At 74.6% G+C, this 56,203-nt stretch carries 56 protein-coding genes (2 of these 56 running past the window's edge); 40 read left to right on the forward strand and 16 right to left on the reverse strand.

Annotation, left to right across the window (positions count from 1 at the left end; translation table 11 throughout):
- Positions 1 to 1,067, reverse strand: partial view of a glycosyltransferase family 2 protein gene (locus IR170_RS19900; protein ID WP_319804967.1) — the 5' portion only. The gene continues 58 nt to the left of window position 1, outside the view; the window shows 1,067 of its 1,125 coding nt (coding positions 1–1,067); its start codon is at positions 1,065 to 1,067; its stop codon lies off the left edge, out of view.
- A 142-nt stretch (positions 1,068 to 1,209) separates the two neighbouring features.
- Here IR170_RS19900 and IR170_RS08010 point away from each other — a divergent pair, with 142 nt between their 5' ends.
- The 10 genes from IR170_RS08010 to IR170_RS08055 all read left to right on the forward strand — a co-directional run bounded on the left by IR170_RS08010 (position 1,210) and on the right by IR170_RS08055 (position 12,853).
- Positions 1,210 to 2,364, forward strand: coding sequence for a sulfotransferase family protein (locus tag IR170_RS08010; RefSeq protein WP_319804968.1), 1,155 nt, complete (start codon positions 1,210 to 1,212; stop codon positions 2,362 to 2,364).
- 10 nt (positions 2,365 to 2,374) lie between these two features.
- Complete coding sequence (locus IR170_RS08015) at positions 2,375 to 3,289, forward strand: glycosyltransferase family protein (protein WP_193661936.1); 915 nt, start codon at positions 2,375 to 2,377, stop codon at positions 3,287 to 3,289.
- Between the two features lie 192 nt (positions 3,290 to 3,481).
- On the forward strand, positions 3,482 to 4,492 hold the full coding sequence (locus tag IR170_RS08020; RefSeq protein ID WP_193661937.1) for a Rossmann-like and DUF2520 domain-containing protein: 1,011 nt from the start codon (positions 3,482 to 3,484) through the stop codon (positions 4,490 to 4,492).
- Positions 4,489 to 5,505: a pantoate--beta-alanine ligase gene (gene panC, locus IR170_RS08025; RefSeq protein ID WP_193661938.1), complete on the forward strand. Its 1,017-nt coding sequence runs from the start codon at positions 4,489 to 4,491 to the stop codon at positions 5,503 to 5,505. Before IR170_RS08020 ends, panC begins: the two co-directional genes overlap by 4 nt.
- Entirely contained in the window at positions 5,505 to 5,924 is a 420-nt protein-coding gene (gene panD, locus IR170_RS08030) for an aspartate 1-decarboxylase (protein ID WP_056864874.1), read from the forward strand. Before panC ends, panD begins: the two co-directional genes overlap by 1 nt.
- A gap of 9 nt (positions 5,925 to 5,933) precedes the next feature.
- Positions 5,934 to 7,733 (forward strand): L-aspartate oxidase, encoded by a 1,800-nt coding sequence (locus IR170_RS08035; RefSeq protein ID WP_193661939.1) that lies wholly within the window; start codon positions 5,934 to 5,936, stop codon positions 7,731 to 7,733.
- Positions 7,730 to 8,680: a carboxylating nicotinate-nucleotide diphosphorylase gene (gene nadC / locus IR170_RS08040; RefSeq protein WP_193661940.1), complete on the forward strand. Its 951-nt coding sequence runs from the start codon at positions 7,730 to 7,732 to the stop codon at positions 8,678 to 8,680. Before IR170_RS08035 ends, nadC begins: the two co-directional genes overlap by 4 nt.
- Positions 8,681 to 8,683: 3 nt before the next feature.
- Positions 8,684 to 9,493 (forward strand): type III pantothenate kinase, encoded by an 810-nt coding sequence (locus tag IR170_RS08045; protein WP_193661941.1) that lies wholly within the window; start codon positions 8,684 to 8,686, stop codon positions 9,491 to 9,493.
- A 197-nt stretch (positions 9,494 to 9,690) separates the two neighbouring features.
- Positions 9,691 to 10,047: a histone-like nucleoid-structuring protein Lsr2 gene (locus tag IR170_RS08050; protein ID WP_193661942.1), complete on the forward strand. Its 357-nt coding sequence runs from the start codon at positions 9,691 to 9,693 to the stop codon at positions 10,045 to 10,047.
- Positions 10,048 to 10,264: 217 nt separating this feature from the next.
- Positions 10,265 to 12,853 (forward strand): ATP-dependent Clp protease ATP-binding subunit, encoded by a 2,589-nt coding sequence (locus IR170_RS08055; RefSeq protein ID WP_056864871.1) that lies wholly within the window; start codon positions 10,265 to 10,267, stop codon positions 12,851 to 12,853.
- 121 nt (positions 12,854 to 12,974) lie between these two features.
- On the opposite strand, the gene IR170_RS08060 is transcribed toward IR170_RS08055, so the two are convergent.
- Positions 12,975 to 13,841 carry an A/G-specific adenine glycosylase gene (locus IR170_RS08060; RefSeq protein ID WP_193661943.1) on the reverse strand — a complete coding sequence of 289 codons (867 nt, stop codon included), beginning with the start codon at positions 13,839 to 13,841 and terminating at the stop codon, positions 12,975 to 12,977.
- 80 nt (positions 13,842 to 13,921) lie between these two features.
- Between IR170_RS08060 and IR170_RS08065 the strand changes: the two genes are divergently transcribed.
- Entirely contained in the window at positions 13,922 to 14,698 is a 777-nt protein-coding gene (locus IR170_RS08065) for a hypothetical protein (protein ID WP_193661944.1), read from the forward strand.
- On the opposite strand, the gene disA is transcribed toward IR170_RS08065, so the two are convergent.
- Entirely contained in the window at positions 14,689 to 15,771 is a 1,083-nt protein-coding gene (disA, locus tag IR170_RS08070) for a DNA integrity scanning diadenylate cyclase DisA (RefSeq protein ID WP_200919148.1), read from the reverse strand. The two genes, IR170_RS08065 and disA, sit on opposite strands and share 10 nt — an antisense overlap.
- A 136-nt stretch (positions 15,772 to 15,907) precedes the next feature.
- Positions 15,908 to 17,335 (reverse strand): DNA repair protein RadA, encoded by a 1,428-nt coding sequence (gene radA / locus IR170_RS08075; RefSeq protein ID WP_056864868.1) that lies wholly within the window; start codon positions 17,333 to 17,335, stop codon positions 15,908 to 15,910.
- A gap of 268 nt (positions 17,336 to 17,603) precedes the next feature.
- Between radA and IR170_RS08080 the strand changes: the two genes are divergently transcribed.
- Entirely contained in the window at positions 17,604 to 18,584 is a 981-nt protein-coding gene (locus IR170_RS08080; RefSeq protein WP_319804969.1) for a LacI family DNA-binding transcriptional regulator, read from the forward strand.
- Positions 18,585 to 18,593: 9 nt separating this feature from the next.
- Here the strand turns inward: IR170_RS08080 and IR170_RS08085 are convergent, their stop codons facing one another.
- The 3 genes from IR170_RS08085 to IR170_RS08095 form a co-directional block, all read right to left on the reverse strand.
- A complete protein-coding gene (locus IR170_RS08085) occupies positions 18,594 to 19,295 on the reverse strand; it encodes a class I SAM-dependent methyltransferase (RefSeq protein ID WP_193661945.1) in 702 nt (233 codons plus the stop codon).
- Positions 19,296 to 19,314: 19 nt separating this feature from the next.
- On the reverse strand, positions 19,315 to 19,953 hold the full coding sequence (locus tag IR170_RS08090) for a VOC family protein (protein ID WP_193661946.1): 639 nt from the start codon (positions 19,951 to 19,953) through the stop codon (positions 19,315 to 19,317).
- 133 nt (positions 19,954 to 20,086) lie between these two features.
- On the reverse strand, positions 20,087 to 20,869 hold the full coding sequence (locus IR170_RS08095; RefSeq protein WP_056864865.1) for a hypothetical protein: 783 nt from the start codon (positions 20,867 to 20,869) through the stop codon (positions 20,087 to 20,089).
- A gap of 31 nt (positions 20,870 to 20,900) precedes the next feature.
- Here IR170_RS08095 and IR170_RS08100 point away from each other — a divergent pair, with 31 nt between their 5' ends.
- From IR170_RS08100 to IR170_RS08130, 7 genes are all read left to right on the forward strand, one after another.
- Positions 20,901 to 21,836, forward strand: coding sequence for a Ppx/GppA phosphatase family protein (locus IR170_RS08100; protein WP_193661947.1), 936 nt, complete (start codon positions 20,901 to 20,903; stop codon positions 21,834 to 21,836).
- Positions 21,837 to 21,841: 5 nt separating this feature from the next.
- Positions 21,842 to 22,654: a sugar phosphate isomerase/epimerase family protein gene (locus IR170_RS08105; RefSeq protein ID WP_193661948.1), complete on the forward strand. Its 813-nt coding sequence runs from the start codon at positions 21,842 to 21,844 to the stop codon at positions 22,652 to 22,654.
- An 81-nt stretch (positions 22,655 to 22,735) separates the two neighbouring features.
- Positions 22,736 to 23,686, forward strand: coding sequence for a proline dehydrogenase family protein (locus IR170_RS08110; protein WP_227488785.1), 951 nt, complete (start codon positions 22,736 to 22,738; stop codon positions 23,684 to 23,686).
- 20 nt (positions 23,687 to 23,706) lie between these two features.
- Entirely contained in the window at positions 23,707 to 24,528 is an 822-nt protein-coding gene (proC, locus tag IR170_RS08115) for a pyrroline-5-carboxylate reductase (protein WP_193661949.1), read from the forward strand.
- Between the two features lie 24 nt (positions 24,529 to 24,552).
- Complete coding sequence (locus tag IR170_RS08120; RefSeq protein WP_193661950.1) at positions 24,553 to 25,110, forward strand: hypothetical protein; 558 nt, start codon at positions 24,553 to 24,555, stop codon at positions 25,108 to 25,110.
- Between the two features lie 50 nt (positions 25,111 to 25,160).
- Positions 25,161 to 25,874 (forward strand): mycothiol-dependent nitroreductase Rv2466c family protein, encoded by a 714-nt coding sequence (locus IR170_RS08125; RefSeq protein WP_193661951.1) that lies wholly within the window; start codon positions 25,161 to 25,163, stop codon positions 25,872 to 25,874.
- An 11-nt stretch (positions 25,875 to 25,885) separates the two neighbouring features.
- Positions 25,886 to 26,803, forward strand: a complete 918-nt coding sequence (locus IR170_RS08130; RefSeq protein ID WP_193661952.1) for a haloalkane dehalogenase — start codon at positions 25,886 to 25,888, stop codon at positions 26,801 to 26,803.
- Positions 26,804 to 26,831: 28 nt separating this feature from the next.
- On the opposite strand, the gene trpS is transcribed toward IR170_RS08130, so the two are convergent.
- On the reverse strand, positions 26,832 to 27,848 hold the full coding sequence (gene trpS, locus IR170_RS08135; RefSeq protein WP_193661953.1) for a tryptophan--tRNA ligase: 1,017 nt from the start codon (positions 27,846 to 27,848) through the stop codon (positions 26,832 to 26,834).
- A 184-nt stretch (positions 27,849 to 28,032) separates the two neighbouring features.
- Between trpS and IR170_RS08140 the strand changes: the two genes are divergently transcribed.
- The 5 genes from IR170_RS08140 (at position 28,033) to IR170_RS08160 (ending at position 32,156) form a co-directional block, all read left to right on the forward strand.
- Positions 28,033 to 29,220: an acetoin utilization protein AcuC gene (locus tag IR170_RS08140; protein WP_319804970.1), complete on the forward strand. Its 1,188-nt coding sequence runs from the start codon at positions 28,033 to 28,035 to the stop codon at positions 29,218 to 29,220.
- A 185-nt stretch (positions 29,221 to 29,405) separates the two neighbouring features.
- On the forward strand, positions 29,406 to 29,612 hold the full coding sequence (locus tag IR170_RS08145) for a helix-turn-helix domain-containing protein (protein WP_056864857.1): 207 nt from the start codon (positions 29,406 to 29,408) through the stop codon (positions 29,610 to 29,612).
- A 122-nt stretch (positions 29,613 to 29,734) separates the two neighbouring features.
- Positions 29,735 to 29,836 carry a 30S ribosomal protein bS22 gene (locus tag IR170_RS08150; protein WP_008356322.1) on the forward strand — a complete coding sequence of 34 codons (102 nt, stop codon included), beginning with the start codon at positions 29,735 to 29,737 and terminating at the stop codon, positions 29,834 to 29,836.
- 24 nt (positions 29,837 to 29,860) lie between these two features.
- Positions 29,861 to 30,922 carry an NAD-dependent epimerase/dehydratase family protein gene (locus IR170_RS08155; RefSeq protein ID WP_193661954.1) on the forward strand — a complete coding sequence of 354 codons (1,062 nt, stop codon included), beginning with the start codon at positions 29,861 to 29,863 and terminating at the stop codon, positions 30,920 to 30,922.
- Positions 30,915 to 32,156 (forward strand): lysophospholipid acyltransferase family protein, encoded by a 1,242-nt coding sequence (locus tag IR170_RS08160; RefSeq protein WP_193661955.1) that lies wholly within the window; start codon positions 30,915 to 30,917, stop codon positions 32,154 to 32,156. The genes IR170_RS08155 and IR170_RS08160 overlap by 8 nt, the downstream gene beginning before the upstream one ends.
- 54 nt (positions 32,157 to 32,210) lie before the next feature.
- Here the strand turns inward: IR170_RS08160 and IR170_RS08165 are convergent, their stop codons facing one another.
- The 3 genes from IR170_RS08165 to IR170_RS08175 form a co-directional block, all read right to left on the reverse strand.
- The gene (locus IR170_RS08165; RefSeq protein WP_193661956.1) at positions 32,211 to 33,434 is read right to left on the reverse strand and encodes a DUF5667 domain-containing protein; all 1,224 of its coding nucleotides are present in this window, start codon (positions 33,432 to 33,434) and stop codon (positions 32,211 to 32,213) included.
- A gap of 205 nt (positions 33,435 to 33,639) precedes the next feature.
- A complete protein-coding gene (locus IR170_RS08170) occupies positions 33,640 to 34,416 on the reverse strand; it encodes a sigma-70 family RNA polymerase sigma factor (protein ID WP_193661957.1) in 777 nt (258 codons plus the stop codon).
- 160 nt (positions 34,417 to 34,576) lie between these two features.
- A complete protein-coding gene (locus IR170_RS08175) occupies positions 34,577 to 35,461 on the reverse strand; it encodes an HAD family hydrolase (protein WP_200919146.1) in 885 nt (294 codons plus the stop codon).
- A 63-nt stretch (positions 35,462 to 35,524) separates the two neighbouring features.
- Here IR170_RS08175 and IR170_RS08180 point away from each other — a divergent pair, with 63 nt between their 5' ends.
- From IR170_RS08180 to hemB, 7 genes are all read left to right on the forward strand, one after another.
- Positions 35,525 to 37,192 carry an AMP-binding protein gene (locus IR170_RS08180; RefSeq protein WP_193661958.1) on the forward strand — a complete coding sequence of 556 codons (1,668 nt, stop codon included), beginning with the start codon at positions 35,525 to 35,527 and terminating at the stop codon, positions 37,190 to 37,192.
- Positions 37,189 to 37,449 carry a glutaredoxin family protein gene (locus IR170_RS08185; protein WP_193661959.1) on the forward strand — a complete coding sequence of 87 codons (261 nt, stop codon included), beginning with the start codon at positions 37,189 to 37,191 and terminating at the stop codon, positions 37,447 to 37,449. Before IR170_RS08180 ends, IR170_RS08185 begins: the two co-directional genes overlap by 4 nt.
- A 252-nt stretch (positions 37,450 to 37,701) precedes the next feature.
- Positions 37,702 to 38,427, forward strand: a complete 726-nt coding sequence (locus IR170_RS08190) for a redox-sensing transcriptional repressor Rex (RefSeq protein ID WP_193661960.1) — start codon at positions 37,702 to 37,704, stop codon at positions 38,425 to 38,427.
- Positions 38,424 to 39,737, forward strand: a complete 1,314-nt coding sequence (locus IR170_RS08195) for a glutamyl-tRNA reductase (RefSeq protein WP_193661961.1) — start codon at positions 38,424 to 38,426, stop codon at positions 39,735 to 39,737. Before IR170_RS08190 ends, IR170_RS08195 begins: the two co-directional genes overlap by 4 nt.
- Positions 39,734 to 40,696 carry a hydroxymethylbilane synthase gene (gene hemC, locus IR170_RS08200; protein ID WP_056864849.1) on the forward strand — a complete coding sequence of 321 codons (963 nt, stop codon included), beginning with the start codon at positions 39,734 to 39,736 and terminating at the stop codon, positions 40,694 to 40,696. Before IR170_RS08195 ends, hemC begins: the two co-directional genes overlap by 4 nt.
- Positions 40,697 to 40,698: 2 nt before the next feature.
- Entirely contained in the window at positions 40,699 to 42,378 is a 1,680-nt protein-coding gene (locus IR170_RS08205; RefSeq protein ID WP_193662129.1) for a bifunctional uroporphyrinogen-III C-methyltransferase/uroporphyrinogen-III synthase, read from the forward strand.
- Between the two features lie 47 nt (positions 42,379 to 42,425).
- Positions 42,426 to 43,403, forward strand: coding sequence for a porphobilinogen synthase (hemB, locus tag IR170_RS08210; RefSeq protein ID WP_193661962.1), 978 nt, complete (start codon positions 42,426 to 42,428; stop codon positions 43,401 to 43,403).
- A gap of 70 nt (positions 43,404 to 43,473) precedes the next feature.
- On the opposite strand, the gene IR170_RS08215 is transcribed toward hemB, so the two are convergent.
- Complete coding sequence (locus tag IR170_RS08215) at positions 43,474 to 44,694, reverse strand: lytic transglycosylase domain-containing protein (protein WP_193661963.1); 1,221 nt, start codon at positions 44,692 to 44,694, stop codon at positions 43,474 to 43,476.
- Positions 44,695 to 44,986: 292 nt separating this feature from the next.
- Here IR170_RS08215 and hemL point away from each other — a divergent pair, with 292 nt between their 5' ends.
- Genes hemL through ccsB form a run of 6 tightly spaced genes read left to right on the forward strand, consistent with a single transcriptional unit; the run spans position 44,987 to position 51,024 of the window.
- Positions 44,987 to 46,330: a glutamate-1-semialdehyde 2,1-aminomutase gene (gene hemL / locus IR170_RS08220; RefSeq protein WP_193661964.1), complete on the forward strand. Its 1,344-nt coding sequence runs from the start codon at positions 44,987 to 44,989 to the stop codon at positions 46,328 to 46,330.
- Complete coding sequence (locus tag IR170_RS08225; protein WP_056864845.1) at positions 46,327 to 47,007, forward strand: histidine phosphatase family protein; 681 nt, start codon at positions 46,327 to 46,329, stop codon at positions 47,005 to 47,007. Before hemL ends, IR170_RS08225 begins: the two co-directional genes overlap by 4 nt.
- Positions 47,004 to 47,585 carry a TlpA disulfide reductase family protein gene (locus tag IR170_RS08230; RefSeq protein ID WP_193661965.1) on the forward strand — a complete coding sequence of 194 codons (582 nt, stop codon included), beginning with the start codon at positions 47,004 to 47,006 and terminating at the stop codon, positions 47,583 to 47,585. The genes IR170_RS08225 and IR170_RS08230 overlap by 4 nt, the downstream gene beginning before the upstream one ends.
- A 3-nt stretch (positions 47,586 to 47,588) precedes the next feature.
- Positions 47,589 to 48,344, forward strand: a complete 756-nt coding sequence (locus IR170_RS08235; RefSeq protein ID WP_056864843.1) for a cytochrome c biogenesis CcdA family protein — start codon at positions 47,589 to 47,591, stop codon at positions 48,342 to 48,344.
- Positions 48,341 to 49,984: a cytochrome c biogenesis protein ResB gene (gene resB, locus IR170_RS08240; protein ID WP_228942714.1), complete on the forward strand. Its 1,644-nt coding sequence runs from the start codon at positions 48,341 to 48,343 to the stop codon at positions 49,982 to 49,984. The genes IR170_RS08235 and resB overlap by 4 nt, the downstream gene beginning before the upstream one ends.
- The gene (gene ccsB / locus IR170_RS08245) at positions 49,981 to 51,024 is read left to right on the forward strand and encodes a c-type cytochrome biogenesis protein CcsB (protein ID WP_193661966.1); all 1,044 of its coding nucleotides are present in this window, start codon (positions 49,981 to 49,983) and stop codon (positions 51,022 to 51,024) included. Before resB ends, ccsB begins: the two co-directional genes overlap by 4 nt.
- A gap of 69 nt (positions 51,025 to 51,093) precedes the next feature.
- Here ccsB and IR170_RS08250 read toward each other — a convergent pair whose 3' ends face one another.
- Positions 51,094 to 51,345, reverse strand: a complete 252-nt coding sequence (locus IR170_RS08250) for a hypothetical protein (protein ID WP_193661967.1) — start codon at positions 51,343 to 51,345, stop codon at positions 51,094 to 51,096.
- Between the two features lie 90 nt (positions 51,346 to 51,435).
- On the opposite strand from IR170_RS08250, the gene IR170_RS19905 reads away from it, so the two are divergent.
- A complete protein-coding gene (locus tag IR170_RS19905) occupies positions 51,436 to 51,747 on the forward strand; it encodes a DUF4229 domain-containing protein (protein WP_056864840.1) in 312 nt (103 codons plus the stop codon).
- A 61-nt stretch (positions 51,748 to 51,808) separates the two neighbouring features.
- On the opposite strand, the gene IR170_RS19910 is transcribed toward IR170_RS19905, so the two are convergent.
- The 3 genes from IR170_RS19910 to IR170_RS08265 are packed head-to-tail and all read right to left on the reverse strand — an operon-like array spanning position 51,809 to position 54,257.
- Complete coding sequence (locus IR170_RS19910; protein ID WP_264674774.1) at positions 51,809 to 51,943, reverse strand: hypothetical protein; 135 nt, start codon at positions 51,941 to 51,943, stop codon at positions 51,809 to 51,811.
- A gap of 53 nt (positions 51,944 to 51,996) precedes the next feature.
- On the reverse strand, positions 51,997 to 52,884 hold the full coding sequence (locus IR170_RS08260; protein ID WP_193661968.1) for a 1,4-dihydroxy-2-naphthoate polyprenyltransferase: 888 nt from the start codon (positions 52,882 to 52,884) through the stop codon (positions 51,997 to 51,999).
- A gap of 35 nt (positions 52,885 to 52,919) precedes the next feature.
- The gene (locus tag IR170_RS08265; RefSeq protein WP_319804971.1) at positions 52,920 to 54,257 is read right to left on the reverse strand and encodes an MFS transporter; all 1,338 of its coding nucleotides are present in this window, start codon (positions 54,255 to 54,257) and stop codon (positions 52,920 to 52,922) included.
- Between the two features lie 37 nt (positions 54,258 to 54,294).
- Here IR170_RS08265 and IR170_RS08270 point away from each other — a divergent pair, with 37 nt between their 5' ends.
- Complete coding sequence (locus tag IR170_RS08270) at positions 54,295 to 55,359, forward strand: AMP-binding protein (protein ID WP_319804972.1); 1,065 nt, start codon at positions 54,295 to 54,297, stop codon at positions 55,357 to 55,359.
- Positions 55,356 to 56,203, forward strand: partial view of an o-succinylbenzoate synthase gene (locus IR170_RS08275; RefSeq protein ID WP_193661969.1) — the 5' portion only. The gene runs 139 nt beyond the window's last position; 848 of the gene's 987 nt are visible here — the first part of the coding sequence; the start codon lies at positions 55,356 to 55,358; its stop codon lies off the right edge, out of view. The genes IR170_RS08270 and IR170_RS08275 overlap by 4 nt, the downstream gene beginning before the upstream one ends.

Consider the following 56,203-nt stretch of genomic DNA (forward strand, 5'->3'; position numbering starts at 1 on the left):
ACGGGCAGCGCGAGCCGCGCCCCGTCGGGGCCGGAGGTGCGGGGGGCGGGGCCGGGGTGCTCGGCCATCCACGCCATGACCGCCGCGGCGTCCTCGCGCCGGCCCTGCTCCACGAGCCACCCGGTCAGCCGGTGCACCGGCGGCAGGCCGGAGGCGGTCAGCGACGTGGGCCCGCGGCCGCCGGGGGCTCCCGCCCCCCACAGCGAGAGCACGCCGGAGCGCAGCAGCTCCCACCACGCGTCGTCGCAGCCGGGGATCTCGGTGAAGTAGCGGTGCAGGTCGCCGGCCAGCACGCGGTCGCGCATGACGTCGACCACCTCGCCCCCCGTCGCGGCCGGGGCGCCGGCCGCCCACTGCTCGACGCTGCGCAGCGAGTCGCGCTTGGTCGACCAGCGGTCGGTGAGGTCGGCCAGCGAGGAGCGCTGCTGGGTGATGGAGCTGCCGTCGGTGCGGATGCGCCAGTGGTAGACCACCTCGGGCAGCACGCTGATGCGCCGCGCGGCGAGGTAGGCCCGGGTCAGCGTGGGCTGGTCCTCGTAGCGCACCCCCTCGGGCCAGGTGAGGCCCGCGGTGTCCCAGAAGGCCCGTGACCAGAGCTTGTTCCAGGCGAAGACGTCGCCCATCAGCTCGGGCAGCTCCGCGATCCCGAGGGCGCGGCGCTCGCGGTGCAGCCGGCGCATCCAGGGCGGCTCGGTGAGCCGGCCGTCCTCCCAGCGCGCCACCGAGCCGGTGACCAGGTCGCTGTCGTCGCGCCGCAGGGCCTCGAGCATGGTGGCGTAGGCGTCGGGCGGCACGACGTCGTCGGAGTCGGCGAAGGCCAGCAGCGCGCCGGTGGCGTGGGCCAGGCCGGCGTTGCGGGCGGCGCCGAGGCCCTTGTTGGCCTGGTGCACGACGCGCACGCGGGCGTCCTGCTCGGCGTAGGCGTCGGCGACGGCGCCCGACCCGTCGGTGGAGCCGTCGTCGACGACGACCACCTCGAGCGCGCGGTGGCTCTGGGCCAGGACGCTGTCGAGGCAGGCGGGCAGGTAGGCGGCGACGTCGTGCACGGGCACGACCACGCTGATCACGGGACCGTCGGCCGGACCCTGGGCCGGACCCTCGGCCGGACCGTCTGCGGGACCGTCCGCAGGCCCGCGTCGGGGATCGCGTCGGCGCAGCCTCACGCGCCCACCGTAGTGGCGGGCCCGATCGGCAGTAGGCTCCCCTCCCGTGACCGCCCTGCCTGACGCCACCGTGCCGCCCACCCCGGACCCCGCCGACCACCCGCGCAAGGTGCTCTTCGTCGCGGGCGCGGGCCGCAGCGGCACGAGCACGATGGCCGGCCTGATGCAGATCCTCGGCCTGCACGTGCCCAAGCCGGAGGTCGTGCCCGACGAGACCAACCCCAAGGGCTTCGGTGAGCCGGCCTGGGCCGTCGAGCACCACACCCGCCTGCTGCGCGAGGCGGTCGTGCAGGTCAGCGACTCGCGACCCGACGCGTGGTTCGAGACCGGCCGCATCTCCACCCGCGAGCCCGAGCGGATCCGCACCGCCCAGTGGCTGGAGTCGCACTTCGAGGTGGCCAGCGAGCTCGTGGTCAAGGACCCCCGGCTGAGCTGGTTCCTGTCGCTGTGGCGGGTCGCGGCGATCCGCAGCGGCGCCACCCCGGTCTTCGCCACCATGCTCCGCCCGCCCGCGGAGGTGGTGGGGAGCAAGCAGAAGTACTACGCCAACCGGCTCGGCTCGGCCCACCTGGCCAGCTCCTGGCTCAACATGCTGCTCCACACCGAGCGCGCCACCCGCGAGTCCGTCGCCGACGGCGGTCGCGTCTTCGTGCGCTACTCCGACCTGCTCGACGACTGGACCCGCGAGACGATGCGCGTGGGCGAGCAGCTGCAGCTCCAGCACGTCCTGCACGCCACCAGCGAGCAGATCCGCGACGGCCACCGCTTCGTCGACCCCGGCCTGCGCCGCGTCACCCAGACCCTCGACGACCTCGCCCTGCCCCCGCGCCTGCACGAGCTCACCGCCGAGACCTGGTCGGAGCTCAACAAGCTCGCCGAGCCCGGCGGCGACCAGCCGGCCGTGCACGAGGCCCTCGACCAGCTGCGCCAGGGCTACACCGACCTGTACGCCGAGGCCGAGGCGATCAGCCGCTCCTCGGTCGTCGCCACGGAGCACCGGATGCGCCAGGGCGGTCGCGGCCCCGGTGGCGGCCAGGCCGGCCCCGGCGGCCAGGGCGGCCCCGGCGGCCCGAAGCCGGGCGACGCGCCGGCCCCCGACGCCCCGGTGCGCGCCGCCGACCGGGTGCCCCACGGCCTGCGGGCGATGGTGCCGGCCCCGGTGCGCCGCGGGCTGCGCAAGGCCGCCGGCCGCGAGCGCTGAGGACCCCGCCGTGAACGCCATCCGCCACCCCGACGGCCTGCGCAACCTCGAGGGCCACGCCGACTTCGACATCACCTGGCCCTGGCACCGCCCCGACGGCCTGCGGGCCGGCTCCACCGCCGTGCTGCGCGTCAAGGACGAGGCCCGCGCCCTGCCCTTCGTGCTCCCGCCGCTGCTGCGTGCCTGCGACGAGGTGCTCGTGGTCGACAACGGGTCGACCGACGGATCCCCGGAGGTGGCCGCCGCGACCGCCGAGCGGGCCGGGCTGGGTCACCGGCTGCGCCAGGCGACGTACCCCTTCGCGGTCGCGCGCGCGGGCGCCGAGCACCTCGCCACCCACGAGCTCTCGGTGCACTCGCTGTCGTACTTCTACAACTGGTGCTTCGCCCAGGTCGCCACGCGCTACTCCTGGAAGTGGGACGGCGACATGGTCCTCACCACCGAGGGCGAGGTCTCGCTCGGCGACCTCGCCTGGCAGGTCGGCGACGTGCAGTCGATCATCCGCGTGCCGCGCCACGGGCTCTACCTCGACAGCGACTCCCACGGCTACCTCGACCTCGGCCTGCGCAACGCCGAGGAGTGGGGCTACCCCGTCGGTCCCGACTTCGTCTTCACCAAGGCCTTCGAGTGGGAGATCCGCTCGACCCCGGAGCAGTGCCGCTCGATCGGGCTGCCCCACGGGCTGTGCGTGGAGCTGAAGTTCCTCGACTCCGACGAGTTCGCCCACTGGACCGACCCCGAATCCTTCGCCACCAGCTTCCGCAACAAGCGCAAGCGTCGCGAGTGGGCGGTCTTCCAGTCGCTGCGCCAGGGCGTCGTGCCCGACGGAGTGCACGAGATCACCGCTCCCGAGGGCGTCCACATCGTCGACCACGTCACGCAGACCTGGCTGCCGCGCGCGCCGCGCCCGCTCCAGGTCGGCTGAGACCCGCGCGCACGGCCTGTCGGCCAGGTCACACCCGATCGCCTTACCCCGCGAGGGCGGTCGGCGTAGATTCGTGGTGCATCTGACGAGCTCACCGTTCGGTACCCACCCCGGCCTCCCGACCCGCAGCCAGCACGACCGGCAGCGTGGCGACGGAGGTGGTCGGAGGGACTGAAACGAAAGGTCACGGTCATGGTCACACCCGCGCACAGCCCTGCCCCCGGTCCCGACCCCACCCCGGTCGCCCCCGCACCCCGGCACCCCGCCGCGTCCACCACCGCCCCCCTCCGCATCGGCGTCGTCGGCGCCGGCCGGGTCGGTGCCGTGCTCGCCGCGCGGCTGCGCTCCGCCGGCCACGAGGTCGTCGCCGCCGCGGGGGAGTCGCCCGCCTCGCTCGAGCGCATCGCCACGCTGCTGCCCGGCGTCGCCGGCGCCAAGCCCACCGCGGTCGCCCGCGCCTGCGACGTCCTGCTGCTCACGGTGCCTGACGACATGCTCGACAACGTCGTCTCCATGCTCGCCGCCAGCGGCGCCCTGCGCCCGGGCCAGCACGTCGTGCACACCTCCGGCCGCCACGGGCTCGCGGTGCTCGCCCCCGCCGAGCGCGTCGGCGCCCGCGTGCTCGCGCTGCACCCCGCGATGACCTTCACCGGCACCGCCGTCGACCTCGAGCGGCTCTCCGGCTGCGTCCTCGGCGTGACCGCCGCGCCGGCCGAGCGCGCGATGGCCGAGCGCCTCGCCGCCGGTCTGGGCGGGCGGCTGATGAGCGTGCCCGAGGAGATGCGCACGCTCTACCACGCGGGCCTTGCCCACGGCGCCAACCACCTGGTGACGCTGGTCAGCGAGGCCATGGAGATGCTGGCCGCGGCCGGCGCCGACGACCCCGCCGGCACGCTGCGCCCGCTGCTCACCGCGGCGCTCGACAACGCCCTCGACCGGGGCGACGCCGCGCTCACCGGCCCGATCGTGCGCGGCGACGTCGGCACGGTGCAGGCCCACCTCGAGGACCTCGCCGCCAACGCCGCCCACACGCTCCCGTCGTACGTCGCGATGGCGCGCGCCACCCTCGACCGCGCGGTGGCCGACGCTCGCCTGCTGCCGCTGCGGGCCGTGAAGATCACCCGCGCGCTCGACGCGGCCCTCGCCGGGGCGCCGCACGCCGAGCCGGCTCCACGCCGCCACCGCGCCGGGGACCCCCGGTGACCGCGCCCGGCACGACGACCGGCACCACCGCGACCACCACCGCGACCAGCACCGCGACCAGCGCCCGGCCCGGTCCCCCGACCGGGTCCGGGCCCGTCCTGGCCCGCGACCGCGCCGAGCTCGCCGCGGCGCTCGCCGGGGTGCGGGCGGCGGGGGAGCCGGTGGCGTTCGTGCCGACCATGGGCGCCCTGCACGAGGGCCACGCCAGCCTGGCCCGGCTCGCGCGCGAGCACGCCGGGGCCCGGGGGGCGGTGGTCGCCTCGGTCTTCGTCAACCCGCTGCAGTTCGCGCCGGGCGAGGACCTCGACCGCTACCCCCGCACGCTCGAGGCCGACCTCGAGGTCTGCGCCCGCGAGGGCGTCGACGTGGTCTTCGCCCCGTCGGCGGAGGAGATGTACCCCGGCTGGCCGCAGGTCCGCGAGCCGCAGGTGACGGTCGAGCCCGGCCCGCTGGGCTCGGTGCTCGAGGGCCGGACCCGTCCGGGCCACTTCCGCGGCGTGCTCACCGTGGTGGCCAAGCTGCTCGGCCTGGTGCGTCCCGACGTCGCCGTCTTCGGCGAGAAGGACTACCAGCAGCTCACGCTCGTACGCCGGATGGTGGCCGACCTGTGCCTCGGCGTGGACGTGGTCGGCGCCCCGACCCGGCGCGACGACGACGGCCTGGCCCTCTCCAGCCGCAACCGCTTCCTCGAGCCCGACCACAGGCGCGCCGCCCTCGCCCTGAGCCGCGCCCTGCGGGCCGCGCAGGACGCGGCGGCGTCGACCGACCCGGCGCAGGCGGCCCCCGCCGCCCTGGCCGCCGCCCGCGCGGAGGTCGACGCCGAGCCCGGCCTCGACCTGGACTACCTCGTGCTCACCGACCCCGACCTGGCCGACCCGCCCGCGCAGCCGGAGCCGGGCGCCCCCGCCCGCGTGCTGGTCGCCGCCCGCGTCGGCACCACCCGCCTCATCGACAACCTCCCCCTCGCCCTCGGGCCGACCGGCCCGGGCCACCAGACCGCAGGAGCCTCCTGATGCTGCGCACCATGATGACCAGCAAGATCCACCGCGCGACCGTGACGCAGGCCGACCTGCACTACGTCGGCTCGGTCACCGTCGACGAGGACCTCCTCGACGCCGCCGACCTGCTGCCCGGCGAGCTGGTCCACATCGTCGACATCACCAACGGCGCGCGCCTGGAGACCTACACCATCGCCGGCGAGCGCGGCTCGGGCGTGCTCGGCATCAACGGCGCCGCGGCCCGGCTCGTGCACCCCGGCGACCTGGTCATCCTCATCGCCTACGGCCAGATGGAGACCGCCGAGGCCCGCACCCACCGGCCCCACGTGGTCTTCGTCGACGCCGACAACAAGATCCTGGCCACCGGCTTCGACCCGGCCGAGGCCGTCGCGGGCTCCGGTCTGGTCCGCGGCGACACCGTGGCCGGGCGCTAGCCTTCGACGATGCCCGACGCGCCCGCCCGACCCGCAGCCCAGCCCGGCGCCCAGCCCGGCGCCCAGCCCGGTGGTCTGCCCGGCCGCCTCGCCGCCCCCGCCCCGGGGTGGACGACGCGGGCCGACGTGGTGGTCATCGGCTCCGGCATCGCGGGCCTGACCGCCGCGCTGCGGCTCAAGGACCGGGTCGAGAAGGTCCTGGTCGTCACCAAGGACGTGCTCGCCGCGGGCTCGACGCAGTGGGCCCAGGGCGGCATCGCCGCGGCCCTCGGCCCGGGCGACACCCCCGCCGAGCACGAGATCGACACCCTGGTCGCCGGGGCGGGCGCCTGCGACGCCGAGGCCGTGCGCGCGCTGGTGACCGAGGGGCCGGAGGCCGTGCGCGAGCTGATCGCGCTGGGCGCGCAGTTCGACCACGCCCCCGACGGCGAGCTGTCGCTGACCCGCGAGGGCGGTCACCACCGCGACCGCATCGCCCACGCGGGCGGCGACGCGACCGGTGCGGAGATCCAGCGGGCGCTGATCGCCGCGGTCGCGCGGGCCCCGGAGATCGAGGTGGTCGAGCACGCGCTGGCCGTCGACCTGCTGCTCGACGGGCCCGTCGGCAGCGGCGGCGTGGCGGGCGTCACGCTGCACGTGATGGGCGAGGGCCAGCGTGACGGCGTGGGTGCCGTGCGCTGCCGCGCGGTGGTGCTGGCCAGCGGCGGCCTGGGCCAGGTCTTCTCCCAGACCACCAACCCGGCGGTCTCCACCGGCGACGGCACCGCCCTGGCCCTGCGAGCCGGGGCCCGGCTGCGCGACCTGGAGTTCGTGCAGTTCCACCCCACCGTCATGTACCTCGGGCCGCACTCGCTGGGCCAGCAGCCGCTCATCTCCGAGGCCGTGCGCGGCGAGGGCGCCGTGCTCGTCGACGGCGCGCCCGAGGACGGCGGCACGGCCTTCATGCGCGGCGTGCACGAGCTGGCCGACCTCGCCCCGCGCGACGTCGTGGCCAAGGCCATCACGCGCCGCATGCACGAGACCGGCCGCGCCCACATGTGGCTCGACGCCCGCCACCTCGGCGAGGACCCCGACGACCCGGCCGCCGTCGCCCGCTTCTGGGAGCGCCGCTTCCCGACCATCCTGGCCACCGCCCGCTCCCACGGCGTCGACCCCGTCACCGACCTGATCCCGGTCGCCCCGGCCTGCCACTACGCCTCGGGCGGCGTCGCCACCGACCTGTGGGGCCGCACCGACGTGCCGGGCCTCTACGCCACCGGCGAGGTCGCCTGCTCCGGCGTGCACGGCGCCAACCGCCTGGCCTCCAACTCCCTGCTCGAGGGCCTCGTCTTCTCCCGCCGCATCGCCTCGGTGCTGCCCGGTGAGCTGCGCGGCTGGAGCGAGCCGCTCGACCCCGCCGACGACGGCCGCGCCCCCGGCCTGGTCGACGCCGCCGTGCGACCCCGCCTGCAGGAGACGATGACCGCCCGTGCCGGGGTGCTGCGCAGCGCCGCCGGCCTCACCGCCGCCGCCGAGGAGGTGGCCGCCCTGGCCGCCGAGCCGGCGACCGCCGTCGACGTCGCGGCCTGGGAGACCACCAACCTGGTCACCCTCAGCACGGCGCTGGCCGGGGCGGCGCTGCTGCGCGAGGAGACCCGCGGCTCGCACTGGCGCGAGGACTTCCCCGAGCGCGACGACGCCCGCTGGGCCGGCCACGTCGACGCCACCCTGCGCGAGGGCGTGCTCGCCCTGCGCCACGTGCCGGCCCCCGCCACCGACCCCGCGGCGGGTCCCACCCCCGCACCCGTGACCACCGGAGGACCGCGATGAGCAGCCACGAGACCGCGACCCGACCCGGCACCCTCCCGGGCCTCACGCCGTACGACGAGCTGCCGGGGCCGCTCCTGGCCGAGCTGGCCGAGGCGGGTCTCGACCCGCGTGCGGTGCACGACGCGGTCGTCGCGGCGCTGGCCGAGGACCTGCCCGGCGGCGTGGCCGCGGGCGACGTCACCTCGACGGCCACCATCCCCGCCGAGGCCCGCGGCGAGGGCGACTTCGGGGCACGCCACGCCGGCGTGGTCGCCGGCCTCGGCATCGCCGAGCTGGTCTTCCGTCTCGTCCTCGGCGACGCCGTCGAGGTCACCCGTCGCGTGCCCGACGGCACCCGGGTCGCCCCCGGCGACGTCGTGATGAGCGTGGCCGGCCCGACCCGCGGCCTGCTCACCGCCGAGCGCACGGCGCTCAACTACGCCAGCCACCTCTCCGGCGTCGCCACCGCCACCGCGGCGTGGGTCGACGCCCTCGAGGGCACCCGCGCCCGCGTGCTCGACACCCGCAAGACGCTGCCGACCTACCGCGCCCTGCAGAAGTACGCCGTGCGCTGCGGCGGCGGGGTCAACCACCGCATGTCGCTCACCGACATGGCGATGGTCAAGGACAACCACGTCGTGGCCGCCGGCGGCGTCGTGCCGGCCTACCGCGCCGTGCGCGAGGCGCACCCCGACCTGCGCGTCGAGGTCGAGGTCACCGACCTCGACCAGCTGCGCGAGCTGCTGGAGGCCGGCTGCCGCGAGATCCTGCTCGACAACATGGACGACGCCACGATGGCCGAGGCCGTCCGGCTCACCGCCGGCCGCGCCACCCTCGAGGCCTCCGGCGGGCTGACCCTCGCCCGCGCCCGCGCGGTCGCCGAGACCGGCGTCGACTTCATCTCCTCCGGCGCGCTGACCCACTCGGTCGCGGTCTTCGACCTCGGGCTCGACCTCCGGGACGTCTGAGCCGTGAGCCTGCTGTGCGCCGACATCGGCAACAGCCACACCGTCCTGGGGCTGCTCGACCCGGCGGTCGAGCCCGGCGCCCCCGGGCAGGTCCTGGCCGACTGGCGCGTCGGCACCGACGCCCGCCGCACCGCCGACGAGTGGGCGGTGCTGCTGCGCGGCCTCCTGGCCGGCGCTCCCGGCGGCCCTGCCGCCGACACCGTCTCCGGCGTCGCGGTCTGCGCCACCGTGCCGACGGTGCTGCACGAGTGGCGCGACATGCTCGCCCGGCACTTCCCCGACGTGCCCCACGTCGTCGTGGAGCCCGGGGTCCGCACCGGCGTGCCGGTGCTCACCGACAACCCGCGCGAGGTGGGCTCCGACCGCATCGTCAACGCCCTGGCCGCCGCCACCCTCCACGGCGGCCCCGCCATCGTGGTCGACTTCGGCGGCACGGCCACGACCTTCGACGTGGTCAGTGCCCGCGGTCAGTACGTCGGCGGCGCCATCTCGCCCGGCATCGAGATATCCCTCGAGGCGCTCGGGCGACGCGGCGCCCAGCTGCGCACCGTCGAATTGCTCAGGCCCCGCTCGGTGATCGCCAAGAACACCGTCGAGGCGCTGCAGTCGGGCATGCTCTTCGGGGTCGCGGCCAGCGTCGAGGGAATCGTGAGCCGCATGGTCTCCGAGCTCGGCGCCGAGAACGACACGGTCACCGTCGTGGCGACCGGATATCTCTCCGACCTCGTCCTGGCCGAATGCTCCTGCTTCACCCACCACGACCCGTGGCTCACCCTGCGGGGCCTGGCCCTGGTGCACGCGCGCAATTGCTGATCGTCCTCGAGGTCGTCGCGGGACCTTTTAGCCGACGTCGTCGCATTCATTAGTCGCCGCAAGCGCTTCGGCAAAAAGCGGCGTGAATCCTTTACCCGTGACAATTGTTTGTCGACGTCGCCCCTCTGGCATCATCGATCTCGCAGGAATTCAATTCGACGACGCTTCGGCGTCGAATTCACGGAGGTCGCAGAGCAATGGCGCAGAAGATCCACATCGTCCTCGAGGACGACCTCGACGGCAGCGAGGCCAGCGAGACGGTGACCTTCGGTCTCGACGGCACGACCTACGAGATCGACCTCACCGACGAGCACGCCACGGAGCTTCGCGAGGCCCTGGCGCCCTACGTCGGGCACGCGCGCAAGGTGTCGGGCTCGGCCCGCCGCGGCCGCAAGGCCTCCGCCGGCGCCGCGGGCAACGGCTCGGCCGGCTCGGCCGACGGGGGCCCCAGCGCCAAGGAGATCCGCGAGTGGGCCCGCTCCAACGGCTACGAGGTGCCCGACCGCGGCCGCGTCTCCGCCGAGGTGCGCGAGGCCTTCGACGCCGCCAACTGAGACACCGGCCCACACGCCGGTCGACACACCGTCTGACACACCGGCCGACACGCCCGGTCCACCGTCCGCACGGGCGGCGGACCGGGCGTGTTCGCTCTCAGCGGACGCACCTTCTGCGCTGAGGGGGAACGCGTAGGCTGTCAGCGGGGTTGGACACTCCGTACCCTCCCTCCACCCAGGAGCGGACGGCACCCCACCTGCACGAGGAGCGATGCGCATGTTCGAGCGGTTCACAGACCGAGCCCGCCGGGTGGTCGTGCTGGCCCAGGAAGAGGCCCGCATGCTCTCCCACAACTACATCGGGACCGAGCACATCCTGCTCGGTCTCATCCACGAGGGAGAAGGCGTCGCGGCCAAGGCGCTGGAGAGCCTCGACATCTCGCTCGAGGCCGTCCGCGCCCAGGTCGAGGAGATCATCGGCCAGGGCCAGCAGGCCCCGTCCGGCCACATCCCCTTCACCCCGCGCGCCAAGAAGGTGCTCGAGCTGTCCCTGCGCGAGGCGCTGCAGCTCGGCCACTCCTACATCGGCACCGAGCACATCCTGCTCGGGCTGATCCGCGAGGGCGAGGGCGTGGCCGCCCAGGTGCTGCAGAAGCTCGGCGCCGACCTCAACCGCGTGCGCCAGCAGGTCATCCAGCTGCTGTCGGGCTTCCAGGGCAAGGAGTCCTCGCAGTCCGCCGCGGCCGCCACCGGCGCCAGCGGCGAGGCCCCGTCGTCCTCGCTGGTCCTCGACCAGTTCGGCCGCAACCTCACCCAGGACGCCCGTGACGGCAAGCTCGACCCCGTCATCGGCCGCTCCCAGGAGATCGAGCGGGTCATGCAGATCCTCTCGCGCCGCACGAAGAACAACCCCGTCCTGATCGGCGAGCCCGGCGTCGGCAAGACCACCGTCGTCGAGGGCCTGGCCCAGGACATCGTCAAGGGCGACGTGCCCGAGACGCTCAAGGACAAGCAGATCTACACCCTCGACCTGGGTGCGCTGGTCGCCGGCTCGCGCTACCGCGGTGACTTCGAGGAGCGCCTGAAGAAGGTGCTCAAGGAGATCCGCACCCGCGGCGACATCGTGCTCTTCATCGACGAGATCCACACTCTCGTCGGTGCCGGCGCGGCCGAGGGCGCCATCGACGCCGCCAGCATCCTCAAGCCGATGCTGGCCCGCGGTGAGCTCCAGACCATCGGTGCCACCACGCTCGACGAGTACCGCAAGCACCTGGAGAAGGACGCCGCGCTCGAGCGCCGCTTCCAGCCGATCCAGGTCGCGGAGCCCTCGATCGCCCACACGATCGAGATGCTCAAGGGCCTGCGCGACCGCTACGAGGCGCACCACCGCGTCACCATCACCGACGAGGCCCTGGTCTCGGCGGCGACGCTGGCCGACCGCTACATCTCCGACCGCTTCCTGCCCGACAAGGCGATCGACCTCATCGACGAGGCGGGCTCGCGCCTGCGCATCCGTCGCATGACGGCGCCCGCCGAGCTGCGCGAGTTCGACGACAAGATCGGCGAGGTCCGCCAGCGCAAGGAGGCCGCCATCGACGGTCAGGACTTCGAGGCCGCCGCGCGTCTGCGCGACGAGGAGAAGCAGCTGATCCTCAAGAAGTCCGAGCGCGAGAAGGCCTGGCGCGCCGGCGACATGGACGAGGTCGCCGAGGTCGACGAGGAGCTGATCGCCGAGGTCCTCGCCGTCGCCACCGGCATCCCGATCGTGAAGCTCTCGGAGGAGGAGTCCTCCCGCCTGCTCAAGATGGAGGACGAGCTCCACAAGCGGGTCATCGGCCAGGACGAGGCCGTCAAGGCGCTCAGCCGGGCCATCCGCCGCACCCGTGCCGGGCTCAAGGACCCCAAGCGTCCCGGTGGGTCGTTCATCTTCGCCGGGCCCTCGGGCGTCGGCAAGACGTGGCTGTCCAAGACGCTGGCGGAGTTCCTCTTCGGCGACGAGGACGCGCTCATCCAGCTCGACATGTCGGAGTTCAGCGAGAAGCACACGGTCTCGCGCCTCTTCGGCTCGCCTCCCGGCTACGTCGGCTACGAGGAGGGTGGCCAGCTGACCGAGAAGGTGCGGCGCAAGCCGTTCTCGGTGGTGCTGTTCGACGAGGTGGAGAAGGCCCACCCCGACATCTTCAACAGCCTGCTGCAGATCCTGGAGGAGGGTCGCCTGACCGATTCCCAGGGTCGGGTCGTCGACTTCAAGAACACCGTCATCATCATGACGACCAACCTCGGCACGCGGGACATCGCCAAGTCGGTGCACCTGGGCTTCAACCAGAGCGGCGACGCGGCGGGCTCCTACGAGCGCATGAAGAGCAAGGTCTCGGAGGAGCTCAAGCAGCACTTCCGCCCCGAGTTCCTCAACCGTGTCGACGAGATCATCGTCTTCCCGCCCCTGTCGCGCGAGCAGATCGTGCACATGGTCGACAACATGGTCGCCGCCGTGGAGGTCCGCCTCCGCGACCGCGACATGCAGCTCGAGCTCACCCAGTCGGCCAAGAACCTGCTGGCCGAGCGGGGCTTCGACCCGGTGCTGGGTGCGCGGCCGCTGCGCCGCACGGTGCAGCGCGAGATCGAGGACGTCCTGGCCGAGAAGATGCTCTTCGGCGAGGTCGGCCCGGGCCAGATCGTGCTGGTCGACGTCGAGGGCGAGGGCCCCGGCGCGACCTTCACCTTCCAGGGCCAGAAGGTCGCGGCCCTGCCCGACCTGCCGCCGTTCGAGACCGCCGGGGTCGAGGTCGGCGACGCCCTCGGCGAGGGTCCCTCCGACGAGGAGGGCCCGCGCGACGTCCCGCGGGCCACCGGCGAGACCGAGTGACGACCGGCTGACCGAGCACCACACCGCACAGCACGCAGCGCCCCGGGCCGCCAGGTCCGGGGCGCTGCTGCGTCCGGGCGACGGCGGCGCGTCGACCGGGCCGGGCCGGCTCAGGGCCGGGTCAGGGCAGCGCGTAGGCGCTGTCGCCGGCCCGCACGAGCAGCCGGTCGGCCACCAGGCCGGCCAGGCACCGCTCGCGCTGCTCCGGCTCGGGCCAGGCCGCCACCAGCGCCGAGACGTGCACCGGGCCCTCGGCGTCGCGCACGACCCCCATCAGCCGCCCGCGGCACTGCCGGTCGGTGCCGGCCCAGGCCTGCGCGCGCCGCGGCGGCCCGTCGTACGCCGGCCGCCCGGCCGCCAGCCAGGCGCACTGCGCCGCGAGCGGGCAGTCGGCGCAGGCGGGCTGGCGTGCGGTGCACACGAGCGCCCCGAGCTCCATCACCGCCACCGCCCAGGTCGCCGCCGTGGCCTCGTCGTCGGGCACCACCGAGGCGGCCCGCTCCCGCTCGGCGCGGGTGAGCCCGGCCGGCGGCAGCTCGTCGCCGCCGAGCACCCGCGCCAGCACGCGACGCACGTTGGTGTCGAGCACGACGTGGCGCTGGCCGAAGGCGAAGGACGCGATGGCGGCGGCGGTGTACTCGCCGACCCCGGGCAGCGTGAGCAGGACGGCGTGGTCGCGGGGCACCTCGCCGCCGTGGTCGGCGACGATGGCGGTGGCCGCGGCGTGCAGGCGCAGGGCGCGTCGCGGGTAGCCCAGGCGGCCCCAGGCGCGCACGGCCTCGCCCGTGGGCTCGGCGGCCAGGTCGCCCGGCGTCGGCCAGCGCTCCATCCACGCGGCGTGCACGGGCAGCACCCGGGCCACCGGGGTCTGCTGGAGCATCAGCTCCGAGACCATCACCGACCACGCCGACGCCTCGGGCCGACGCCACGGCAGGTCGCGGGCGTGCTCGTCGTACCACTCCAGCAGGGGGGCGTGCAGGCTGCTCATCGCCGCCATTCTCACCCGGGCGGGCGCGACCCCGGTGTGGCACCCCGACCGGGCGGGCCGGGCTGGCTACGGTGACGGCCATGACGTCGCTGACCCGCGGACCGCTGCCGGCGCGCGTGTACTGGGTGCGCCGCGGCATCGTGCTCCTGCTGCTCGTGCTCCTCCTCGTGGCCCTGGTGCGGATCGTCGGCGCCCTCACCGGCGGCGACGAGACCCCGCAGGCCGTGCAGACGGCCGCCGACCCGGCCCCGACCGCGGCGCCCGAGGCCAGCCCCTCGGCCACCCCCACCGACGCCGCGGCCGACGCCCCCACCGCGGGCGCCAGCGCGGGCCCCACCGCAGAGCCCACCCGGCGCCCCGACCGACCGCGCGCCACCCGCACCCCCGAGCCGGTGCCGGCGCAGCCCGACGGGCCGTGCGACGACGGCGAGCTCGAGGTGGTGCCGAGCGTGACCTCGGCCGTGGCCGGCGGCGAGGTGGGCATCGACGTGGCCGTGCGCTCCCTGGACTCCGAGGCGTGCACCTGGACGACCTCCGCGCGCGAGCTGACCCTCAAGATCACCTCGGGCGACGACGAGATCTGGACGACGCGCGAGTGCCGCCGGGCCGTCGTGCCGCAGGACGTCGTGGTGCGCAGCGCCGAGGCCACCACGGTGGAGGTCGTGTGGTCGGGGCGCCGCTCCGACGCCGAGTGCACCCGCGCGGCCGACTGGGCGCTGCCGGGGTGGTACCACGTCGCCGCGGCCGCGATCGGCGGCGAGCCCGCCGACGTGCAGTTCCGGCTGCTCTCGCCGGTGCAGGAGGCCGAGCAGGAGGCGCAGGACGAGGCCCGCGAGGGCGGTCGCCCTCAGACGTAGCGCTCGAGGATGGTCGACTCCGCCAGGCGCGAGAGTCCCTCCCTCACGCTGCGGGCGCGCAGCTCGCCCACGCCCTCGACGGCCTGGAGGTCGTCGATGCCGGCCGAGAGCAGCTTCTGCAGGGTGCCGAAGTGGTCGACGAGCCGGTCCACCACCGACCCCGGCAGGCGCGGCACCTTGGCCAGCAGCCTGTAGCCCCGCGGCGCCACGGCACCGTCGAGGTGCTCGCCGTTGCCCAGCCCGAGCACCCGGGCGGTGGCGGCCGGGTCGACCAGCTCGGTGGGGCTCAGCGCCTCGAGGCGCCCGAGCAGCTCCTCGGGGCTCTTGCTGCGACGCCCGGCGGGCAGGTAGTCGCGCACGACCAGCTCGCGCTCGGCGTCGACCCCGGTGACCAGCTCCTCCAGCTGCAGCGAGAGCAGGCGGCCGTCGGTGCCGAGCTCGAGCACGTAGTCCTCGATCTCGCGGGCGATGCGGATGACCATCTCCAGGCGCTGGGCCACGACGGCCACGTCGCGCACCGTCACGAGGTCCTCGACCTCGAGCGCCGACAGGGTGCTCGACACCTCGTCGAGACGCAGCTTGTAGCGCTCCAGGGTGGCCAGCGCCTGGTTGGCCCGGGAGAGGATCTGGCCGGAGTCCTCCAGCACGTGGCGGGTCTCGCCGACGTAGGCGGCGATGATCTGCATCGACTGCGACACCGAGATCACGGGGTAGCCGGTCTGCTTGGCCACCCGGTCGGCGGTGCGGTGACGCGTGCCGGTCTCCTCCGAGGGGATCGTGTGGTCGGGCATGAGGTGGACGGCCGCGCGGATGATGCGCGTGTTGTCCTTGTCGACGATGATCGCGCCGTCCATCTTGGCCAGCTCACGCAGGCCGGTGGCGGTGAAGGGCACGTCGAGGGTGAAGCCGCCCGTGGCGATGGACTCCACGGTCTTGTCGTGGCCGAGCACGATCAGCGCGCCGGTGCGCCCGCGCAGGATCCGCTCCAGACCGTCGCGCAGGGAGGTGCCGGGAGCGATCGAGGCCAGGGTCGCGCGCAGGCGCAGGGTCTCGTCCGAGCGGTCGGCGACCACGAGGTCCTCCAGGGTGCGGGTCGGCGGCCCCGGCGGCCGCCACGAGGGAGTCTAGGCGCCCGTGCGCCCGCCCGCGCGGTCATGGCGGGGTCGTGACGCCGTTGTGACCCGCGCGGGCGCCGCCTCGGGCCCGGGCTCAGGTCTGGGGCACCCGCGGCGGGCGGACCTCGTCGCGCCCGACCAGCCGCAGCAGCCGCAGGGCGGAGGCGACGTCGGGCACGTCGAGGACCTTCATGCCGTCGACGACCCACGACTCCGGCGAGCGCCGCGCGGCCTGGCCCGGCTCGGAGGGCACGACGGCCACCCGGAAGCCCAGCCGGGCGGCCTCGGCCACCCGCTGCGGCAGGTCGCGGACCCGGCGCAGCTCACCGGCCAGGCCGATCTCGCCCATCGCCACCACCCCGGTCGGCGGCGCGACGCCGTGGCTGGCCGAGACCAGCGCGATCGCGAGGGCCAGGTCGCTGGCCGGCTCGTGGAGCCGGGCGCCGCCGACGGTGGAGGCGAAGACGTCGTGGGCGTGGAGCCTGACGCCGCAGTGCTGCTGGAGCACGGCCAGCACCATCGCCACGCGCGAGGAGTCGAGCCCCGACGTCGTACGCCGGGGACGCTCCAGCGCGGAGGGGGTCACCAGGGCCTGCACCTCGGCCAGCAGCGGGCGCCGCCCCTCCAGGGTGACGGCCACGCAGGTGCCGGCGACCTGGCCGTGGTGCTGCTCGACGAAGAGGCCGGTGGGGTCGGTGACCGCGGTGATGCCGTCGGCGGAGAGGTCGAAGCAGCCGACCTCGTCGACCGGGCCGAAGCGGTTCTTCATGGCCCGCACCATGCGGAAGCGGGAGTTGCGGTCGCCCTCGAAGTGCAGCACGACGTCGACGAGGTGCTCGAGCACCCGCGGGCCGGCGATGGAGCCGTCCTTGGTGACGTGGCCGACCAGCACGGTGGTGATGTTGCGGGTCTTCGCCACGCGGATGAGCGCGGCGGCGACCTCCTTGACCTGGGTGACCCCGCCGGGCACGCCGTCGACGCCGGAGGCGCCGATCGTCTGCACGGAGTCGACGACCAGCAGCGTCGGGCGGGTCTCCTCGATGTGGGTCAGCACCGCGCCCAGGTCGGTCTCGGCGGCGAGGTAGAGCTCGGGCTGCACCCCGCCGGTGCGGTCGGCGCGCAGCCGCACCTGCGAGGCCGACTCCTCGCCGGTGACGTAGAGCGTGCGGTGGCGCAGGCGCGCGGTCTGGGCGGCGACCTCGAGCAGCAGCGTGGACTTGCCGACGCCGGGCTCGCCGGCCAGCAGGATGGCGGCGCCGGGCACGAGGCCCCCGCCGAGCACCCGGTCGAGCTCGGGCACGCCGCTGGTGCGGAAGGAGGACTCCTCCACCGACACCTCGCCGATCGGCACGGCCGGGGTCGTGACGGGCGCCGCGGCGGCGCGGTGGACCGGCGCCGAGGCCTCGGCCACCGAGCCCCACGCCTGGCACTCACCGCAGCGGCCGACCCACTTGCCGGTCTCCCAGCCGCACTCGGTGCAGCGGTAGCCGGGACGGGCTGCGCGGGTGGAGGTCTTGGCCATGGGGCGCACGCTAGGCGACCCCACCGACAGCGCCCGCGGCCCGGGCCCCCGCCGCCCCGCCCGCCCGGCGCGGGGCCGGCGGCCTCACCCCGGAGAACGGGGGACGGCGCCGCGGCGGCAAAGTTATGCTTCTGCTTGGATCGATCAAGAGCACCGGCCGCCGACGGCCGGAGCGAGCTGTCAGGAGACGCCGGTGGGGGTGCGGAACGCGTCGCGCGGGCCCGGTCGCCCTGCCGTCCCCACGGGTGCGCCGCCCACGCTGGCCGACGTGGCCGAGCGGGCCGGCGTCTCGCGCCAGACGGTCTCCAACGCGGTCAACAACCCCGACCTGCTGCGCGCCGACACCCTGCAGCGCGTGCAGCAGGCCATCGCCGAGCTGGGCTACCTGCCCAACCGGGCCGCCCGCAACCTGCGCACCCGCTCCTCCCACCTGATCGGCCTGCGCATCAGCGCCGCCCAGGAGGGCACGGCCAACGCCACCATGGACCGCTTCGTCCACTCGCTGGTCGAGACCTCGCGCGACGCGGGCTACCACGTGCTGCTCTTCGCGGGTGAGGCCGACGACCCGCTGTCGGGCTACGACGACCTGCTGCGCTCCACCGCGGTCGACGCCTTCGTCGTCACCGACACCTACCTCGGCAACCCCCAGGCGGGCTGGCTCGGGTCGCGGCGGGCTCCTTTCGTGGCCTTCGGCCGGCCGTGGGACGCCCCGGAGGCCCACCACCCCTGGGTCGACGTCGACGGGGCCGCGGGCTGCGAGCTGGCCACCCGCCACCTGCTCGAGCGCGGCCACCAGCGCGTCGCGTGGATCGGGTGGCGCAAGGACTCCCCGATCGGGGAGGACCGGCGCGAGGGCTGGCGCCGCGCCCTGCACGCGCAGGGGCTGTCCTCGGCCGGCCTCGCCGCCCGGGTCGACGACACCGTGACCAGCGGCGCGCAGGCCAGCGCCGCCCTGCTCGACGACGCCGCGCCCACCGGCTTCGTGTGCGCCTCCGACACCCTGGCGATGGGCGTGCTCCAGACCCTGGCCGCGCGCGGGCTGACCCCCGGCCGCGACGTCGCCGTCGTCGGCTTCGACGACTCCCAGGTCGCCCAGGTCGTCACCCCCGGTCTCACCTCGGTGCGCCAGCCGCTGGAGCAGGTGGCGATCGAGATCGTCTCCGCCCTGGAGGGCCTGCTCGGCCACCCGCCCCGCGTCGGCGACGGCGTCCTGCTCACCCCGACCCTCGCCGTGCGCGGCTCCAGCTGACCGCGGCGGCTAGAAGCGCTTCCACCACAGGTTGACGGCGTAGTCGACCTCGAGGCCCTCGTGCTCGCCGAGCACGGCGTCGGCCACCGGGCCCGGCAGCTCGACGCGGGTGACCGCCTCGAGGTCGGCGCGGGAGGTGAAGCGCCAGCAGACGTCGAGCGGCACCCGCGTCCAGCCGCGGGTCGACCAGAAGCGCTCGACGACCGCGGGCGGGTCGAGGTGGGGGTAGCCCCGGCGGAACCAGTCGCCGAAGGTGGAGCGGGTGGGGTCGTTGTCGACCACGAAGGCCGTGCCGCCGCGGGCCACCACGCGGTCGAGCTCGGCCAGTCCCGGCTCGCAGCCGGGTCCGAAGAAGTAGGCCCACCGCGCCTGGACGACGTCGACCGAGGCGTCGGGCAGTGGCACGTCCTGCGCGGTGCCCTGGAGCACGCCGACGCCGGCCAGGCGCGACGTACGCCGGCGCGCCAGCGCCACCAGGTCGGGGTGGGGCTCGACGCCCACGACGCTGCCGGCGCGCTCGGCCCACCGGGGCAGGTGGAAGCCGGTGCCGCAGCCCAGGTCGAGGAAGCGCTGCCCCGACCAGTCGTGCAGCGCGGCCATCGCGGCCTCGATGCGCCGCTCGGGGTCGACCGCGGTGTTCTCGAGCTCGTAGGTGGCGGTGTGGTGCCAGATGTTGGGGCTCGGCACCGCACCGGGCGAGGGGCGGCTCACGAGCCGTCGCCGACCGGTGTCAGAGCCGGACGAGACCCGACGGGGTCTGCAGCTGCACCGCGATGATGCCGGGGGTGCCGTGCGGGGCGACCCACTCCACCTTGACGTCCTCGAGCGGCGCCTCGACGGTCTCGCCGAGCCACTCGCTGACGCGCTGCGGGTCGCCGGCGATCTCCAGGCAGGCCAGCGCGTAGCCCTCGTCGGCGCCCTGGCTGGGGTGCAGCTCGGCGGGCACCTCCCACTGCAGGAAGAACGGCAGCTGCGGGTCGGCGATGAGGCCGTTGAGGCCGATCTGCTTCCAGCGCAGCTCGGTGCCGTCGGGGAGGTGCCGGCTGCCCTGCGCGGCCTCGCGGCCCAGGCGCTGCTCGGCGACGCTGATGTCGTCGACGGCCACGGCCCAGCCCAGCCAGCCGCCGCCGAGGGCGGAGCGGGCGCGGACGGCCTGGCCGAAGGGGGCCTTGTCGGAGGCGGGGTGGTCGAGCACCTCGACGATCTCGAGGTAGGTGCCCCCCGCCAGGGCCAGGGTCATGTTGCGGGTGCCGAAGCGGGGGTGCACACCGCCGTCGCTGAACTCGCGACCGAGCAGGCGCCCGATGCGCTGGGCGGTGCCCGCGAGTCCGTCGGGTCCGGCGGCGTAGGAGAGGTGGTCCAGGCGCATGTCAGGAATTGTGGACAACACGCCCGCAGCGCTTGACACCGGGGTCGGGTTCTCTCGACATCGAGAGTTCTTTACTCGCGGGTCCGGCCCGGCGAGGGGCGGGGCGACGGGTCAGGGCAGGGCGGGTCGCGGGTCAGGGCCGGGGGTCGGCCGGGTGCAGCGCGAGGGCGCTGCGCGAGCGCACGTGGGCCTCGCAGTGGCGCGCGAGCTCGGCGTAGGCCTCGGGGCCCATGAGGGCGGTGAGCTCGGGGGCGTGGGTGAGGTAGACCGGCTCGGGGGCGACGTGAGCCTCGGTGTTGCCCGAGCAGTACCAGTCGAGGTCGTGGCCGCCGGGCCCCCAGCCGCGGCGGTCGTACTCGCCGATCGAGACCTCGGTGACCTCGGTGCCGTCCTGGCGCTCGACCTCGCGGAAGGTGCGCCGGATCGGCAGCTGCCAGCACACGTCGGGCTTGGTCTCCAGCGGCTCGCGGCCTTCCTCGAGCGCCAGGGCGTGCAGCGCGCAGCCGGCGCCGAGGGCGGAGCCGGGCCGGTTCTGGAAGATGCAGGCGCGCTGGCCGTCGACCTCGGTGACCAGCGTCTTGCGCGCCCCCTCGTCGTCGGTCTCGACCCACACCGAGGCGTCGACGGCGCCGGGGGCGGCGTCGGGTCCGCCCGGGTGCTGCTGCCACAGCCGGCCGTCGAGGCGGGCGACGTGGCCGGCCACGCGCTCCTCGTCGCCCTCGTCGGCGAAGTGCGCCCCCAGGGTGCAGCAGCCGACGTCGGGGGCGTCGGCGTAGATGCCGGCGCAGCCCTGGCCGAAGATGCAGGTGTAGGACGAGGTCAGCCAGGTCAGGTCGCAGCGCATCACCTCGGAGGCGTCGGCGGGGTTCTCGAACTCCACCCACGCGCGGGGGAACACCAGGTCGACCTCGGGCACCCGCCGAGCCTACGGGGAGTACGTTGAGGCCATGCGTCTGGGCGTGCTCGACATCGGCTCCAACACGGGCCACCTCCTCGTCGTCGACGCCCACGGCGGGGCGGCGCCGCTCCCGGCGTACTCCTACAAGGAGCCGCTGCGCCTGGCCGAGGTGCTCGACGAGCACGGCGCGGTCTCGCAGGCCGGCATCGACGCGCTCACCGCCTTCACCGCCCAGGCCGTCGTGGTGGCCGAGGACAAGGGCTGCGAGGACATGATCGGCTTCGCCACCTCCGCGGTGCGCGACGCGGTCAACTCCGAGGCCGTGCTCGACCACGTCGAGGCCCGCACCGGCGTGCGGATCGGCGTGCTCTCGGGCGAGGACGAGGCCCGGCTCACCTTCCTGGCCGTACGCCGCTGGTTCGGCTGGTCGGCGGGCCGCCTGGCCGTCTTCGACATCGGCGGGGGGTCGCTGGAGATCGCCGGCGGCGGCGACGAGGCGCCCGACGTGGCGTGGTCGATGCCGCTGGGGGCCGCCCGGCTGGCGCGGCAGTGGTTCGGCGGCGGTCCGCCCGACGACGACGCCATCAAGAAGCTGCGCAAGCAGATCCGCGCCGACATCGCGCGCGACGCCGGCAACCTGCTGCGCGCCGGAGCCCCCGACCGGGCCGCGGCCACCTCGAAGACCTTCCGCTCCCTGGCCCGCATCTGCGGGGCCGCGCCCTCGGGCGACGGCCCGCTGGTGCCGCGGGTGCTGCCGCTGGCCGAGCTGCGCGAGTGGATCCCGCGGCTGGTCACCATGACGCCCGAGGAGCTCGCGGCCCTGCCCGGCGTCTCCCCGAGCCGGTCGCACCAGATCCTGCCCGGCGCGCTGGTGGCCGAGGCGTGCATGGACATCTTCGACCTCCAGGCCCTCGAGATCTGTCCGTGGGCGCTGCGCGAGGGCGTCATCCTCGAGCGGCTCGACCAGATCAGCGTGCTGGGCTGACCCGGGTGAGCGACCCCGTCCCCGCCCCGGCGGGCGGGCCGACCCGTGTCGGCCTGTCCACCTCGTCGGTCTACCCCGAGTCGGCCGCCCGCGGCTTCGAGCGCGCCGCCGCCCTCGGCTACGACGCCGTCGAGGTCATGGTCGCCCTCGACCGGATCACCCAGGACCCCACCGCGCTGCGCCAGCTCTCCGAGCACCACGGCGTGCCGGTGTGCTCCGTGCACGCCCCCTGCCTGCTGCTGACCCAGGCCGTGTGGGGCGCCGAGCCGTGGGCCAAGCTCCAGCGCTCGGCCGACATGGCCCACGAGCTCGGCGCGGAGGTCGTGGTGGTGCACCCGCCCTTCCGCTGGCAGAAGGACTACGCCCGCGGCTTCGTCGACGGCATCGCCGCGCTGGAGGAGTCGACCGGCATCCGCTTCGCGGTGGAGAACATGTATCCCTGGAAGGCCACCTCCAAGCGCGGCGTCGAGGTCTACCAGCCCGGCTGGGACCCCTCGGCCGAGCCCTACGCCAACACCACGATCGACCTGTCCCACGCCTCCATCGCCGGCTCCGACGTCGTCGCGATGGCCGAGCGGCTCGGCCCGCGGCTGCGCCACGTGCACCTCACCGACGGCAGCGGCTCGGCCAAGGACGAGCACCTCGTGCCGGGGCGCGGCTCCACCGGCGCCGACCGGTTCCTGCGCCACCTGGGCGCCAGCGGCTTCGCCGGCGACGTGGTGGTCGAGATCAACACCCGCCGCAGCGGCAGCGAGGAGGCCCGCGAGGCCGACCTGGCCGAGTCGCTGGCCTTCGCCCGCGAGCACCTCGCCGGCTGAGCCCGCCGTCGCGGGTGCAGCCGCCCCGATGCAGCCCGCCCTCGCCACGGGAGCCGCAGGGGCCCGTCGTAGATTGGCGTCATGTCCCTGCTCCGCCAGCCGCTCCTGCTCCTCGCGCGGAGCTCCCAGGTCAAGAGGCTCGTCAGCACCATGCCGGTCTCCGCGGGCATCGTCCGCGGCTACGTGCCGGGGGAGAGCACCGACGCCGTGGTCGCGGCCACGGCGGCGCTGGTCGACGACGGCCTGACCGTCACCCTCGACCACCTGGGCGAGGACACCACCGACCGCGCCCAGGCCGAGGCCACCGTCGCGGCCTACGTCGAGGTGCTCAAGGCGCTCGCGGCGCGCGGGCTGACCCGCCACGCCGAGGTCTCGGTCAAGCTGAGCGCGATCGGGCAGTTCCTGCCCGACGACGTCGCCCCCGAGGGCGGCCACCGCCTCGCGCTGGAGAACGCCCGCACCATCTGCCGGGCCGCCCGCAACGCCGGCACCTCGGTGACCCTCGACATGGAGGACCACACCACCACCGACTCGACGCTGGCGATCCTGCGCGACCTGCGCAAGGACTTCCCCGAGACCGGGGCCGTGCTCCAGGCCTACCTCCACCGCACCGAGGACGACTGCCGCCAGCTGGCCTACGAGGGCTCGCGGGTGCGGCTGTGCAAGGGCGCCTACAACGAGCCCGAGTCGGTGGCCTACCAGGACCGTCTCGAGGTCGACCGGTCCTACGTGCGCTGCCTCAAGGTGCTCCTGGCCGGCCAGGGCTACCCCATGATCGCCACCCACGACCCCCGCATGGTCGAGATCGCCTCCTCGCTGGCCAGCCGCTTCGGGCGTCAGCCGGGCAGCTACGAGTTCCAGATGCTCTACGGCATCCGGCCCGAGGAGCAGAAGCGGCTGGCCGGCGAGGGCGAGACCGTCCGGGTCTACGTGCCCTACGGCCAGGAGTGGTACGGCTACCTGATGCGACGCCTCGCCGAGCGTCCGCAGAACCTGTCATTCTTCCTGACGTCCCTCATCTCCAAGAAGTAGCTCCGAAGGAGGCGTCGCGCATGGCGCAGACCGCACCCGCCGCCCAGACCGCGATCATCGGGGCGGGGGTGATGGGCGAGACGCTGCTCTCGGGTCTCGTGCGCGCCGGTCGCCGCGTCGACCGCCTGCTGGTGGGGGAGAAGCGCGCCGAGCGGGCCCGCGAGCTCGAGGAGCGCTACGGCGTCTCCGTGGTCGGCAACCTCGAGGCCGCCACCCGCGCCGACACCGTCGCCCTGGTGGTCAAGCCCCAGGACATGGGCGACGTGCTCGCCGAGATCGCGTCCGGTCTGCGCCCCGGGCAGCTGCTGGTCTCGCTGGCCGCGGGCATCACCACCGGCTTCATCGAGGAGCGCGTGCCCGAGGGCGTCGCCGTCGTGCGGGTCATGCCCAACACCCCGGCCCTGGTCGACGAGGGCATGGCCGGCATCTCGGCCGGCTCGCACTGCAGCGAGGCCGACCTCGCCGAGGCCGAGGCGCTCATGGGGTCGGTGGGTCGCGTGCTGCGCATCCCCGAGCGCCAGCAGGACGCCGTCACCGCCATCTCGGGCTCGGGCCCGGCCTACATCTTCTTCGTCGTGGAGTCGATGATCGAGGCCGGCGTGCACCTCGGGCTGCCGCGCAGCACCTCCACCGACCTGGTCATCCAGACCCTGGTGGGCTCGGCCAAGATGCTGCGCGAGACCGGCACCCACCCCACGGTCCTGCGCGAGCAGGTCACCTCCCCCGGCGGCACCACGGCCTCGGCGCTGCGCGAGCTGGAGCAGCACGGCGTGCGCGCGGCCTTCCTGGCCGCGATGGAGGCCGCGCGCGACCGCTCGCGCCAGCTGGCCCAGGGCCAGTGAGGTCGGGCCAGTGAGGTCGGGCCGGTGAGGTCGGGCCTGCCGTGGGCGTGGGGCACGACGCCTGTCGACCTCGCGCGGTCGCTCCCGGTCGACGCGGTGCTGCCCGAGCGCGGGGAGGGCGCAGCGGTCGCGATGGACCGCGCCGTGCCGGTCGCGGCCCCCGCCCCGCTGACGTGGCGCTGGCTGTGCCAGACCGCGGTGGCGCCGTACTCCTACGACCTCGTCGACAACCTGGGCCGGCGCAGCCCGCGGGAGCTGACGCCGGGGGCCGAGCGGCTCGAGGTCGGCCAGCGGATGCTGGGGGTCTACGCGCTGCTCGCCGTCGACGAGGGCCGCTCCTGGACCGGGGTCACCACGGCCTCGGCCAGCCGCCCGCTCGGCCCGATCGGCGTGACGTACGCCGTCGTGCCCGACGACGACGCGGGCGCCGGGCCGTGCCGGCTGGTCTGCCGGATGACCGCCCGCGGGGCGACCCGCCCGCAGCGGCTGCGCGCGGCCGCCCTGGCCTGGGGCGACCTGGTGATGATGCGCAAGCAGCTGCTCACCCTGGCCGCCCTGGCCGAGCGCGACGCCCGCCGCTGAGCAGCGCGGCGTCGCGGCCTGCCCGTGGCGCGCCCTGGCAGGCTGGGGCCATGAGCGATCCCGACGTGCGGTTCTGGTTCGACCCGGTGTGCCCCTTCGCGTGGATGACCAGCCGCTGGGTGCGGCTCGTGCAGTCGCAGCGCGACTACGACGTGGAGTGGCGCTTCATCTCGCTGCGGCTGCTCAACGCCCACGTCGACTACGACGCCCACTTCCCGCCGGAGTACGAGGCCGGCCACACCGCCGGCCTGCGCATGCTGCGGCTGTGCGCGCAGGCGCGCGACGACCACGGGCCCGACGCGGTGGCCCGGCTCTACCCCGCGCTGTCGACCCGCGTCTTCGACGTCGCGCCCGACGCCTACGACCCGACCGACCTCGACGGCCTCGTGGCCGCCGCCCTCGAGGAGGCGGGCCTGCCCGCCGGGCTGGCCGCGCACCTCGACGACACCGACCGCGACGCCCAGCTCCAGGCCGAGACCGACGAGGCCCTCGCCCTCACCGGCAAGGACGTCGGCACTCCGATCCTCCACGTCGCACCGCCCGAGGGCGCAGCCTTCTTCGGCCCGGTGATCAGCCGGATGCCGAGCGAGGAGGAGGCCGGCGAGCTCTGGGACCACGTGGTCGGCCTGGCCCGCTTCCCGGGCTTCGCCGAGCTCAAGCGCAGCCTGCGCGAGAAGCCGCAGCTGCGCTCCTTCGGCGTCGAGCCGGGTGACGTGGGCGGCCAGGAGGACTGGCACGCCGGCAGCCGGCGGCAGAAGAAGTAGGGGAGCGGGCCGTGAAGGTGCTGCGCACGCCCGAGGACCGCTTCGCCGCGCTCGAGGAGGACTGGCCCGCCTCCTACGCCGAGGTCAGTGACCCCGACGACCCGCCCGAGGCCGCCCTGCGGATGGCCTACGTCGACCTCGGCCCGCGCTCGGTGGAGGCGCCGGTCGCCCTGCTGCTGCACGGCGAGCCGACGTGGTCGTTCCTCTACCGCGACGTGGTCGCCGACCTCGTCGCCCGCGGCGTGCGCTGCGTCGTGCCCGACCTGGTGGGCTTCGGTCGCTCCGACAAGCCGGTGCGCGTGGCCGACCACTCCTACGCCCGTCACGTCGAGTGGGTGCGCGAGCTGGTCGTCGACGTGCTCGACCTGCACGACGTGGTGCTCGTGGGCCAGGACTGGGGCGGCCTGATCGGGCTGCGCCTGGTCGCCGAGCACCCCGAGCGCTTCGCCGCCGTGGTCGCCGCCAACACGGGGCTGCCCACGGGCGACCGCGACATGCCCGAGGTGTGGTGGGACTTCCGCCGCGCGGTCGAGCGCGCCGAGGTGCTCGACGTCGGCCGCCTGGTCGCCTCCGGCTGCGCCCGCCCCTTGCGTCCCGGCGCGCGCGAGGCCTACGACGCCCCCTTCCCCGACGAGGCCTTCAAGGCCGGGCCCCGCGCCATGCCCCTGCTGGTGCCGACCCGGCCCGACGACCCCGCGACCGCGGCCAACCGTGCGGCCTGGGAGCGGCTTGCCCGCTGGGAGCGGCCGTTCCTCACCGCCTTCAGCGACCTCGACCCGATCACCGGGGCGATGGCTCCGGTGCTGCGCCGCGCGGTGCCGGGAGCGGCCGGCCTGGAGCACCCGGTGGTCACGGGCGCGGGCCACTTCCTGCAGGAGGACGACGGCCCGGCGCTGGCCGCGGCCGTCGCCACCGTGCTCGACCTCTGAGCCGCGGGCCCGGTGACACCACCACCGCTCACAGGCCCATGGCGGCCTCGGCCCGGGCCAGCACGGGCTCGGTGACCTCACGGCACCGAGCCGCCCCGTCCGCGAGGACAGCCTCGACGTGGCCGGGGTCGGCGGTCAGCTCGGCGTAACGGCGTTGCACCGGCTCCAGCGCCGCGACGACGGCGTCGGTCACGGCGCGCTTGAGGGCGCCGTAGGTGGTGAGGCCCTCGGTCGAGCCACCGCACGCCACCAGCACCTCGAGGAGGTTCGTCACGCCAGGTTTGGCCTCGCGGTCGGCGCGCACGGCGTCACGCCCGGTGTCGCTGTCGGTGACGGCCCGAGCGATCGTGCGGCGCACCACGTCGGGCGGGTCGAGCAACCCGACGACCCCGGCCGCCGAGGCGGCCGACTTGCCCATCTTGGTGCGCGGGTCGGCCAGGTCCATGACCCGCGCACCGGCTGGCGGGGTCACGATCCTGGGCACGGTGAAGACCTCGCCGTAGGTCCGGTTGAAGCGCAGGGCGAGGTCGCGGGTCAGCTCGACGTGCTGACGCTGGTCGTCGCCCACCGGGACCTCGTCGGGGCGGTAGAGCAGGATGTCGGCGGCCATGAGAGCGGGATAGGTGTAGAGCGAGACGCGGCTGCCGCCGGCGCCTCCGGCGCGCTGCTTCTCCTTGAACTGGATCATCCGGTCGAGCTCGCCCACGTGGGCGGTGGACTCCAGGAGGTAGGCCAGCTGCGCGTGGGCCGGCACCCGGCTCTGCACGAAGAGCGTCGCCTCCTCGAGACCCACGGCGAGCAGTGTGGTGGCCAGCTCGCGGGTCAGTGCGCGCAGCCGGTCCGGCTCGTGCTCGACGGTCAGGGCGTGCAGGTCGGCGACGCCGTAGAAGCACTGGGCGTCGCGTTGGCCGGCCACCATCGGCCGCAGTGCGCCGAGGAGGTTGCCCAGCGTCAGGCGTCCGGTCGGCTTGAGCAGGGACAGTCGGCGGGTCGTGCCGGTGTCGGCGGTGGTGTCGGCGTTCGTGCCGACGGGGGGCGTCGTCATGGGGGTCTCCTGGTGAGAGCCCTCGGACGAGGAGTGCCGGTGCGATGGTGCACGAACGGCCGCCCGAGGGCGGCCGTGGTGTGGTGGTGCGTGCTGGTCGGTGGGCCGCCGGTCAGGCGGGCCACCAGGTGGACGGGGACGTCGTGAGCACGAGCGCAGGTTACACCGGGGTAGCGTCGAGGGCGTGCTCGTCTGCCCCGGACCTTCCACGGTCGTCTTCGACCCCAGCCTGACGGCCTACGACTTCGGCCCCGGCCACCCCATGTCGCCGCTGCGGGTCGACCTGACCATGCGGCTGGCCGAGGAGCTCGGTGTCGTGGGCGAGGGCGGGCTGCGCATGGTGGCGGCGCCCATGGCCGACGAGGAGCGTCTGGTCACGGTGCACGACCCCGCCTTCATCGAGGCCGTGGTGCGCGCCGGGAGCTCGGGGCGCGCGGAGCCCGACTTCGGGCTCGGCACCGAGGACGACCCCGTCTTCCGCGGCATGCACGAGGCCTCCGCCCACGTGGTCGGCGCCAGCGTCGAGGCCTTCCGCCAGGTCTGGTCGGGCGACTCGCTGCACTCCGCGAACATCTCCGGCGGCCTGCACCACGCGATGCGCGACCGGGCCAGCGGCTTCTGCATCTACAACGACGTCGCCGTCGGCATCCGCTGGCTGCTCGACCAGGGCGTGGAGCGGGTGGCCTACGTCGACCTCGACGTGCACCACGGCGACGGCGTCGAGCGCGCCTTCTGGGACGACCCCCGGGTGCTCACCGTGTCGCTGCACGAGACCGGGCAGCTGCTCTTCCCCGGCACGGGCTTCGCCACCGACACCGGCGGCGAGGGGGCGGAGGGCTCCGCGGTCAACGTCGCGCTGCCCCCGGGCACCGGTGACGCCGGCTGGCTGCGCGCCTTCCACGCCGTCGTGCCCCCGCTGCTGCGCGAGTTCGCCCCGCAGGTGCTCGTCACCCAGCAGGGCTGCGACTCCCACGCCGACGACCCGCTGGCGCACCTGATGCTCTCCGTCGACGGCCAGCGCGCCGCCTACCTCGCCCTGCACGACCTCGCCCACGAGGTGTCGCAGGGACGTTGGGTGGCGCTGGGCGGCGGGGGCTACGAGCTGGTGCAGGTCGTGCCGCGGGCCTGGACCCACCTGCTCGCGGTGGTGGGCGGTCGCCCGCTCGACGCGCTCTCGGCCACGCCCGGCGGCTGGCGCGAGCACGTCGAGCACACCCTCGGCGTCAACGCGCCGCTGCGGATGACCGACGGGCAGGACCCGGCGTACCGCGACTGGGCCGACGGCTACGACCCCGACACCTGGCTCGACCGCGCGGTGCACCAGACCCGGATGGCGGTCTTCCCGCTGCACGGTCTCGACCCGATGCCCTGACTGGACCACCGCCCCTTCCGGGACGGTCCGATCCGGCCCGTGCAAGCCGACACGCCGAGCCGATCAGTCCAACTCGCGTCTCCTCTTCCCCACGAGTCACTTCTGGCCCTATTCTCACGGCTACGTGGCCGTGGGAGCACTGGCGGGGAAGCTGGTGGCGTGCCGCAACAGAAAGTCGGTGCTCGATGATTGCCAACACGCCCGGAGACATCTCCGACGCCAATTTCCTGACCGTCGCCGAGGTGGCGGCCATGATGCGCGTCTCGAAGATGACGGTCTACCGCCTGGTGCACAACGGCGACCTCGCCGCAGTGCGCGTGGGTCGTTCCTTCCGCGTCCGTGAGGAGGACGCCAACGAGTACATCCGGCGCAGCTTCTACGACGCCGGCTGACCGCACTGCCGGCGGGGACGGTCTGCTCGGGCGACCCTGATTCTGCGGCTCACCCCCGGGCGGATAGGCTGACCGGGCCCTGCGTCGACACGCAGGGCCTACCAGTCTCGAAAGGTTCACCCGTGGGTTCTGTCATCAAGAAGCGGCGCAAGCGCATGGCCAAGAAGAAGCACCGCAAGCTGCTCAAGAAGACGCGCGTCCAGCGTCGCAAGCTCGGCAAGTAAGACCGGCCGGTCGGTCGAGGTGTCGTGAGCCGCGTCGTGCTCGTGACCGGGGTCTCTCGAGACCTCGGTCGCCGCTTCGCGCGCACGCTGGCCCTCGACCCGACCGTCAGCCGTGTCATCGGCGTCGACGTCACCCCGCCCCGGGGCGACTTCGGCGACGTGTCGTTCGTGCGGGCCGACATCCGCAACCCGGTGATCGCCAAGGTGATCGCCAAGGAGGACGTCGACACCGTCGTCCACATGAGCGTCATCTCCACCCCCAGCGGCGCCGGGGGCAGAAACTCGATGAAGGAGCTCAACGTCATCGGGACGATGCAGCTCCTCGCGGCGTGCCAGCGCGCCGAGAGCGTGAGCCGCCTCGTCGTGAAGTCGACGACGACGGTCTACGGCGCCAGCAACCGTGACCCGGCGATGTTCACCGAGGACATGGAGCCCCGGCGTCCCCCCCGCGCGGGCTACGCCAAGGACGTCGCCGAGATCGAGGGCTACGTCCGCGGCTTCGCGCGGCGCCGACCCGACGTGGGCGTCACCATGCTGCGCTGCGCCAACGTGATCGGTCCCCACGTCTCGAGCCCGATGACGTCCTACTTCCGCAGCCCCGTCGTGCCCACCGTGCTCGGCTACGACGCCCGACTGCAGTTCCTGCACGAGCGCGACCTGTTCTCCGCGCTCAGCCACGCCGTGACCGAGGACGTCGCCGGCACCTACAACGTCGCCGGTGACGGCATCCTCATGCTCTCCCAGGCCGTGCGCCGCCTCCAGCGCCCCACCGTGCCGCTGCCCGGCCTGGCCCTGGGGAGGCTCTCCTCGACGCTGCGCTCGACCGGGATCGCCGACCTCTCGCCCGAGCTGCTCGGCATGCTGACCTACGGCCGCGGCGTCGACACCACGCGCATGCGCGAGGGTCTCGGCTTCACCCCCGAGTTCAGCACCGCGGAGGCCTTCGCCGACTTCGCCGCCCTCATGCCCAGCGGCCCCCGGCGCAGCGAGCGCGTGCTCGCCGGGCTCGGCCGGGTCTTCCCCGTGCCCGACCCCGACCCGGTCGGCCCCCGCGCCGTGCCGGCCCTCGGGAGCGACCGTGGGTGACGCCGAGATCATCCCCATCGGCACGCGCGGACGGCCCGGACGCGGCACGGGCACGGCGCCGTCGTCGGCCGCCCGCGGTCTCGCCGGCGGAGCCGGCGGCGAGCCGCGTCCGGTGCGACGCAAGGCCGACGCCGCCCGCCGCGCCGACGCGGCGACCGGGCCGGTGGACGAGGCCCCCGGCGCCGCGGACCCCGCCCTTGAGCCCGTCGTGCAGCCCGCCGCCGAGCCCGCCGACGAGTCCCTCGTCGAGCCGTCCGGCACGGAGACCCCCGCCGCGACCCTGCCCGAGGGGGAGTCGCCGCGGCCCGCGGTGACCGCGCGCGAGCGGCACCCCCACGCCGGCATCCCGGCCGCGGACCTGCTCGCGGCCTTCCAGCACGCCAGCCGTGAGCTGTTCGGCGAGCAGTGGGAGGCGCAGCTGGCCCACTTCCTGGCCTTCCTGCGCCGTCGCGTCACCGGCGACTACGCCGTCGACGAGTACGGCTTCGACCAGGAGGTCACGCAGCGCTTCTTCATGGCGGCCCTGCGCCCGATCGCCGAGAAGTGGTTCCGCATCGAGGTGCGCGGCATCGAGAACATCCCGGCCGAGGGCGGTGCCCTGGTGGTCTCCAACCACTCGGGCACGCTGCCGATCGACGGGCTGATGACGATGGTGTCGATCCACGACCGGGCCGGGCGCTTCCTGCGCCCGCTCGGCGCCGACCTGGTCTTCCGGATGCCCGTGGTCAGCTCCCTGGCCCGCAAGAGCGGCGCCACCCTGGCCTGCTCCGAGGACGCCGAGCGGATGCTGCGCGGCGGCGAGCTGGTCGGGGTCTGGCCCGAGGGGTTCAAGGGCATCGGCAAGCCCTACTCCCAGCGTTACAAGCTGCAGCGCTTCGGTCGCGGCGGGTTCGTCTCGGCCGCCCTGCGCACCGGCGTGCCGATCGTGCCGCTGTCGGTGGTCGGCGCCGAGGAGATCTACCCCCTGATCGGCAACATCCCGTCGCTGGCCCGCCTGCTGGGCGTGCCGTACCTCCCCATCACGCCGCTCTTCCCGCTGCTCGGGCCGCTCGGCCTCGTGCCGCTGCCCTCGAAGTGGCTCCTGGAGTTCGGCGAGCCGATCCGCACCGACGAGTTCGACGCCGGTGCCGCCGACGACCCCATGCTCGTCTTCGACGTCACCGACCAGGTGCGCGAGACCATCCAGCAGACGCTCTACACGCTGCTGATGGAGCGCGAGTCCGTCTTCCGCTGATCCTCGTCGCCGTCCGGCACGGGCGGGCCCGGCCCGGGTGGTCGTCGCGGTCGATCAGCCGCCGGTGAGCGGGTCGGTCAGACCGCCCACGACGCCCCCCGCGCCACCGACGACGCCGCCGACCGTGTCCTCGAGGTCGTCGACGACCTCGCCGAGGTCCTCGCCCACGTCGCCACCACCGCCGGGACCCGAGACGGGCTCGTCGCCGTCGAGGAGGTCGGTCAGGGGGTCCTTGCCGCCGCCGGTCGAGGGGGAGCCGTCGTCGCCGCCGCCACCGCCCACGGGGGAGGGGCTGGGGAGCACGTCGGTGGGGCCGGTCTGGCCGCCCTGCGGCGGCACCGTGACACTGCCGGGACCCAGCGGCTGCTGGCGCTGGCGAGGACGGGTGGTCTCGGAGTCGGCGCGCGGGCCGGTGCCGGCGGTGAGCACGTCGTCGCTGAGCCGGCCGACGGCCTGCAGCAGCCACGACGGGATCCGGGTGATCCCCTCGCCGGCGCAGGTCGGGCACAGCTGGTCGACCTGCGCGTCGATGGTGGCGAGCACGTCGCCGGCGCGCACGAGGGAGCCCCGGGTCTCCTCGGGCAGCAGGCCCGAGAGGGCGTCGAGGTCGGCCAGGCTGGTCGCGGTGAAGTCCTTGAGCTCGGTGATCGAGCCCTCCCGACCGGTCGCGGCGTAGTCGCCGATGAGCAGGTCGCCGGCCTCGGCGGCCTGGACCGCGAAGTCGTCGAGGGTGCGGGTGATCACCGCGGCGTCCTCGACCTCGCCGGAGCGGCTCAGCTGGTCGACCTCGGCCAGACGGCCCGACGCGTTGGCCAGGAGCGTCGCGCCCTTGTCGTCGGCGCCGACGCTGACGCCGGTGTGGGCGTTCTCGATCGCGCGCTTGAGCGGGTAGAGCACGTCACCGGGCAGCGCGCTCTGCGCGGCCACGGCCATCGTGGAGGTGGCGCCGACGACCGCGAGACCACCGATGGCGGCGGCGAGGCGCCGCTCGCGACGACCGTGGCGGGGAGCGACGGAGAGGCGGTCGACGACCGCGGGGGACGTGCGCGTGGCGACCAGCTCCGAGGCCGCCGCGGTCATCAGCCGCTCGCGCAGGTCGAGCACGAAGTCGGGCCGCGGCTCGGGGGCGGGCTCGGCGCGCAGGGCCTCGACGAGGGCAAGCAGCTCGGCGTGGCGCGCCGCGTCGGCCCGGCCGGTCGAGGCGTCCTCGACGAGACGGGCGAACTCCTCCGCGCGGCGTCGTGCCGGGCGGAAGGCGTCGCGGTGACCGGTGCTCATCCCTGCTGTCCTGTCGTCGTCGCCGAGGGGCTCGGCAGATGGGTCGGGGCGCCGGACGCGCGGTGGGCCGACACCAGGGAGAACGACGCGCCGAGCGCGAAGGTTACGCCCCGTGAGGAGGCGGTTGCCACGGAATCGCAGCAGGGTGCAGGCACTCGGGCAGGCGCGGCGCCGAAGCGGGGGAGGGAGGCGGCGGAGGCGGTCATCAGTCGCGGATCCCCTCGGGCATCAGCTTGGCCAGGTTGCGCACGCCGCGCAGCTGGAGCTGCTTGATCGCGCCGTCGCTGCGGCCGAGCACGGCTGCGGTCTCGGCGATGCTCATGCCCTGCAGGAAGCGCATCACCAGGCAGTCGCGCTGCTCGTCGGGGAGCTCGCCGAGCGCGGTCACCAGCATCTCGTTGGTCAGGCCCGCGAGCACGGTGGCCTCCGGGCTCTCGGTCGCGTCGTCGTGCTGACCCATGTCCTCGGTGGTCAGCTCGAGGCGGGTGCGACCGGCCTTGAAGTGGTCGGTGGCCAGGTTGCGCGCGATGGTCATCAGCCAGGCGCCGAAGTCCTTGCCCTGCCAGCGGAAGTTCTGCATGCTCCGCAGCGCCCGGAAGAAGGTCTCGGAGGTGAGGTCCTCGGCCAGCGAGGAGGACCGGGTGCGGTAGTAGAGGAAGCGGTAGACCGCGACGTGGTAGTGGTCGTAGAGCAGGCCGAAGGCCTCGCTGTCGCCGCCGCGGGCCAGCTCGACCAGCGCGATGAGGCGCGTGCGGTCGGCCTCCGACTCCTCCGACGACGTGGCCAGGTCGCCGTCGCCGAAGCCTCCGGGTCCCCCGGGCCCGGGGACCCCGTGACGGTCGTCGGCGCCGGCCGCCTCGGTGCGCAGGGCGGACCAGGCGGGGCCGTCGGGGGCCAGGAGGGGGGCGGGGGCCAGCAGGGTCGCGACCGCGGCGCGCAGGGCGTCGAGCCCGCGCGCGACGTCATCGGCGTCCCACGGCATGTCGCTGCGTCCTCCCCACGTGCTCCCCCACAGAGCCACTCGATGGTAGGACGCCGCGGAGCCGGTGGGAATGGAATCGGGCAAATGAAATGTGACACGGAGTTACATCTCCGGGTCGGACGGTGCCGACGCCGGCAGCGGCGCCGACGACTCCGGAGGGTCAGCCGCGGCGGCCGCGCACCGCGACGCCGGCGGCGACGGTGCCGCTGACGGCCCCGGCGGCGGCACCGACGAGCAGTCCGGCGCGAGCGGCCTTGCGCCCGGTGCGGTAGTCGCGGACGCGCCAGCCCTGCTCGCGGGCGTGGTGGGCCAGCCGGGAGTCGGGGTTGATGGCGCAGGCGTCGCCGACCATCGAGAGCATCGGCAGGTCGTTGAAAGAGTCGGAGTAGGCCGAGCACAGGGAGAGGTCGAGGCCCTCCCGGGTCGCCAGGGCGCGCACCGCCTCGGCCTTGGCCGGGCCGTGCAGCATGTCGCCCACCAGGCGACCGGTGTAGACGCCGTCCTCGGTCTCGGCCACCGTGCCCATCGCGCCGGTCAGCCCGAGCCGTCGCGCGATGATGCGGGCGATCTCGACCGGTGCGGCCGTGACCAGCCAGACCCGCTGCCCCTGGTCGAGGTGGAGCTGGGCGAGGGCACGGGTGCCGGGCCAGATGCGGTGGGCCATGGCTTCGTCGAAGATCTCCTCGCTGAGCTCCTCCAGCTCGGTCACGGTGTGACCGGCGATGAAGCCGAGCGCGGAGTTGCGGGCCTCGGCGACGTGGTCGGGGTCCTCCACGCCCACGACCCGGAAGTAGGCCTGCTTCCAGGCGGCCCCGACGATCTCGCGGGTGGTGAAGAACTTGCGCCGGTGCAGCCCGCGGGCCAGGTGGAAGATGCTCGCGCCCTGCATCACGGTGTTGTCGACGTCGAAGAAGGCCGCACGCAGCGGGTCGGCCGGCATGTGCAGGGCGGTCTCCACCTCGGCGGCCGCGGCCGCTGCCTCGCCGGCCAGCGTCGAGCGCTGCTGCAGGTTGGGGAGCGTGCGCCGCTCGGCCGGGGGTGTCACGAGACCAGACTAGGAGATGTGGCGTCGGTCTCCCACCCTGCGCCGTGTGGGAAGATCGCCCGCATGCCGACGCCGTCCGACGCCGCCTCCGAGGCGGGTCTCAGCGGCCTGCTCGGCCTGGCCGCCAGCCGCAGCCCCGACAAGCTGGCCGTCGTCGAGGCCGAGGGCCCGGAGGCCCGCGGCGTCACCTGGGCCGAGCTCGACGACGAGGTCGGGCGCGTCGCCACCGGCCTCGGGGCCGCCGGTGTCGTGGCCGGGCACCGGATCATGCTGGCCCTCGGCAACCGCATCGAGTTCGTGGTCGCCTACCTCGCGGCCCTGCGGGTGCAGGCCGTGGTCGTGCCCGTGAACCCCCGGGGCAGTCGCGACGAGCTGGTGCGCACGCTCGCCGACAGCGGCTCGCGCATGGTGCTCGCCGACGCCGGCTCGGTCACCCGGGTCCGCGAGGCCGTGGCCCGGCTGACCGCGCTGCTCGACGTGCAGGACCCCGCCGACCCCGCCGACCCCACCGGCGACACTTCGCCGCCCGTGCCCCCCGAGGTGCTGGCGCGGGCCCGTCGCCCGCGGGTGGTCGTCGTGGGGGCCACGCTGCGACCGGGCGAGCGGTCCTACGACCACCTGCGGGCCTCCGCGCCCTCGAGGCCCCACCCACCCCTGCGCGACCCCGAGGCCCTCGCCGTGCTGCTCTACACCAGCGGCACCTCCGGCCGCCCGCGCGCCGCGATGCTCAGCCACCGCGCCCTGCGGGCCAACCTCGAGCAGGTCGCGGCGGTGGACCCGCCGATGATCCACGGCGACGACGTCGTGCTCGGCGCCCTCCCGCTCTTCCACGTCTACGGCCTCAACGCCGTGCTCGGCGGGGTGCTGCGCCACCGCGCCAAGCTGGTGCTGGTCGACCGCTTCGACCCGCTCGACGCGCTCGACCTGATCGAGGACCAGGCGTGCAGCGTCGTGCCCGTGGCGCCGCCGGTCTTCGCGGCCTGGCGCCACGACGAGCACCTCGAGGAGCGGCTCGGACCCGTCCGCCTGCTGCTCTCCGGGGCGGCCCCCCTCGCGCCGGAGCTGGTGGAGGAGGTGTTCGGCCGCACCCGGGTGGTCGTGCACCAGGGCTACGGGCTGACCGAGGCGGCGCCGATCGTCACCAGCACGCTGTGCAGCCGGCGCCTCCAGGCCGGCTCGGTCGGCGCGGCCCTGCCCGGCATCGAGCTGCGCCTGGTCGACGAGGCCGGTGGCACGCCGGAGGGCGAGGACCCCGGCGAGATCCACCTGCGCGGCGCCAACCTCTTCAGCGGCTACTGGCCCGACGGCAGCGACGGGCCCGACGCCGAGGGCTGGTGGGCCTCGGGCGACGTCGGCTTCCTCGACGCGAGCGGCGACCTCTTCCTCGTCGACCGGGTCAAGGAGGTCGTCATCGTGTCGGGCTTCAACGTCTACCCCGCCGAGGTCGAGGACGTCGTGCGCGAGGTCGTCGGCGTGCGGGAGGTGGCCGTCGTGGCCAGCCCCGACCCCGCCACGGGCGAGACGGTCGTCGCCTACGTGCGCGCGCCCGGGCAGGTGCCCGAGGAGGTCGTGGCCGCGATCCGCTTCCGCTGCGACCTGCGCCTGGCCCGCTTCAAGCGCCCGACCCGCATCGAGGTCGTCGACGCGCTCCCGCTGACGGTGACCGGCAAGGTGCAGAAGGGCGTGCTGCGCGCCGCCGAGCGCCGCCGGGCCGAGGGGTCGGCCCCGTGAGCCCCGCGAGCCCTGCGGCGCCGCGGGTGCGGATCTACTCGCGGCCGGGCTGCCACCTGTGCGAGCAGGCGCGCGAGGTCGTGGCGCAGGTGTGCGCCGAGCTCGGCGAGCAGTTCGAGGAGGTGTGGATCGACGACGACCCCGCCCTCGTCGAGGCGTACGGCGACGAGGTGCCGGTCACGACGGTCGACGGTCGGCGCCACGACTTCTGGCGCGTCGACCCGACCCGGCTGCGGGCCGCGCTCACCCGGGGCTGACCCGCCCGGGGTCGCCGCGGCCCGCCCAGGACCGACCCCGTGCGCGTGGGTCATCTCACATGTGCTAGCCCGGGTCGCGCCCGTGCGGCGCGAGGCCCCGCGGCACGGCGCGGGAGAGGTGGCGGGCGGGCCGCGGGAGCGGCGTACGGCCGGTTTGTTCTCCCGTTCACAAACTCCTACAGTGAATTCGCCGCGAAGCGAATCCGGGCTGTCAGGCCCCCGCCGTCCGCGGCTGGGCATGGAGACAGAGCAGTGACCGCACGGACTTCCCCCGAGGCGTCCCGGGACATCCCCGAGGCCACCGTGGCGCGACTCCCCGTGTACCTGCGCGCGCTCACGAGCCTCGTGGAGGCCGGCACCCGCACCTGCTCCAGCGAGGAGCTGGCCGGCGCGGCCGGCGTCAACAGCGCCAAGCTGCGCAAGGACCTGTCCTACCTCGGCTCCTACGGCACGCGCGGCGTCGGCTACGACGTCGACTACCTGCGCTACCAGATCGCCCGTGAGATCGGCGTGGAGCAGGACTGGCCCGTCGTCATCGTCGGCATCGGCAACCTGGGCCACGCGCTGGCGAACTTCTCCGGCTTCCGCAGCCGTGGCTTCCGGGTGGTGGCCCTGCTCGACGCCGACCCCAGCCGCCACGACGAGGTCGTCGCCGGCATCGACGTGCGCCCCTTCGCCGACCTGGAGGCGATCGTGCGCGAGCACGGCGTGGCGATCGGCGTCATCGCGACCCCGGCCGTGGCCGCCCAGGACGTCGCCGACCGCATGGTCGGCTGCGGCATCACCAGCATCCTGAACTTCGCACCGACCGTGCTGTCGGTGCCCACGGGGGTCGACGTGCGCAAGGTCGACCTGTCCATCGAGCTGCAGATCCTCGCCTACCACGAGCAGCGCAAGGCCCAGGGCGAGGCGACGCCCGCGACGACGGGCCCCGGCGACCCGGCTCACCACGAGCTGGTCCGAGAGGAGACGGCATGAGCGTCCTGGTCGTGGGGATCTCCCACAACTCCGCCCCGGTCTCGCTGCTGGAGCAGGTGGCGCTCGACCGCGACGGGGTGGCCAAGCTCGTCCACGACGTCGCCTCGTGCGACCACGTCACCGAGGCCACCGTCATCTCCACCTGCAACCGGCTCGAGGTCTACGCCGACGTCGACCGCTTCCACGGCTCGGTCGAGGAGCTGTCGACGCTGCTGGTCGACCGCGCGGGCGAGGCGACCGAGACGATGCTGCCGCACCTCTACGTGCACTACGACGACGGCGCGGTCTCCCACCTCTTCCAGGTCGCGGCCGGCCTCGACTCGATGGCGGTCGGCGAGGGCCAGATCCTCGGCCAGACCCGCGAGGCGCTGCGCCTGGGCCAGGAGCTCGGCACGGTCGGCACCTCCCTCAACGTGCTCTTCCAGCAGGCCCTGCGCGTCGGCAAGCGCTCGCGCGCCGAGACCGACATCGACCAGGCCGCCCCCTCGCTGGTGACCGCCGCGCTCGCGCGCGCCCGCGACGAGATCGGCGAGGTCGCCGGCCGCCGCGTGCTGGTGCTCGGCGCCGGGGCCATGGCCGGGCTGTCGGTGGCCACGGTGAGCCGGCTGGAGGCCGGCGAGGTCGTCGTGCTCAACCGCACCCCCGAGCGCGCCCGCCGCCTGGCCCGCGAGTACGACGCGCGCCCCGCCTCGCTCTCGGAGCTCGGCGCCGAGCTCGCCCACGCCGACGTGGTCGTCACGTGCACCGGCGCCACCGGAGTGCTCGTCACCCGCGACATGGTCGAGGCGGCGCGGCCCGACGGCCGCCCGCTGGTGCTGCTCGACCTCGCGCTGCCCCACGACGTCGACCCCGCGGTGGCCGACCTGCCGGGCGTCACCCTGGTCAACCTCGCCGAGCTGGCCTCCGAGGTGCAGGACTCCGACGCGGGCCTGGAGGTCGCCGCCGTGCGCAGCATCGTGACGCAGGAGGTCGCGGCCTTCCTCACCGCGCGTCGCCAGGCCAGCGTCACCCCGACCGTGGTCGCGCTGCGCTCGATGGCCACCTCGGTCGTCGACGCGGAGATGACCCGGCTGGGCAACCGCCTGCCCGACCTCGACGAGGCGGCGCGCGCCGAGATCCTCCACACGGTGCGCCGGGTGGCCGACAAGCTGCTCCACGAGCCGACCGTGCGCGTGCGCGAGCTGGCCAACGAGGCCGGCGCGGTCTCCTACGCCGCGGCGCTCGCCGAGCTCTTCGCCCTCGACCCCGAGGCGGTCTCGGCCGTGACCCGCCCCGCCGTGCCCGACGACGCCCGCCGGGGCTCGGCGTGAGCGCCCCCGTGCGCGTGGGCACGCGCCGCTCGCTGCTGGCCACCACCCAGGCCGGCACCGTGGCCGACCTGGTCCGCGACCTGCTGGGCCGCGAGGTGGTGCTCGTCGAGGTCACCACCGAGGGCGACCGCAGCCAGGCCGCCGGCACCCCGCTGGTGCAGTCGAGCTCCACCGGGGTCTTCGTCGGCGCCCTGCGCGACGCCCTGCTGCGCGGCGACGTCGACGTGGCCGTCCACTCGCTCAAGGACCTCCCCACCTACCCCGCCGCCGGCATCGCGCTGGTCGCCGTACCCGAGCGCGAGGACCCGCGCGACGTCGTCGTGGGCCGCGACGGGCTGACCCTCGGCGAGCTGCCGGTCGGCAGCCGGGTCGGCACGGGCTCGCCGCGCCGCGCCGCCCAGCTGCACGCGCTCGGCCTCGGTTTGGACGTCGTCGGCGTCCGTGGCAACGTCGACTCGCGCATCGCCAAGGTGCGCGCGGGCGACGTCGACGCCGTCGTCCTGGCGCGGGCCGGGCTGGCCCGGATCCACCGGCTCGAGGAGGTCAGCGAGGTGCTCGACCCGCTGCAGGTGCTGCCCGCCCCCGGGCAGGGCGCGCTGGCCGTGGAGTGCCGCGCCGAGGACCCCCTCGCCACCGACCTGGCCGCGCTCGACCACGCCCCCACCCGGGCCGCGGTCGAGGCGGAGCGCGCCGTCCTGGCCACCCTCGAGGGCGGCTGCTCGGCCCCCATCGGCGCCCTCGCGGACGTCGTCGAGGGCGAGGACGGCGACGAGCTGTGGGTGAGGGCCGTGGCGCTCTCGCTCGACGGAACCCTCTCGGTGCGGAAGTCCGCATCCGGGAGCACCTCCGACGCCGTCGGCGTCGGCACCCGGTTGGCGCAGGAGATGCTCGCCGACGGGGCAGGACAGCTGGACCAGCCAGGCCCAGCCATCGATACCGATCCAGACAGGGACTCATGAGCATGACGCGAGCCAAGTCCAGCCAGACCAGCGCCACGACCAGCCCGAGCCGGGGCTGGGTGTCGTTCGTCGGCAGCGGCCCGGGTGACCCCGACCTGCTGACCGTGCGCGCCGTCGACCTCGTGCGCCAGGCCGACGTGGTCGTCACCGAGTCCCCCGAGCACGTCGCGCTCGTGCGCACGCTGCTCGGCCTGCCCGAGCCCGTGGAGCCGGTCGACGGCGAGCCCGCCCCCGAGCCGGTCGGGCCCGAGATGGTCGACGGCGGCTTCGGCGAGGACGGCCAGCCGCTGACCCACGCCGCGCGCGCCAAGGTCGTCGTCAAGCAGGCCAAGCGCGGTCGCCGCGTGGTGCGCCTCATGACCGGGGACCCCTTCCTCTACGCCTCCGGCCCCGAGGAGGCGCAGGCCTGCGCCAGGGCCGGCCTCGGCTTCGAGATCGTGCCGGGCGTCTCCTCGGTCAGCGCCGTGCCCGCCTACGCCGGCATCCCGCTGACCACCAAGGACCACCGCGAGGTCGCCGTGGTCACGTGCGACGCCAGCGTCGACTGGAGCCAGTACGCCGACGACCGCACCCTCGTGCTGCTCTCCGGCGTCGGCATGATCGGCGAGATCAGCAAGGCCCTGATGGCCGCCGGTCGCCCGGCCTCGACGCCGGTCGCCATGACCCGCGTCGGCACGACCACGACCCAGTCGACGGTCTGCTCGACGCTGGAGCACATCGCCGCCGACGCGCGCGCCGCCCGGATGAGCCCGCCGGCCGTCACGGTCATCGGCAAGGTCGTCGACCTGCGCGAGACGCTGTCGTGGTTCGAGACCAAGCCGCTCTTCGGCTGGCGCGTGCTCGTGCCGCGCACCAAGGACCAGGCCGGCGTCCTCTCCACCCGGCTGCGCGGCTACGGCGCGGTGCCCGAGGAGGTCCCGACGATCTCGGTGGAGCCGCCGCGCAACCCGCTGCAGATGGACAAGGCCGTGCGCGGCCTGGTCGAGGGCCGCTACGAGTGGATCGCCTTCACCTCGGTCAACGCCGTCAAGGCCGTGCGCGAGAAGTTCGAGGAGTACGGCCTCGACGCCCGCGCCTTCTCCGGGCTCAAGATCGCCGCGGTCGGCGACAAGACCGCGGCCGCGATCGCGGCCTGGGGCCTGAGGGCCGACCTGGTGCCCTCCGGTGAGCAGTCGGCCGCCGGCCTGCTGGCCGACTGGCCCGAGTACGACGACGTCCTCGACCCGATCAACCGGGTCTTCCTGCCCCGCGCCGACATCGCCACCGAGAACCTCGTGGCCGGCCTGATCGACCTGGGCTGGGAGTGCGACGACGTCACGGCCTACCGCACGGTGCGCGCGACCCCGCCGCCGGCGCCGACCCGCGACGCCATCAAGACCGGCAAGTTCGACGCCGTGGTCTTCACCTCCTCCTCCACGGTGCGCAACCTGGTCGGCATCGCCGGCAAGCCGCACCCCTCCACGGTGATCGGCGTCATCGGCCCCGCCACGGCCAAGACCGCCGAGGAGCACGGGCTGCGCGTCGACGTGATGTCGCCCAAGCCCGACGTCGAGGAGCTGGTCGACGCGCTGGCCGACTTCGGCGCCGCGCGCCGGGCCGCCATGGTGGAGCAGGGCCAGGCCGTCACGCGGCCCTCCGACCGCAAGCCGTCGGCGCGCTCGCGCAAGGTCCGCGCGGAGTGAGCCCGGCCGCGCCCGGGGGCCCGACGGACCCCGTCGTCCACCCGCCGGTGGCCGGACCGACCATCCGGCCCCGGCGGCTGCGCACGACGCCGGCCCTGCGCCGCATGGTCGCGGAGACCTCCCTGGAGCCGCGCCAGCTCGTGCTGCCGCTCTTCGTGCGCGAAGGGCTCTCCGAGCCCGTGCCGATCTCCTCGATGCCCGGCGTCGTGCAGCACTCGCGCTCGAGCCTGCTCGGCGCGGTCGCCGAGGCCGCCGAGCTCGGCCTGGGCGGGGTGATGCTCTTCGGCGTGCCCGAGCACAAGGACGCCACCGGCTCAGGTGCGCTCGACCCCGCGGGGATCCTCAACCTGGCCATCACCGACGTGGTGGGCGAGGTGGGCGACGCCCTGACCGTCATGAGCGACCTGTGCCTCGACGAGTTCACCGACCACGGCCACTGCGGGGTGCTCACCCCCGACGGGCGCGTCGACAACGACCGCACCCTGGCGATCTACGCCGAGATGGCGCGCGCCCAGGCCCACGCCGGCGTCGACATGGTCGGCCCCAGCGGCATGATGGACGGCCAGGTGCGGGTCATCCGCGAGGCGCTCGATGCCGCCGAGCACACCGACGTGTCGATCCTGGCCTACTCCACGAAGTACGCCTCCGCCTTCTACGGACCCTTCCGCGAGGCCGTGGACTCCTCGCTGCAGGGCGACCGGCGCACCTACCAGCAGGACGGCGCCAACGCCCGCGAGGGCGTGCGGGAGGCGCTCCTCGACGTCGAGGAGGGCGCCGACATGGTGATGGTGAAGCCGGCGCTGGCCTACCTCGACGTGCTGCGGCAGGTGCGCGACGCCGTGCGGGTGCCGGTGGCGGCCTACAACATCTCGGGGGAGTACTCCATGGTCGAGGCGGCCGCCGCGCGCGGCTGGATCGACCGCGAGCCCGCGATCCTGGAGACGCTGACCTCGATCCGGCGCGCCGGCGCCGACGTGGTGCTCACCTACTGGGCCGCCGAGGCGGCCCGGCTGCTGCGCCGCTGACCTCGTGCCCGGGCCGGCCCCGCCGGTGGGGCAGGGGTCGGACCGGGGGCCGAGCGGGCCCCGGGCACGCTCAGGGCGTCGTGTAGTCCTCGACGCACTGGTCGAACTTGTCGGTGCTGCTCAGCGGGTTGTCGAGCAGGCCCTCGAGGGTGCACTGCACGATCGCCTGGGCCACGGTGAGCACATCATCGACGGGCTCGACGCCGGTCTCGGGCAGGTCGGGGAGGTCGGGCACCGGCAGCTGCGGGCCGTTGCCGCCCCCACCGGGGTTGGTGGGGTTGGTCGGGCCGGTGGGCCCGCCGTCGCCCTTCGGCGGGGTGGTGGGAGCCGGCTCCTCGGCCTGCGGGGTCGAGTCGACCTGGGGCTGCTGCGGCTGCGCCTGCGGCTGGCCGCCGCCCTGGCTGGGGCCGCGGGCCGGCGGCGGCTTCGGCGGGGTGTAGTCGGGGTCGGGCATGATCACGCCGGCCGCGGTGGTCGAGCTCGGCACCGAGGTGTAGTCGCCGTCGGTGTAGGCGTCCATGATCGACAGCACGAGCTGCACGTAGTCGTCGGAGCGGTTGTAGCGGAAGACCGAGGCCTCCTGGCCCGCGGTGGTCGACAGGTCGTCGCTGCCGGAGCAGAGGTAGACCGCCGTGCCGAGCGCGGCGTCGTCGACGTCCTGCGGGTCGCGCCGACCGTCGCCGTCGGCGTCGACGCCGACCGAGCGCCAGGTGGACGGGATGAACTGCATCGGGCCGACGGCGCGGTCCCACTGCGTGTCGTTGTCCAGCTCGCCGGCGTCGGTGTCGGAGATGGCCTGGGTGTTGTTGCGCCCGTTGAGGGCGATGCCGTAGATCCCGGGCTGGGCGACGCCGTCGGCGTCGAGGGTGTTGCCGGCGTACTGGCCGTGGTTGGACTCGACGCGACCGATGGCCGCGACCAGCTGCCAGGGCAGGTTGCAGGACTTGTCGGCGGCGTTGATGACGGTCTCGGCGCGCTGGTAGGCGGCGAGCGCGGCCGACGGGATGCCGGAGCTGGAGGCGGTGGAGACGGCCTGCTGGGCGCGGCGGCCGTCGAGGCCGTCGGCGAGCCCGGCGAGGGAGCCGCCGCCGGAGACCGAGGCCGGCGCCTCGATGGCCTGCGCCGGCACGGTCGAGCCGTCGGGCAGGGAGGTGGGGTCGGCGAGCTCGGCCGACACGGGGACGGTGGTGGCCGCGGGGCCGACCAGAGAGGCGGTCCAGGCCGCCGACACGAGCGCGAGCGGGACCAGGGCGGTCATGCTCTTGACGCGTGCGGTCTTCTTCGCTGCCATGCTTCTCGTCTCCCGGTGGTGTCGCTCGTCGTGCTCCCTCAAGCACCTGTGACGGACCTAACGGAGGATGTCACGTCCAGGTTACGGACCGGTAGGAATCCCGGGATCCGTCGCGTGGGTCACATTCTCCGTCCGCCCGGGCAGCCTCCCCGGCCCGGTCGGCCCGCAAACGCCCCCTCCGGCGTGCCGCGGAGGTGTCCGGCAGGTGGTTCGGTGTGCTCCCGGTCACGGCTTGGTCGCCCCGGGCCCGCCGCGACTTCGTGTCGTTGGCGCCGCGAGGGATGATGAGGTCGTGAGTCCCGCACCCACCGACGCCCACCCGCCCGCACCGCCCACGGCCTCCGGAGAGCTCTTCGCCCGGGCCCACGCGGTGACCCCCGGTGGTGTGAACTCCCCGGTGCGCGCCTTCAACGCAGTCGGAGGCACCCCCCGCTTCATCCGCTCGGCCAGCGGGGCCTGGCTCACCGACGTCGACGGCAACGACTACGTCGACCTCATCTGCTCCTGGGGCCCGATGCTGCTGGGCCACGCCCACCCCGAGGTGATGGCGCAGGTGCAGGCCGCGGTGGCGCGCGGCACGTCGTACGGCACCCCGACCGAGCCCGAGGTCCTGCTGGCCGAGGAGATCGTCGCGCGCACGCCGGTCGACAAGGTCCGCTTCGTCTCCTCCGGCACCGAGGCCACCATGTCGGCCATCCGGCTGGCCCGCGGCTTCACCGGTCGCGACGTCGTCGTGAAGTTCGCCGGGTGCTACCACGGCCACGTCGACGCCCTGCTGGCCTCGGCCGGCTCGGGTCTCGCCACCTTCGCCGTGCCGGGCACCCCCGGCGTGCCGGCCTCCTCGACCGAGCTGACGCTGGTGCTGCCCTACAACGACCGGGCGGCGGTGGAGAAGGTCTTCGCCGAGCACGGCGACCGCATCGCCTGCCTGGTCACCGAGGCCTCGCCGGGCAACATGGGCGTGGTGCCCCCCGAGCCGGGCTTCAACCGCTTCCTGGCCGAGACCTGCACCCGCCACGGCGCGCTCTTCGTGAGTGACGAGGTGATGACCGGCTTCCGCGTGACCCGCGAGGGCCAGTGGGGCCTCGACGGCAAGGCCGAGGGCTGGCGCCCTGACCTGATCACCTTCGGCAAGGTGATGGGCGGGGGCTTCCCGGCGGCGGCCTTCGGGGGTCGAGCCGACGTGATGTCGCAGCTCTCGCCCGAGGGGCCGGTCTACCAGGCCGGCACCCTGTCGGGTAACCCGGTCGCGACCACGGCCGGTCTGGCCACGCTGCGCCTGGCCACCGACGAGGTCTACGCCCACATCGGCGCCGCCGCCGAGACGATCAAGGTCGCGGCCGCCGAGGCGCTGACGACGGTCGGCCTGCCGCACGTCGTGCAGGCCACCGGCACGATGTTCTCGGTGTTCCTCACCGAGGGCCCGGTCCGCGACTTCGAGGACGCCTCGCGCACCGACGCCCCCGCCTACGCCGCCTTCTTCCACGCGATGCTCGAGCGCGGCGTCTACCTCCCGCCGTCGGCCTACGAGGCGTGGTTCCTCTCCGCCGCCCACGACGACCGCGCCGTGCAGACCGTGCTCGACGCCCTGCCCCACGCCGCCCGTGCGGCCGCCGCCGCGAGGAGCGTCGCATGAGCAGCCCCGACACGATCGTCCACCTGATGCGCCATGGCGAGGTGCACAACCCCGAGGGCGTGCTCTACGGACGCCGCGACGGCTTCCACCTCTCCGCGCTCGGGGTGCGGATGGCCGAGAAGGTCGCCGACACGATCAAGGACCGCGACATCGTCCACCTGCGGGTCTCGCCGCTGGAGCGGGCCCAGGAGACGGCGCAGCCGCTGGCGCAGGCCCGTGGCCTCGACGTCGTCACCGACCCGCGGGTCATCGAGTCGACCAACAAGTTCGAGGGCGAGCAGTTCGGGGCGGGCAGGAACGCCCTGCGCAACCCCGCGACGTGGCGCCACCTGTGGAACCCCTGGAAGCCGTCCTGGGGCGAGCCCTACACCGACATCGTCGCGCGGATGATGTCGGCGGTCCACGACGCGCGGATCGCCGCGGCCGGTCACGAGGCGGTCGTGGTCTCCCACCAGCTGCCCATCTGGACCACCCGGCTGGCCGCGGAGAAGCGCTCCTTCCTCCACCACCCCAAGAGCCGCACCTGCACGCTGTGCTCGCTGACCTCGCTGCACTTCGTGGGCGACCGGCTGACCCAGGTCTCCTACTCCGAGCCCGCCGGCGACCTGATCCCGGTCGGCGACCGGTCGGCGCCCTTCTCCGCCGGCGGCACCACGGAGGAGTCGAAGCCGTCATGACCCCTCGCGCGCGCCGGCTCACGGCCGGCCTGGCCCTGGCCTGCTCGGTGGTGCTCGGCACCGCGGGCTGCTCGTCGCTGCGCGGCACCGACGACGGGGTCACCTACATCCAGGGCGGGGGCGCGGTCTCCGAGTACGCCCCCGACGAGCGCGAGGACCCCGTGGTGCTGCGCGACCAGCCCACGACCACGGGCGGCACGGTCAGCATCGAGCCGGGCACCGTGACGGTGGTCAACGTGTGGTGGAGCGGCTGCGGGCCCTGCCGCACCGAGATGCCGCTGCTGACCGAGGCCGACCGCGAGCTCGGCGACAGCGTCGACTTCGTCGGCATCAACATCCGCGACACCAGCGCCACGCAGGCGGCGACCTTCGAGCGGGCGCGCGGCGTCGACTACCCCTCGATCTACGCCCCCGACGGGCGGGCGCTGCTGGCCTTCTCGGGCTCGGTCGCACCCCAGACGATGCCCTCCACCGCGGTGCTCGACACCGAGGGCCGGGTGGCCGCGGTGATCAGCGGCGAGATCCCGAGCAAGCAGACCCTCCTCGACGTGGTCGAGACGGTCGTCGAGGAGGGCTGAGGCGTGGGTGACTGGTTCGGCCAGACGGCCTTCTCCGGCTCGCTGCTGCTCGCCGTCCCGGTGGCGGTCATCGCGGGGCTGGTCTCGTTCTTCTCGCCCTGCGTGCTGCCGCTGCTGCCCGGCTACCTCTCCTACGCCACGGGGCTCTCGGGCGCCGACATCGCCAGCGGCGACGTGCGCCGCGGGCGCATGCTCGCGGGCGCGGTGCTCTTCGTGCTCGGCTTCTCGGTGGTGTTCGTGCTCATCGGCATGGCCAGCGGCTCGGTCGGGGGCTGGCTGATCGTCAACCAGCGGCTGCTCGAGGTCGTGCTGGGCGTGGTCACCATCGTGCTGGGCCTGGCCTTCCTCGGGCTGGTGCCCTTCCTGGCCCGCGACCTGCGGGTGCACAAGGTGCCCGCGGTCGGCCTGGCCGCCGCTCCGGTGCTGGGCTTCCTCTTCGGCGTCGGCTGGGCGCCCTGCATGGGCCCGACCCTGGGCGTCATCTTCACCCTCGCCTTCAACGAGGGCACGGCCGCCCGCGGGGGCCTGCTGATGGGGCTCTACTCCCTCGGCCTGGGCCTGCCCTTCATCGTCGCCGCGCTCGTGTGGCGCCGGGCGCTCGGCGCGCTGGCCTTCGTGCGCCGCCACCAGCAGGTCGTCACCCGCATCGGCGGCGGCATGCTGCTGCTGGTGGGCGTGCTCCTGCTCACCGGTGCCTGGGGCGAGATGGTCGCCTGGCTCCAGATCCACCTCGTCTCGGGCTACCAGGTGAGCGTGTGAGCACCGCGACGAAGGAGCGCGCCTCCGGCGCCACGCCCCCGCCGCGGCGGGCCGGCGAGCTGACCCTGGGCGAGCTGCTGCGCTTCGGCTGGCGGCAGCTCACCTCGATGCGCACCGCGCTCATCCTCCTGCTGGTGCTGGCCCTGGCCGCCGTGCCGGGCTCGATCGTGCCGCAGGAGGGCGTCGACGCGCTCAAGACGTCGAACTGGAAGGACGCCCACCCCACGCTCACGCCGATCTACGAGCGGCTGAGCCTCTTCGACGTCTACGGCTCGCCGTGGTTCGCGGCGATCTACATCCTGCTGATGATCTCGCTCATCGGCTGCATCATCCCGCGCACGTTCCACTACTGGCGCGGCCTGCGCGCCGTGCCGCCGGCGGCCCCGCGCAACCTGACCCGGCTGCCCGACAGCACCAGCTACACCACCGACGAGGACGTCGCGGAGGTCGAGGAGCGCGCCCGGCGCCTGCTGGCCAAGCGGGGCTACCGCGTGCGCCCGGCCCGCGACGGCGAGGACGCCGTGAGCGCCGAGCGCGGCTACCTGCGCGAGGCCGGCAACCTGGTCTTCCACCTCTCGGTGGTGGTGGTGCTGGTCGGCTTCGCCGTGGGCAGCCTGCTGGGCTACAAGGGCGGCGTGATCCTGCTCGTCGGCGACGACGCCGGCTTCACCAACCGGCTCACGCAGTACGACGACTTCGTGCCCGGCACGCTCTTCGGGGCCGACCAGCTCGACGACTTCGCCTTCGACGTGGACTCCTTCGACGTGGACTGGCTCGACAGCGGCCCGGCCCAGGGCCAGGCCCGCGGCTTCGTCAGCCACGTCTCCTACGTCGAGGGCCTCGACGACGCCCCCACCGAGTACGACCTGCGCGTCAACCACCCGCTGCAGATCGACGACACCGAGATCTTCCTCATCGGCCACGGCTACGCCCCCGTCATCACGGTGCGCGACGGCGAGGGCAACGAGGTCTACAGCGGGCCGACGATCTTCCTGCCGCAGAGCCCCGACTTCCTGTCCTTCGGCGTGGTCAAGGCCGCCGACGCCCAGCCGGGGCAGATCGGCCTGGAGGGGTTGTTCTACCCCACCTTCATCAACGTGGAGGGCGACCCGGTCAATGTCATGGGCGAGGCCAACAACCCCACGCTGTCGATGCAGGTCTACACCGGCGACCTCGGCCTCGACCAGGGCCAGTCGCAGTCGGTCTACGTGCTCGACAAGGCCGACGCCGAGCTGGTCACCAAGGCCGACGGCTCGCCCTTCCGCCTCGACCTGCAGGAGGGCCAGACCGAGACCCTGCCCGACGGGCTGGGCACGGTGACCTTCGAGGGCCTCGAGCGGTGGAACCGCATCCAGATCAGCCAGACCCCCGGCAAGGAGGTCGCCCTCATCGGCGTCTGCCTGGCCCTGCTCGGCCTGCTCGGCTCCCTCTTCATCCGCCCGCGTCGCGTCTGGCTGCGGGCGCGTCGCGAGGGGGGGAGCACACTGGTCGAGGTGGCCGCGCTCGACCGCTCCGGCGGCGGCGACGTGGGCGTCGTGCTCCAGCAGCTGGTCGCCGACCTCCGTCCCGGGGCCACCCCCGGCCACACCCCCGGTGCCGACGGCGCCGGACCCGCAACCACCGAGGAGAAGACGTCGTGAGCGACAGTGCATGGGAGGCCCTGAGCAACCAGGCCGTGGCCGCCGCAGGGCTGGTCTACTTCCTGGCCCTGCTGGCCCACCTGGTCGAGTGGAGCGCGCTGCGCAAGGTGCCCGTGGAGGCCGGCGCGCGGGAGACCACGACGGTCGGCGCGGGCGGCCCGGCCGCCCCGGCGTACGGCGCGAGCGCCGAGCCGGCCGCGGGGTCCGAGGGCCCCGACCACGAGCACCGCATCGACCTCTTCGGCCGCATCGGCTTCTCGCTGACCGTGGTCGCGGGCCTGGTGCACGCCGTCTCGCTGCTCGCGCGCGGGATGGCCGCCGACCCCAACCGGGTGCCGTGGGGCAACATGTACGAGTTCACGCTCTCGGGCACCTTCGTGGTGACCCTGCTCTACGTCGTGATGCGCCGGCGCCTCGGGCTGAGCTGGATGGCCCCGCTGGTCGTCGGCTTCGTGCTCGTGCTGCTCATGGTCGACGTCATCTGGCTCTACGCCCCGGTCTCCCCGCTCACCGAGGCGCTGAACTCGCCCTGGCTGGTCATCCACGTGGTCTCGGCCGTGATCGCGACCGGCGCCTTCAGCCTGGGCGGCATCTGCTCGGTGCTCTACCTGCTCAAGGAGCGCTCGATCACCAAGGGCCGCGAGTCGTCCACCGGCTACCTCTCGCGGGTGCCGTCGCTGGCCGTGCTCGACCGGGTGTCCTACCGCCTGCACGCCTTCGCGTTCCCGGTGTGGACCTTCGCGGTGCTCATCACCGGCCCGATCTGGGCCCACCAGGCCTGGTCGAACTACTGGAACTGGGACCCGAAGGAGGTGTGGGCGTTCATCACCTGGGTCGTCTACGCCGCTTACCTCCACGCCCGCTCCACGGCCGGCTGGAAGGGCCGCAACGCCGCCTACCTCGCGCTGCTCGGCACCGCCACCCTGTGGTTCAACTTCATCGGGATCAACTTCTTCTCCACGACCTCCCAGCACAGCTACGCCGCCCCGGAGCCGGCCCCCGTGGTCGCCGAGGCGCCGGTCCTGGCCGGCGGGGCCTGACCTCCTGCGGTCCGCCCTGACGGGCGGCGCCCGCGCGAGCGCCCGTGGGGCGGCTCAGGAGGTCGCGGCTCAGGTGGTCGCGGGCGGGTTGTCCGGGTCGTCGGGGTGCAGCCGCTTGCGGTCGAGGTCGCGCAGGAAGTCCTCGTCGTCGTCGGGAGCGACGATGCGGGGCTTGGGCTTGGGGCCCTTGGGTGCGGGCCGCGACGGCCGCGCCGAGGGGCGCTGCGGGCCCTGCTCGAGCAGGCCGCGGCGCTGGATGACGCGGATCGTGAGGTACGTCGCGAGGGCGAAGACGGCGATCACCAGCAGGAACTTGAGCACCCCTCCAGCGTAGGTGCCCGGTGGTCACCGGGCCCGCGACCGCGAGCGGTCGCCTCGGGGCCGGTGCCGGGCGCGGGCTACCCTGGGGGCGTGAAGGAGTTCGTCGTCTACACCGCCCTGCGCCTGGTGCTCTTCGCGGCGTCGCTGGCCGTCGTCATGGGCGTGTGGCTCAGCGTCGCCGGTCAGGCCAACCTGCTGTGGTCCTTCGTGCTCGCCTTCGTCATCAGCGGCATCGGCTCCTACTTCCTGCTCAACGGCCCGCGCGAGGCCTTCGCCCGGCGCGTCGACGAGCGGGCCCGCCGCGCGGCCAGCCGCTTCGAGGAGATCAAGGCGCGCGAGGACGCCGAGGACGCCGAGGACGAGCAGCGGCGCAGCGACGCCGGCGAGGCGCCCCGCGCCTGATCCGGCGCCCACGTCCCACCTCGCGCGCGGCCGACCCGGCCGGCGCCCGCGAGGCGGGGGCTCAGCGCTTGCGGCGGTCGATCGAGCGCTGCACGCGGCTCTCGGACTGCCCGAGCACCTTCGCCATCAGCGGCACCCGGAACTTCCAGGCGGCGACGGCGGCGACCACGACGAGGACGAAGATCAGGAAACCCATGCCGCCAGCGTAGGTCGGGCCAGGTCAGGCCCGGTCTGCCCGGTAGCGCCGGGTCAGGCGAGGACGAGCAGCGGCGCGGCGGTGAGCACGGCCCAGGCCAGCTCGCCGGCCCCGGTCGAGGCCAGCACGGGGATCAGGCCCGGGCCGACGGCCCCGCCGAGCACGGTGCGCACCCCGCGGGCGGCCACGACGAGGAAGCCGAGACCGAGCAGCGCCCACCAGGTGGTGAGCGCGGCGAGCGCCACGACGGCCAGGGCCGCGAGCCCCACGAGCCCGACGTAGAGCTGGCGGGTGCGGCCCTCGCCGAGCTTGACCGCGAGGGTGCGCTTGCCGGCGAGGGTGTCGGAGGGGATGTCGCGCAGGTTGTTGACGACGAGGATGGCGCAGGCCAGGGCACCGATGCCGACGGCGGCCGCGAGCGCCGCGGCGAGGTCGCCGGCCGCCAGCGACGCGGTCTGCACGTAGGTCGTGCCGACGACGGCGACGAGGCCGAAGAAGACGAAGACCATGACCTCGCCCAGGCCGAGGTAGCCGTAGGGGTTCGAGCCGCCGGTGTAGTACCAGGCGGCCACGATGCTGACCAGGCCGACCGCGACGAGCCACCAGGCGGTGGTGGCCGCGAGCACCAGCCCGGCGACCCCGGCCACGCCGAAGGCGAGGAAGGCGGCCCGCTTGACCGCGGCGGCGGGCGCCGCGCCCGACCCGACCAGCCGCATCGGCCCGACCCGGTCGTCGTCGGTGCCGCGGATGCCGTCGGAGTAGTCGTTGGCGTAGTTGACCGCGACCTGCAGCGCCAGGCTCACCACGAGGGCGAGCACGGCCTTCCACCACACCGCCTCGTCGACGAAGGCGGCGACGCCCGTGCCGGCGAGCACCGGGGAGACGGCGGCGGGCAGGGTGCGCGGGCGCGCGCCGGCGATCCAGTCGGAGGGGGTGGCCACCGGAGGATTCAACCAGCCGCGGCCCGCGCGACCGCTCAGCGGGCGGGGTCGAGGTCGTGGCGCACCAGGAAGCGCTGCGCGGCCCGGGCCGAGGGGTGCAGGGCGGCGGCTGCGGCCACGGCGATGGCGGCGATGGCCAGCCAGCCCAGGGTGCCGACCTCCAGGGCGAGGAAGGTGTAGAGGGCGGGGGCGCCGATGTAGCCCAGCTGGCGGCCCAGATTGCGCGCGCCCTGGTACTCCCCGCGCCGGTCGGGGTCGGAGAGCTCGGAGTCGAAGGACCAGCTCGCGGCCGAGAGGTAGAGCTCGGCGCCGGTCACGGTGACGTGGCCCAGCCAGATCAGGGCGATGGTGACCCAGCCGACGGTCTCGTGGGTGACCAGGGTGATCACGCACGACACGACGAAGAAGAGGCTGCTGAAGCGGGCCGCCCGCAGGGCGGTGCTCACGTCGCGCACCCCCCGCGCGGCCCGCATGGGCAGGAAGATGCACATCACCGTGTTGGTGGCGAAGAGCAGCGCCAGCAGCACGCGCGGCGCGTCGGTCTCCTCCACCAGCCAGAGGGGGATGACCAGGTGCAGCAGCACCTGGTTGGTGTCGAGCACCCCGCCGAAGAACGACGTGGCCAGGAAGCCGCGGTTGCGCAGCGCGCCGGGCACCGTCCCGCCGGGCCCGGTCGCCCGGGCGTCGGAGGGGGCGGGTGCCACCGGCTCCGGGTCCTCGAGGGCGGCCTCGACCGCCTCGACGAGCGGGTCGGGGCGGTGCTGGTGCGCGGTGGCCGGCAGCCGGGTGATCCACCAGGCGTTGGCCGCCACGAGCACCGCGGTCAGCCAGGGCAGGGCGCGGATGACCGAGTCGTCCTCGAAGGCCAGGGCGATCCCGCCCAGCGCGGCGCCGAGGGTGAAGCCCAGGTTGAGCGCGGAGTACATGTAGGCCTGTGATTGCACCCGCTCCGCGCGCGGCAGCAGGTCGAGCACGTAGGCGCCGCGCCCGGCGTTGCCGGCCCCGTTGACGACCTCCAGCACGACGCTCATCGCCAGGAAGGCGGTGAAGCCGTCGATGAAGGGCCACACGGCGTACATGAGGGCGGTGCCGAGGGCGCCCAGCGCCCAGGTGCGCTGGGGGCCCAGCCGGTCGGCGAGGCGCCCGGCCGGCACGGCGACGAGCATCGAGACCACCCCGGCCACGGTGATGCCCAGGCCCACCTGGGCGGCGGAGAGCCCCACGACCTGGGTGAAGAAGACGGCGCTCGCGGTGAGGAAGGTGCCGTCGCCGATGGCGTAGAGCACCGACTGCACCGAGAGCCGTCCGGCCAGCGGGGTGGGCGGGGCCGCCTTCCGGGCTCCCGCCCGGGCGACGTCGACCAGGGTGCTCACGCCCCGCAGTGGATCACGCCTGGCTAGGGTCGGTCGCGTGGATATCGGCGGCACGACCCGCGAGGTGGTCGACTCCCTGCGGGGCTGGCTGGCCGGCGCGGCCGAGCCCGAGCCGCTGGTCGTCACGACGTCGGGGTCGACGGGGCGGCCCAAGCGCGTGGCCCTCTCGCGCCGCGCGGTGCTCGCCTCCGTGCACGCCACCGAGCGACGACTCGGCTCCTCGGGCGCCTGGCTGCTGGCGCTGCCCGCCTCCTACGTCGCGGGCGTGCAGGTCGTGTGCCGCTCGCTGGTCGCGGGCCACGACCCCGTGCTGCTCGAGGAGCACGACGGCTTCGCCGCGGCCACCGCCGAGCTCGTGCGCCGTGGGCCCTTCGCCCTCGGCGCCGCCGAGCGCGGCGACCGCTTCGTCTCCCTGGTGCCCACCCAGCTGCACCGCCTGCTCGGCGACCCCGACGACGTCTGGGCCCTGCGCAGCTACCACACCGTGCTGCTCGGGGGCGGCCCGCTCGACCCGGCCCTGCGCGACCGCGCCGAGACCGCCGGGGTGCGCGTGGTGGCGACGTACGGCTCGGCGGAGACCGCGGGCGGCTGCGTCTACGACGGGGTGCCCCTCGACGGCGTCGCGCTGGCGCTGGAGCGCGACGGGCGGGTCCGGCTCGGCGGGCCGACCCTCTTCGAGGGCTACGACGGCGACCCCGACCTGACCCGCGAGGTGCTGGTCGACGGGTGGTTCCTCACCTCCGACGCCGGCCGCCTCGACGACGACGGCCGGCTCGAGGTGCTCGGGCGCCTCGACGACGTGGTCGTGAGCGGCGGGGTCAACGTGCCCGCGCCCGCGGTGGCGGCCCGGCTGCGCGAGCACCCCGACGTGGTGGCGGCCGAGGTGCTCGGCGTGCCCGACGAGGAGTGGGGCCACCGGCTGGTCGCCTTCGTCGTCGGACCGCTCGACCTCGACGCCGCCCGCGCGTGGGTGGCGGGCGCCCACCCGCGCGCGTGGGCGCCGCGCCAGCTCGTGGGCCTCGACGACCTGCCGATGCTGGCCAACGGCAAGCCCGACCGGCTGCGGCTGCGCGCGCTGGTCGAGGCGGGCGGGCCGGCGTGAGGCACGTCTGGTCGGTGCCGATGACCACCCGCTTCCGCGGCATCACCGTGCGCGAGGGCGTGCTGCTGGCCGGCGACGGCGACCCGGGGCGGGCCGGCTGGGGGGAGTGGAGCCCGTTCCTGGAGTACGACGCGGCCGTCGCCGAGCCCTGGCTGCGCTGCGCCGAGGAGGCGGCCGCCGGCGACTGGCCGGAGCCGGTGCGCACCGAGGTGCCGGTCAACGTGACGGTGCCCGTGGTCGACCCCGAGCGGGCCCACGCGCTGGTGCTGCGCGGCGGCTGCCGCACCGCCAAGGTCAAGGTCGCCGACCCCGGCTCGAGCCTGGCCGAGGACCAGGCCCGGCTCGAGGCCGTGCGCGACGCCCTGGGGCCGAGCGGTCACGTGCGCATCGACGTCAACGGCCTGTGGAGCCTCGAGGAGGCCCTCGCCGCGATCCCGGTGCTCGACCGCGCCGCCGGCGGCCTGGAGTACGTCGAGCAGCCCTGCGCCTCGGTCGAGGACCTGGCCCGGGTGCGCCGCGGGGTCGACGTGCCGGTCGCGGCCGACGAGTCGATCCGCCGGGCGGCCGACCCCTACCGCGTGCGCGACCTCGAGGCCGCCGACGTGGCCGTGCTCAAGGTGCAGCCCCTCGGCGGGGTGCGGGCGTGCCTGCGCATCGCCGAGGACATCGGCCTGCCCGTCGTGGTGTCCTCGGCGCTGGAGACCTCGGTGGGCATCGCCGCCGGTCTCGCGCTGGCCGCGGCGCTGCCGGAGCTGCCGCACGCCTGCGGCCTGTCCACCGTGCAGCTGCTCACCGGCGACCTGGTCGCCGACCCCCTGGTGCCCGTCGACGGGGTGCTGCGGGT

The sequence above is a fragment of the Nocardioides kribbensis genome (assembly GCF_015070375.1).
Lineage (GTDB): Bacteria > Actinomycetota > Actinomycetes > Propionibacteriales > Nocardioidaceae > Nocardioides > Nocardioides kribbensis.

Bases quoted from the DNA above. Each gene is read 5' to 3' on its own strand.
- IR170_RS08055 (WP_056864871.1), top strand. From the start codon at position 10,265: ATGTTCGAGCGGTTCACAGACCGAGCCCGCCGGGTGGTCGTGCTGGCC.
- IR170_RS08035 (WP_193661939.1), top strand. From the start codon at position 5,934: ATGCCCGACGCGCCCGCCCGACCCGCAGCCCAGCCCGGCGCCCAGCCC.
- IR170_RS19910 (WP_264674774.1), bottom strand. From the start codon at position 51,943: ATGGGTTTCCTGATCTTCGTCCTCGTCGTGGTCGCCGCCGTCGCCGCC.
- IR170_RS08195 (WP_193661961.1), top strand. From the start codon at position 38,424: ATGAGCGTCCTGGTCGTGGGGATCTCCCACAACTCCGCCCCGGTCTCG.
- trpS (WP_193661953.1), bottom strand. From the start codon at position 27,848: ATGACGACGCCCCCCGTCGGCACGAACGCCGACACCACCGCCGACACC.
- IR170_RS08110 (WP_227488785.1), top strand. From the start codon at position 22,736: ATGTCCCTGCTCCGCCAGCCGCTCCTGCTCCTCGCGCGGAGCTCCCAG.
- IR170_RS08050 (WP_193661942.1), top strand. From the start codon at position 9,691: ATGGCGCAGAAGATCCACATCGTCCTCGAGGACGACCTCGACGGCAGC.
- IR170_RS08065 (WP_193661944.1), top strand. From the start codon at position 13,922: ATGACGTCGCTGACCCGCGGACCGCTGCCGGCGCGCGTGTACTGGGTG.
- IR170_RS08205 (WP_193662129.1), top strand. From the start codon at position 40,699: ATGACGCGAGCCAAGTCCAGCCAGACCAGCGCCACGACCAGCCCGAGC.
- radA (WP_056864868.1), bottom strand. From the start codon at position 17,335: ATGGCCAAGACCTCCACCCGCGCAGCCCGTCCCGGCTACCGCTGCACC.
- IR170_RS08180 (WP_193661958.1), top strand. From the start codon at position 35,525: ATGCCGACGCCGTCCGACGCCGCCTCCGAGGCGGGTCTCAGCGGCCTG.
- proC (WP_193661949.1), top strand. From the start codon at position 23,707: ATGGCGCAGACCGCACCCGCCGCCCAGACCGCGATCATCGGGGCGGGG.
- IR170_RS08215 (WP_193661963.1), bottom strand. From the start codon at position 44,694: ATGGCAGCGAAGAAGACCGCACGCGTCAAGAGCATGACCGCCCTGGTC.
- nadC (WP_193661940.1), top strand. From the start codon at position 7,730: ATGAGCAGCCACGAGACCGCGACCCGACCCGGCACCCTCCCGGGCCTC.
- panD (WP_056864874.1), top strand. From the start codon at position 5,505: ATGCTGCGCACCATGATGACCAGCAAGATCCACCGCGCGACCGTGACG.
- IR170_RS08225 (WP_056864845.1), top strand. From the start codon at position 46,327: ATGAGCAGCCCCGACACGATCGTCCACCTGATGCGCCATGGCGAGGTG.
- IR170_RS08100 (WP_193661947.1), top strand. From the start codon at position 20,901: ATGCGTCTGGGCGTGCTCGACATCGGCTCCAACACGGGCCACCTCCTC.
- IR170_RS08170 (WP_193661957.1), bottom strand. From the start codon at position 34,416: ATGCCGTGGGACGCCGATGACGTCGCGCGCGGGCTCGACGCCCTGCGC.
- IR170_RS08090 (WP_193661946.1), bottom strand. From the start codon at position 19,953: ATGCGCCTGGACCACCTCTCCTACGCCGCCGGACCCGACGGACTCGCG.
- IR170_RS08230 (WP_193661965.1), top strand. From the start codon at position 47,004: ATGACCCCTCGCGCGCGCCGGCTCACGGCCGGCCTGGCCCTGGCCTGC.
- IR170_RS08165 (WP_193661956.1), bottom strand. From the start codon at position 33,434: ATGAGCACCGGTCACCGCGACGCCTTCCGCCCGGCACGACGCCGCGCG.
- IR170_RS08060 (WP_193661943.1), bottom strand. From the start codon at position 13,841: ATGAGCAGCCTGCACGCCCCCCTGCTGGAGTGGTACGACGAGCACGCC.
- IR170_RS08125 (WP_193661951.1), top strand. From the start codon at position 25,161: ATGAGCGATCCCGACGTGCGGTTCTGGTTCGACCCGGTGTGCCCCTTC.
- IR170_RS08020 (WP_193661937.1), top strand. From the start codon at position 3,482: ATGGTCACACCCGCGCACAGCCCTGCCCCCGGTCCCGACCCCACCCCG.
- IR170_RS08145 (WP_056864857.1), top strand. From the start codon at position 29,406: ATGATTGCCAACACGCCCGGAGACATCTCCGACGCCAATTTCCTGACC.